We start from the raw sequence: 53,320 nt of genomic DNA, 5'->3' as shown, positions 1-53,320 counted from the left end.
GCAGCTCGGACTTGGCCCGCTCGGCCAGGTCGGCCATGGCGGGCACCCAGGGCAGCGCGGCCGGCTCGGTGACGACCTCACCCTCGTGCCACACCTCGAGGCCGTAGAGCCCGTAGAGGTCGACGCGCTCGAGCGAGGAGAAGCGCGAGCGCAGGAAGCTGACCGGACGGGCGGAGACGATGGCCACCCGCTGGACGACCCCGGCCAGGCGCTCGAGAACGCCGAGGACCGCGGGGGCCGGCTGCGAGGCGTCCGGGTCGTCGGTGACCGGCGACAGCACGCCGTCGAAGTCGAAGAAGAAGGTGGTCGACGAGGCTCTGGCGGCGGTGAACGCCCAGGCGTCGTCGATGCTCAGCGGATGGGTCGGACGCGGAGTCTGTGCCACGTCGTCAGATTACCCGCCCCACGTCGTGTTTCATGCCGGAGAAATTCACTGGGAGTTGAGCGTCACCCGTTTTTGCGTACTACCGCCTGGCGCAGTTGACCGCTAGCGTTTGGGTCATGGCACGGGGTCATCCCGAGCCAGCCGGCCGGCCCGGACCTGCGACAAGTGCGCCACGGGGCCCCGCAATCCGACCCCGTGCATGGAAACGGGCGCCGGAGGTGGCGGACCGCGGGCGTACCGGGTTGCACGCCCGCCGCTGGAGCAGGCCTGTGACATCTCGCCGTTCTGACGCCGACGTCTCTTCCCCCGACGCGGCCGTCGAAGTCTCCACGAGTCGGGCCCGATCGGGACGGCAGTCCCGGGACAGGCACACTGACGCAGAACCGGCCCGTGAGGGCCGTGTTTTCGTTCTGGACACTTCGGTCCTGCTGTCCGACCCGGCGGCTTTCCGCCGGTTCACCGACCATGAGGTGATTATTCCCCTGGTGGTCATCTCCGAGCTGGAGGGCAAGCGTCACCACCCCGAGCTGGGCTGGTTCGCGCGGCAGTCGCTGCGCTTCCTCGACGAGTTGCGAATCAAGTACGGCCGGCTCGATCAGCCGGTGCTCTGCAACGACGAGGGCGGCACGCTGAGGGTCGAGCTCAACCACGCCGATCAGAGCGTTCTGCCGCAGGGTTTCCGCAACGACTCGAACGACACCCGCATCCTGTCGGTGGCCCTCGGGCTCGCCGCCGAGGGGCGAGAGGTCACGCTGGTCAGCAAGGACATGCCGCTGCGGGTGAAGGCGGCGTCGGTGGGGCTGGCGGCCGACGAGTACCGGCACGGCCAGGCCAGCGATCCCACCTGGACCGGCATGGCCGACCTCAAGCTGGGGGAGGAAGACGTCAACGCCCTGTACGGGGGCGATGAACTGGAGCTTGAGGAGGTTGAGCACCTGCCGTGCCACACCGGGCTGGTGGTGCACTCGCCGCGCGGCTCGGCGCTGGCCCGGGTCACGCCGGACAAGTCCGTACGGCTGGTCCGCGGCGACCGTGAGGCGTTCGGTCTGCGCGGCCGCTCGGCCGAGCAGCGCGTCGCGCTGGACATCCTGCTGGACGAGTCGATCGGCATCGTGTCCCTGGGCGGCCGGGCCGGCACCGGCAAGTCGGCGCTCGCGCTGTGCGCCGGTCTCGAGGCCACCATGGAGCGCAACCGCCACAAGAAGGTCATCGTGTTCCGTCCGCTGTACGCGGTGGGCGGCCAGGAGCTCGGCTACCTGCCCGGCACCGAGAACGAGAAGATGTCGCCCTGGGCGCAGGCCGTCTTCGACACTCTGGGCGCGGTGGTGCACGCCAACGTGGTCGAGGAGGTCATGGCCCGCGGGATGCTCGAGGTGCTCCCGCTGACCCACATCCGCGGCCGCAGCCTGCACGACGCGTTCGTGATCGTCGACGAGGCCCAGTCGCTGGAACGCAACGTGCTGCTGACCGTGCTCTCCCGGATCGGCCAGGGTTCGCGGGTCGTGCTCACCCACGACGTGGCCCAGCGCGACAACCTGCGGGTGGGCCGGCACGACGGTGTCACGGCGGTGATCGAGGCGCTCAAGGGCCACCCGATCTTCGCGCACGTCACGCTGACCCGGTCCGAGCGGTCACCCATCGCTGAAGTGGTCACCGATCTGCTCGAAGAGATTCCACTCTGAGTGATGAGGGGAACCCGTGCTGTTAGCGCGGGTTCCCCGCCGGAGTGACCCGATTCCTGGGGTTTTTCACCCGGTTTAAGCGTGAAATTGTTGTGAGCAAGTTCACAACACAGCCTGGTCATTTCACATCCACTTCACCGTGGGCCATGGTGTCTGACGAGCGCCATGCGTGGTCACCGACGTCGGAGATCGACTTCGCCCACAGCCCGGCCCGGTTGGGTCGCGGTGCTCGCGGCATGCTTTCCGCCCTCCCCGGGGCGGTGGGCGAGCCGCGTCATTGCCCCCGACGAAGGGAAACTTCGTGAATCGGCTCTGGAGCCGGGTCGGAGTACGAGTCACCTCGGTCAGCCTGCTGGTAGTGGGCGCGGCCGGCGGTATCTACCTCGGACAGGACCAGGCAGTCCAGCAGCGGAGCGCCGAAGCGAGCGTCGTCGCGCAGGTCGCCGTCGACGACTCGCAGCTGCTGAAGCAACGTCAGGCCCAACATGCCGCCGCCCGTGCCTTCCAGCGCCAGGCCGAGGGCAACGCCGCCGAGAAGGCCGCGTCCGCCGCCAAGGCCGCCGCAGGCAAGGCGCACACGGCCGAGCGCAAGGTGATCGCCCAGAAGAAGGCGGCCGCCGAGGCCGCAGCGAAGAAGAAGGCCGAGGAAGAGAAGGCCGCGAAGGAGGAGTCGGACTCGGGTTCGGGCAGCACGCCGGAATTCGACGGCGACATCCCCGCCTCCTGCAACGAGTTCAGCGGCAACCGGGCGATCGGCTGCTCGCTGATGCTCGACGCCGGCTTCAAGATCTCCCAGTTCTCGTGCCTCGAGAAGCTGTGGAAGAAGGAAAGTGGCTGGAACCACAAGGCCACCAACAAGAGCTCGGGCGCGTACGGGATTCCGCAGGCCCTGCCGGGCAGCAAGATGAAGTCGGCCGGCAGCGACTGGAAGACCAACCCGGCGACCCAGATCGAGTGGGGCCTCGGCTACATCGAGGGCCGGTACGACACCCCCTGTGGTGCGTGGGGCCACTCGCAGGACGTGGGCTGGTACTAAGTAGACAGGCATCGTGAACGGGCCGCGCGGCTAACCGCGCGGTCCGTTTCGCTGTGATCAAATGTCTTTATGGTCCGAAATGTCGTTTCGCTGGTTCTGGCCGGGGTAATGACGGTCGTGCTGACGGCGGCTGTCCGGCCCGCGCAAGCCGGCGTGGACGCACGACCGGCCGGACCGGTGGTCGGCGGTCTGGTGGCGCCGCAGGGCAAGTTCCCGTGGGCGGTGCGGCTGTCGATGGGCTGCGGTGGCGCGCTGACCGAGCCGCGGGTGGTGCTCACGGCCGGGCACTGCGTCGACGGCACCGGCAAGAACGACAGCATCCAGGTCACGGCCGGAGTGGCCGACCTGACCTCCCAAAGCGCGCAGACCGCCCGGTCCGAGCGGGTGATCCGGGCCGAGGGCTTCGTCGACGAGGTGCACGGGGATGACTGGGCGGTCATCCGGCTCGACCGGCCGCTTCGCCTGCCGACCCTGCCGCTGGCCGAGGACCCGATCGGGGTCGGGCGCTACATCGTGATGGGCTGGGGCCAGACCCGCGAGGACTCCATCCAGCAGGAGCAGCGACTGCACTACGCCGCCGTGCCCACCGTGCCGGACGAGAAGTGTGAGGCGGCGTACCGGAAAGCGGGTGTGAAGCTCGTGCGCGACGAGCAGCTGTGCGCCGGGTCGACCGCGGCGGACACCTGTCAGGGGGACAGCGGCGGACCGATGATCGGACGCGGCCGGCACGGCGAGTGGGTGCAGGTGGGCATCGTCAGCTGGGGCCTGGGGTGCGCGCGTGACGGATACCCGGGCGTCTACACCCAGCTGTCCACGTTTCGGCCGGCGATCAAGGACGCCGTACGGAAGCTGCGTTAGAAGTTGAGTGTCGTGTCGAGCTTGGCCGGCCGCACGCGCTTGCGGCGGAACAGGATCGCGGCGATCACCCCGCCGAGCAGGCCCAGCAGGTGGCCCTGCCACGACACCGGCTGATCGGTCGGCAGGATGTTGTAGAGCTGATACCAATACAGCAGGCCGATGAACGCGGCCACCGCGAAGTTCCACCACGAGCGCTCGACCAGGCCGCGCATGACCAGCAGGCCCAAGTAGCCGAAGATCACGCCGCTGGCCCCGACGACCACGCTGTTGGGGTCGCCGACGAACCAGACGCCCAGGCCGCTGACCAGCATGATCACGAAGGTCGACCAGATGAACCGCTTGGTCCCGCCGGCCAGCGCGAACGTGCCGACCAGGATGAGCGGGACGGCGTTGCCGTAAAGGTGATCCCATCCGGCGTGCAGGAACGGGCTGAACAGCACGCCGTCGAGCCCGTCGACGCGGTGCGGGATGATGCCGCCGGCCACGTCGAGCTGGCCCGCCCCGACGCCGACGTCGATCGCCTCGATCAGAAAGAGCACCGGGATCACGGCGCACATCGTCACGAAGGCGCGGCCCAGTGACGCGTAGAAAGCGTCGGTGCCGAACTTGGCCTCTGCCTCTGCGCGCGCCTCGGATGCCCCGTAGCTCATCATTCGATAGTTCCAGGCGACAGCTAGGCCCGCCAAACGCGCGGGCCTAGCTCAGGGATTTCTCAGGGATGGTCAGATCGCCGGCTCGGAGTCACCCAGAGTCACGGTCGGCAGGTGACCGTCGAAGTCGACCGCCGAATAGAGCGCGAGCTTCTCGAGCCGGTGGTACGAGTCGATGACCCGGATCGTGCCGCTCTTGGACCGCATGACGATCGACTGGGTGTGCGCCCCGCCCGACCGGTAGCGCACGCCCTTGAGCAGGTCGCCCGAGGTCACGCCGGTGGCCACGAAGAAGCAGTTGTCCCCGGTGACCAGGTCGTCGGTGGTGAGCACGCGGTCCAGGTCGTGCCCCGCGGCCAGCGCCTTCTCGCGCTCGGCGTCGTCGCGCGGCCACAACTTGGCCTGGATCATGCCGCCCAGGCACTTGAGCGCGCAGGCCGCGGTGATGCCCTCGGGCGTGCCGCCGATGCCCATCAGCACGTCCACGTCGGATTCGAGACGGGCCGCGGAGATGGCGCCCGCGATGTCGCCGTCCGAGATGAACTTGATGTTCGCCCCGGCCCGGCGCACCTCCTCGACGAGGGTCGCGTGCCGCGGGCGGTCGAGGATGCAGACGGTCACGTCGGAGATGCTGGACCGCTTGGCCTGGGCGATCCGCTTGAGGTTCTCGGTCGTGCCGGCGTTGATGTCGATGACGTCGGCGCAGTCCGGCCCGACGGCGATCTTTTCCATGTAGAAGACGGCGCTCGGATCGAACATGGCGCCCCGCTCGGCCACGGCCAGCACGGCCACCGCGCCGGGCATGCCCTTGCTCATCAGCGTCGTGCCGTCGATCGGGTCCACCGCCACGTCGACCTCGGGACCGGTGCCGTCGCCCACCTGCTCCCCGTTGAAGAGCATGGGCGCCTCGTCCTTCTCGCCCTCGCCGATCACCACCACCCCGCGCATCTGGATCGAATTGATCAGCTTGCGCATGGCATCGACGGCCGCGCCGTCACCACCGTTCTTGTCGCCTCGCCCGACCCAGCGGCCCGCCGCCATCGCGGCGGCCTCGGTGACACGAACCAGGTCGAGGGCGATGTTGCGGTCGAGATCCTGTGGAAACCGTGCGGGCATGGGCGCCTCCTCGCGACGATGCGGGGTCGGTTGACGCACCGATCCTCACATGCTCCGATGCGCAAAGTCCCGCGTCAGCGACATGGTTAACAATGGGTGCGTGGAACCCGCCTCGCCTGCCGCACCCGCCCCGGCCGATCCGCCCGTACGCCTCGCGCGCGGTTCGGAGCGCTCGCCCAAGGACATGGCGATGTCGCTGGCCGTCCTGCTGATCCCGATCGCCCTGCTGCTGACCTTCTATCGGCTGGTGCTCGACGGCGACAAGCCGATCTCGGTCGACGCCGCGCCGACGATCCAGGAGGCGCAGCAGGCCGGCCTGTTCACCGTGCTGGTCCCCCAGGGCCTGGGCGACGACTGGCACACCTCGACGGCCACGTTCCGCCGGGCCGAGAACGGCGCGACGCTGCGAATCGGCTATGTCGACCCCGACAAGGACCCGATCCAGATGGTGCAGAGCAACGTGCCCTCCGCGACCCTGCTGCCGATCGAGCTGTCCAAGGAGGCCAAGCCGATCGGTCAGTTCCGGGCCGAGTCGGGGGTGTGGCGGCTCTACGACGCCCGGCCGGGGGAGAAGGCGCTCGTGCTGGCCGACCAGACCCGTACGGTCGTGCTCGTCGGCAAGACCGACGCCGACAACCTGGAGACGCTGGCCGGCGCGCTGCGCTAATCGTCGCCGCGGGCGGCCCGGGCTGCCTCGATCCGCTCGCGGGCACCGTCCAGCCAGCCCTGGCAGACGTCGGCCAGCTTCTCGCCGCGCTCCCACAGGGCCAGCGACTCCTCCAGCGAGCTGCCGCCCTGTTCCAGCCGTTCGACCACGGTGGCCAGCTCGGTGCGGGCCTGCTCGTAGCTCAGCTTCTCGTCAGTCACTCGTTCTCCCGTACGGCTGCTCGCAGCTCACCCTTGGCGAGCCGCACCCTGATCACATCGTCGACCTTGACCTCATCGGCCGCGCGTACCACGTGCCCGTCCGCGCGCTGCACGATCGCGTAACCCCGCTGCAGCGTCGCCGCCGGGGACAGCGCACGCAGCCGGGCGACCGTGTGCCGCAGGTCGTCGTCGGCCCGGCGCAGGCGATGCTCCAGGCTGCGCACGGCCCGGTCGCGCAGCGCCGTCACGTCGGCGGCCCGCTGGTCGATCAGCAGCTCGGGGCGGGCCAGCGAGGGCCGCGAGCGCCACGACTCGATGCGGTGGGTCTCGCGGTCGATCAGCGTGCCGACGGCCCGGTCGAGCCGGCGCCGGGCGTGCTGGATGAGCTGCGTTTCCTCACCGAGGTCGGGCACGATGCGCTTGGCCGCGTCGGTCGGGGTGGAGGCGCGCAGGTCGGCCACGTAATCGAGCAGCGGCGCGTCGGTCTCGTGACCGATCGCGCTGACCACCGGGGTGCGGGCGCCGAAGACCGCCCGGCACAGCGCCTCGTCGCTGAACGGCAGCAGATCTTCGACGCTGCCGCCGCCGCGGGCGATCACGATGACGTCGATGGTGTCGTCGTTGTCGAGCACCTTGAGCGCGTCGATGATCTGGGGCACCGCGGTCGGGCCCTGGACCGGCACATTGACCACCCGGAAGTCGACCGACGGCCAGCGGCGGCGGGTGTTCATCAGCACGTCGCGCTCGGCGGCGCTGGCCCGGCCGGTGATCAGGCCGATGCGCTGCGGCAGGAACGGCAGCCGGCGCTTGCGCTCGCGGGCGAACAGGCCCTCGGCGGCCAGATGCTTTTTCAGCCTTTCGAGGCGCGCCAGCAGCTCGCCCAGCCCGACCTGACGGATCTCGTCGGCGCGCAGGCTGAGGGTGCCGCGGGCCGGATAGAACTCGGGCTTGGCGTGCAGGGTGACCCGGGCGCCCTCGGAGAGCTCGGGAGCGCCGGAGTCGAGCACGTCGCGGTGGGCGGTGACGGTCAGGCTGAGGTCGGCCGAGGGGTCGCGCAGGGTCAGGAAGACCACGGTGGAGCCGGGACGGCGGCTGATCTGGGCGACCTGCCCGTCGACCCACACCCAGCCCAGCTTGGCGATCCAGGAGCTGATCTTCTGGCTGACCACCCGCACCGGCCACGGTTCGTCGGCCGAGCTTTTCGGTGGCGAACCCGAAGGCGCCGAGCCGGAAGGCGCCGAGCCCGGAGATGGCGCGCTCGGTGAGGCTGTGCTCCGCGGCGTCGCGGTCGGCTCGGGGTCACTCACCCGGCCAGACTACGGAAGCCCTCCGACATTCTCGTCGTCCGCCGTCCGGGGCCGATCGTCCCGGGCGTGCCGGCCGGTGCTGCGCGGCTCGGCGTGGCCGGCGCTCCCCGGTGGCTCGGCATGGCCGGCGCTCCCCGGTGGCTCGGCTGCGGCCGATGGCGATTCGGCCCCGCGTGATCGGGACGGCCGTCTCGAGGCGGGCAGCACCTGGGCGACCACCAGCGAGACGATCAGCCCGGCGCAGAGCCAGAAGATCAGATCGGCCACCATACGGCCGGTGTCGAACCGCCACCCGCCGGGATCGCGGGCCAGCATCGTGAACGGGAAGCCGTGCCGCACCGCATATCCGCCGGAGCAGCACTCCACCGCGAGCGTGGGGACAGCGGTCCCGACCAGGCCGAACAGGGCGACCGCCCCGCCCACCAGCCCGGCCACGCCCGACGGCGGCCGCCCGGTCCGGCCCGAGGCGAGCAGCACGAGCCCGGTGACCAGCACCACCACGTGGAACGTCACGTAGGCGGCCGAGACGAGGCCCATGGCCAGGTTGAGCAGGCCGAGCGCGACGCCGGCCCACCCGACGATCAGGCGGAGCGTCGCCATCGTCGAGGCGAGGGAGCCGGGTTCGTCCTCGGCGACCTGAGGCATGGGTCCGAGTATCTCGGCTGAACCCGCCCATCACCGGCGATTCGCCCTACTTCCCCTCAGGGGGTGCGGCGCGCCCGGCGGATCAGGACGCCGAGCACCACCACGATCAGCCCCGCGTACGACCAGATCAGCAGGTCGGTGCTCAGCGTGAGCAGGTCGGCGGTCCAGGAGGTCGAGCGGGCCACCCGGTACGCCGTCCCGGCGTCGTCGGCCACGGCGCCCCGCTGCGCCCAGTGGTAAGGCCAGCCGCGGTCCTCGATGTAGGCGTACGAGCAGCACGTCCGCGCCTGGAGGGCGAGCAACCCGGCCGCCGTGCCGATCAGGGCGAAACCCGCCATCACGGCCGTCGTCGTCCGGCGCGGCAGCCGGATGCGGTGCGGCATGAGCAGCACGAGCCCGCCGGCGGCCAGCACCATGCCCACCGCGACGTCGAGCGCGGCACTGCTCGCGTGCAGGTTGAGCAGGATCCAGGTCAGACCCCCGACCAGCGACAACGCCCCCAGAAGGAACCGCAGGGCCCGGCCCGCGACCACCCACCACGGTGCCGTTCCGACCGTTTCGTTGCGTCGATCCTCGTCAAGCACCCGACGAGTATCCCGGTGAACCCGGCCCGGGTCGACCCTCGCTGTGGTGCTGATCGCAGCCGGGCGCCGGTTTCCCGGATCCACGTACCATGGCCGGGTGAGCGAACCTCGGAAGCGTGTGTTGCTGGCCAAGCCGCGCGGATACTGCGCGGGTGTCGACCGTGCGGTGCAGACCGTGGAGGAGGCGCTGAAGCTCTACGGCGCCCCGGTCTACGTGCGCAAACAGATCGTGCACAACAAGCACGTGGTCAGCACGCTCGAGGCCGCCGGCGCGATCTTCGTGGAGGAGAACGAGGAGGTGCCCGAGGGCTCGACCGTGGTGTTCTCGGCCCACGGCGTCGCCCCCGAGGTGCACGAGCAGGCCAAGGCCCGCAACCTCAAGGCCATCGACGCGACCTGCCCGCTGGTCACCAAGGTGCACCACGAGGCGAAGCGGTTCGCCCAGGACGACTACGACATCCTGCTCATCGGTCACGAGGGCCACGAAGAGGTCATCGGCACGTCCGGCGAGGCCCCCGAGCACATCCAGCTCGTCGACGGCCCCGACTCGGTCGACCAGGTCGTCGTGCGCGACCCGTCCAAGGTCGTGTGGCTGTCGCAGACCACGCTGTCGGTCGACGAGACGATGGAGACCGTGGCCCGGCTCAAGACCCGTCTGCCGCTGCTGCAGTCGCCGCCCAGCGACGACATCTGCTACGCCACGCAGAACCGCCAGCACGTGGTCAAGGAGATCGCGCCCGAGTGCGACGTGGTGATCGTCGTGGGCTCCACCAATTCCTCCAATTCCGTACGCCTCGTCGAGGTCGCCGTCGACGCCGGTGCTCGCGCCGGTCACCTGGTCGACTACGCCTCCGAGATCCGCGACGAGTGGCTCGAGGGCGCCACCACGGTCGGCGTCTCCTCCGGCGCCAGCGTGCCGGAGGACCTGGTCATGGAGGTGCTGGTCCACCTGGCCGAGCGCGGCTTCGGCGAGGTCACCGAGTTCACCACGGCCGAGGAGCGCCTCACCTTCTCCCTGCCCCAGGAACTGCGCCGAGACATGAAGAAAGCGAGAGCCGCTAGCTGAGTTCGGGGGCCTGGGGCTGCCTCGGGGCGACCTCGAGCTGGACCGGTGTGGGGATCTCGTCGTCGGAGACGCCCATCTCGGCCAGCTTGCGCGCGCTGACCAGCACCCGGGATTCCAGCGAGCCGACCGCCCGGTTGTACGCGGTGACGGCCCCGCCCAGCGACGCGCCCAGCTTGCCCACGTGGTCGCCCAGCGTGGCCAGCCGCGCGTACAGCTCGCGGGCCAGGCTGTGCACCTCGACCGCGTTGCGGGCCAGCTCCTCCTGCCGCCACGAGAACGCCACCGTGCGCAGCATCGCGATCAGCGTGGCCGGCGTGGCCAGCACCACGTTGCGCCGGAACGCGTGCTCCATCACCGACGGGTCGTGGCGCAGGGCGGCGTCGAGGAACGGGTCGGCCGGCATGAACAGCACCACGAAGTCGGGCGCCGACTCGAACGCCGTCCAGTACTCCTTGGCCGCCAGCGCGTCGACGTGCAGGCGCAGGTGCCGGGCGTGCTGGTCGAGGAAGCCGTCCCGGGAGCGCTCGTCGCGGGCCTCCAGCGCCGACAGGTACGCCTCCAGGGGCGCCTTCGCGTCGACCACCACGGTCCGGCCGCCGTGCAGCGTGACGACCAGATCGGGGCGTACGCCGGAGTTGTCCGTTGCCGCCGTGACCTGCTCAGCGAAGTCACAGTGTTCCAGCAGGCCGGCCGCCTCGACGATCCGGCGCAGCTGGTGCTCGCCCCACCGGCCGCGCACCTGGGGCGTACGCAAGGCGCCGACCAGCTGTTTGGTCTCGGCGCGCAGCTCGCCCGAGACCGTGCTCATCGCGCGCACCTGCTCGCGCAGCTCGGCGTACGCGTCCACACGGTCCCGCTCCAGCTCAGTGACCCTTTCCTCGTAGCGGCGCAGGGTCTCGTGCAGCGGCGCGACGGCCCGCGCGACGGCCTCCTGGGACTGGGCCGTGGCCTCGTACGACAGGGAGCGCAGGGACTGCTCGAGCCGTTCCTCGCCGTCGGCGCGGACCTGGACCGTGGCCTCGAGCCGCGCTATGTCGGCCGCCGCCCGCAGCCGCGCGGCCAGCCACCCGAGGGCTCCGCCGGTGGCGAGGCAGACAAGCACTACGACGAGCGTCGAAACAGTCACATACCGGAGCCTGCCAGACCATGGCCACGAGAAAGGCGCGGGTACCGTGGAAACATGAGCGTGTTGCTGATTCTCGGCATCGTCATCGTCGTCCTCCTCGTGATCCTTCTGGCCCGGCGCAGCGGCGCGGCCTCGCAACAGACCCGGCTGGACGATGCGCGCGCCGAGGCCCAGCGGTGGTACGAGCGACTCGGCGGCCAGCTGATGAACCTGCACGGTGACGACGCGGCGGCCCGCCAGGCGCTGTCCGACGCCGGCGAGCGTTACAACGCCGCCGGTGGCCAGTTGCAGCAGGCCAACACCGTCCGGCAGTACGAGCTGGCGCGCGAGTCGGCTCTGGAGGGCCTGCAGTACGTGCGGGCGGCCCGCCTGGCCATGGGCATCGACCCCGGGCCCGAGCTGCCGCCGCTGGCCGCCGCCCAGGGCGCCGGTCAGCTGACCAAGGAGCGCGAGGTCAACGTGCAGGGCCACGCCTACAAGGCGGGTCCGCAGCCGGGCGCCGACACGCCCTACTACTACCCCGGCGGCCGGGTGCAGGGCCGCCCGGTGCCCGCGGGGTGGTATTCGACTCCGGTCTGGAAGACGGCGCTCGGCGCGGGCGCGGGTGTGCTCGGCGGCATGCTGATCTTCGACGCGCTGCTGTCGCCCGGCTTCGGTGACATGGGTTACGGCGACGGTTTCTCCGACGGCTACTCCGAGGGCGCGCAGGACTTCGGCGGCGACGACCCGGGCGGCGACACCAGTGCCGCCGGAGATTTCGGCGGCGGAGATTTCGGCGGCGGCGACTTCGGTGGCGGCGATTTCGGCGGCGACTTCTAAGCCGGGTCGGCCGGCAGATATCGGGCCAGCTCGCGGCGCAGCCGTCGCGGGCTCGGCCAGACCTCGCTGAGATCGGCGGTGAACGACTGCCCGTCCGGCGTCTCGGCCAGCGCGGGCGGCCCGGCCTCCTCGCCCTGCACCGGGTGCACCCGGTCCATGTCGATCGGGGTCACCTCCAGCAGGTTCTTGAGGCCTTCCCGGCGTACGGTCACGTGTTTGATGTCGGCCCAGTCCAGCAGGATGGGGTCGCTGTCCTGGGCGGCCAGTTCGAGCCCGCCCGACGAGACCCGCACCCAGGTCTTGAGGGAGCCCCGGGTCGAATAGGCGTAGGCCCCGGCCGCGAGCCCGGCGACCACGGCGGCCTGCAACGCGGTCTGCCACCACCTCTTGCCGGCCCCGCCGTCGCCCAGCGCGGCGACGATCGGCGACACCAGCGCGAACGACAGCATCAGCAACATGAAGAGCGCGACGAACGTCCGCACCGGCGACGACCTGAACAGCACAGCGTCGCGGGCGGGCGCCTCGACCTGCTCGGGCGCGATCGACATGCCTTCCATGCTGCCCTGCCGGAGGCCCCGGTTCCGGCGGTTTGGCCAGAGCCGGGGCCGTTGATCACAGCGGGGTCAGAACGCGCTGGCGATGACCAGCTCGGACGTCCGGCCGGGCAGCATGTCGAGCTTGGCTATCCGCCCGGCCGCCTTGAGGTCGCGCTCGACCAGCGCCAGCCGGTCGAGCAATTCGGCCGGGCCCAGCGCCTCGGCCAGCGGCACCTCGGCCTTCATCGAGAGCTTGCGGTCCGACTTGGCCCGGCGGACCTGACGCAGCGCCTCCCCGGCCAGGTCGAGCAGGCCGGCGTCACCCTCACCGGCGACCCGGGTCAGCTCGTACGGCGTCGGCCAGGTCGACTGGTGAACCGAGCCGTACCGCCACCACGACCAGACTTCCTCGGCCACGTACGGCAGGAAGGGCGCGAACAACCGCAGCAGCACCGACAGCCCGGCCGCCAGCGCCGCACGAGCCGACTCGGCCGCCGGCCCGTCGGCGTACGCCCGTTCCTTGACCAGCTCGATGTAGTCGTCGCAGAACGTCCAGAAGAACCCCTCGGTCGCCTGCAGCGCGTCGGTGTGGTCGTACCGGTCGAAGGCCTCGGTCGCCGCGGTGACCACCGTGGCCAGCCGGGCCAGCATCGCCCGGTCGAGCGGCTCGGTGACCGGCTGCCGCAGCGACTCGGCCGCGCCCAGCCCGAGCGCGAACTTGGACGCGTTGAGCAGCTTGGTCGCCAGCCGCCGCCCGACCTTGATCTGGGCCGGGTCGAAGGCCAGGTCGGCGCCGGGCCGCCCGTTGGCTGCCCAGTAGCGGACAGCATCCGAGCCGTTCTGCTCGAGCAGGCCCATCGGCGTGACGACGTTGCCCTTGGACTTCGCCATCTTCTTGCGGTCGGGGTCGAGGATCCAGCCCGAGAGCACCGCGTTGCGCCACGGCAGGACATCGCTTTCCAGGTCGGCGCGCAGGATGGTGGAGAACAACCAGGTGCGGATGATCTCGTGGGCCTGCGGCCGGTGGTCCATCGGGAAGACCCGGCGGAACAGGTCCTCGTCGTCGTGCCAGCCACCCACGATCTGCGGCGTCAGCGATGACGTGGCCCAGGTGTCCATGACGTCGGGGTCGGCCGTGAAACCGCCGGGGACGTCACGCTGGGACTCGTCGTAGCCCGGCGGACACTCCGAGGACGGGTCGACCGGCAGAGACGATTCATCCGGTATGAGAAACTTGTCGTAATCCGGTTCGCCAGCGTTGTCGAGCCGGTACCAGATCGGGATCGGCACGCCGAAGAACCGCTGGCGGCTGACCAGCCAGTCACCGGTCAGGCCGTTGACCCAGTGCTCGTAGCGGTGCCGCATGTGCTCGGGGAACCAGCGCAGTTCCCGCCCGCGGCCGATCATCTTTTCCCGGATTTGGGGATCGCGGCCGCCGTTGCGGAAGAACCACTGCCGGCTGGTGACGATCTCGAGCGGCGAGTCGCCCTTCTCGTAGAACTTGACCGGATGCGTGATCGGTTTCGGCTCGCCCAGCAGGTCGCCGGTCTCGGTGAGGATCCGGACGATCTCGCGCCGGGCCGCGTTGACGGTCAGACCGGCGAAGTCGCGGTAGGCCGCCTCGGAGACCCCGGCCGGGCGGTCGGGCAGGAACCGGCCGTCGCGCCCGAGCACGACCCGCGTCTCCAGTTGCAGATCGCGCCACCACGTGACGTCGGTGATGTCGCCGAACGTGCAGACCATCGCGATGCCGGTGCCCTTGTCCTTCGCGGCCATCGGATGGGCCAGGACGGGGACCTCGACATCGAAATAGGGCGTGCGGACCGTGGTCAACCCCTCGTAGCGCTCGTCACCGGGATGGTGGACGAGCGCGACGCAGGCCGGCAGCAGCTCGGGCCGGGTCGTGTCGACCTCGACCGGGCCGTCGGGGGAGTGGAAGCGCAGCCGGTGATAGGCGCCGGGACGCTCCCGATCCTCCAGCTCGGCCTGCGCGACCGCGGTGCGGAACCCGACGTCCCACAAGGTCGGGGCCTCGGCCGTGTACGCCTCGCCGCGCGCCAGGTTGGCCAGGAAGGCACGCTGCGAGACGGCCTGCGACCGGGGCCCGATCGTCGTGTAGGTCAGGCCCCAGTCGACGGACAGCCCGAGCCGCCGCCACAGCGCCTCGAACGCCTTCTCGTCCTCCGCAGTCAGCCGCCCGCACAGCTCGACGAAGTTGCGCCGGGAGATGGCGATCGCCTGCTTGGGCGGGGTGGCCGGCGGTTCCCAGGCCGGGTCGTAGGGCAGCGCCGGATCGCAGCGGACGCCGTACACGTTCTGCACCCGCCGCTCGGTCGGCAGGCCGTTGTCGTCCCAGCCCATCGGATAAAAGACAGCCTTGCCGCGCATGCGCTGGAACCGGGCGACCGTGTCGGTGTGCGTATAGGAGAAGACGTGCCCCATGTGCAGCTCGCCCGATACGGTCGGCGGAGGTGTGTCGATCGCGTATACGTCCGCCCGCTCCTTCGAGCGGTCGAACGCGTACGTGCCCTCCTCCTGCCAGGTGCGCGCCCACTTGTCCTCGAGGCCGTCGAGCGACGGCCGCTCGGGCAGACCGGCGCGCCCGGTCGTTCCCGTATCAGTCATGGCTGAATGCTAAGGCCGTCCGCCCCGTTCGACCTGTCATTAACCCGCCTGCTCGAAGTCGAGCAGGAAACGCTTGACCGGCAGGCCCCAGCGATAGCCGCCGAGCGACCCGTCGGTGCGCAGCACCCGGTGGCACGGCGTGAACAGCGCGACCGGGTTGCGCGCGCAGGCCGCGGCCGCGGCCCGGACCGCCGCCGGACGGCCGCTGAGCCGGGCGAACTCCGAATAGGTGACCGGGGTGCCGGGCTTGATCTCGCGCATGACCAGCCACGCGTGGCGCATGAACTCGCCCGCGCTGTGCTGCTCGACGACGACCGCGTCGAGCGCCGTCCGGTCACCGTCGAAATAGGACCGGACATGGCCGGCCACCGGTCCCACGTCGTCCGCCGGTTCGGCGAGGTCGCGCAGGCTCGGATGGATGAGGGTGACGAGCTCGCTCGCTTCGTCGGTGAAGCCGGCCGCTCGCACGCCACCGGTGTGGCCGACGACGACGGTGAGCGGGCCGGCGGGGGTCTCGAGAGTGCGGTACTTCAACATGCTGTCCTCCAAGGGTTGCGGCACAGTCTGGCTCGTTGGCCACCGCGGAAAAGGGCCTGTGGATAACTTCAGGACGCCCTCCACAGGCGGACGAGCGCGTAGGACCGCCACGGGCGCCATCTCTCGGCGTACGCGGAAAGGGTTTTGGGCTGGTCAGGCAGGCCGAGGGCCCGGGCGCCGCGGCGAACCGCCAGGTCGGTGGGGAGGAAGACGTCCGGGTCGCCGATCGCCCGCATCGCCACGTAACCCGCGGTCCACGCGCCGATGCCGGGCAGCTCCGTCAGGCGCGCGACCGTCTCGTGCCGGTCCGAGCCCGGATCGAGATCGATCTTGCCGTCGGCGACCGCCTGGGCCAGGGCCCGGATCGTCTCGCGGCGGGCCACCGGCATCCCGAACGCGCTGTCCGGCAGGGCCGCGATCTCGGCCGCGCCGGGGAAGCCGACCAACGTGTCCGGCCGCTTGAACGAGCGGATCATGCGGCCCAGCGTCGTGCGCGCGCCGGACACGCTGACCTGCTGCCCGACGATCGCGCGGACCGCCATCTCGAAGCCGTCCACCGAGCGCGGCACGCGTACGCCGGGCTCGGTCCGCACCATCTCGGCGAAGGCGGGGTCGGCGCCCAGGGTCGCGTCGACGGCCTCGGGATCGGCGTCCAGATCGAAGAGCCGGCGGCAGCGGGCCACGGCCGGGGCGAGATCACGCACATCGCTCAGGCGCAATGTCGCCGAGACCCAGCGGTCGGCCGGGGTGAGCGTGACGGTCGCGCTTCCGTGCGGCAAGGACAGACCCCGCCCGTACGAGTTCCCGCTGCGCTCTTCCACACCGGGAAGTGCCCGCGTCCCGAGGAAGTCGAGCAGTGACGGGATGTGCAGGGGCGAACGGTACGCCAGTCGCAGATTGATCGTTCCCGCCTCGGCCCGCGCGACCGGACGCGCCTCGCGCAGCTTGCCCGGCGCCTGCGCGTACACCTCGAGGATCGTGTCGTTGAACTGCCGTACGCTGCCGAAACCGGCCGCGAAGGCGATCTCGGCCAGACCCAGGTCGGTCGTCTCGATGAGGATCCGGGCTGTCTGCGCGCGCTGGGCCCGGGCCAGCGCCAGCGGACCGGCGCCCAGCTCGGTGGTGAGCATGCGGTTGAGGTGCCGCTCGGTGTAGCCCAGGCGGCTCGCGAGCCCGGGCACGCCCTCGCGGTCGACCACGCCGTCGCCGATCAGCCGCATCGCCCGCCCGACCAGGTCGGCCCGCACGTCCCACTCGGGCGAGCCGGGCGCGGCGTCGGGCCGGCAGCGCTTGCACGCGCGGAAACCGGCGCGCTGGGCGGCGGCCGCGCTCGGATAGAAGCGGACGTTCGCCCGCTTCGGGGTCATCGCCGGGCAGGACGACCGGCAGTAGATGCCGGTGCTGGTCACCGCGGTGCAGAACCAGCCGTCGAAGCGCTGGTCCCGGCTGTCCACAGCGCGATAGCACCGCTCGAAGTCCAGTTCCATGCCCTCGAGTCTGCGCGTGCGCGGAGCCGCCCGTCTGGCGGGATTCGGACATGAGCGTCCGGCGTCAACTTTGGTTGACGCCGACCCTTGTGTCAACTACGGTTGACGCATGATGACTTCGACCCGGCCGGACATCCGGTATCGCACCTTCGGCGGCGGTGGCCCCAAGGTGGTGTTGCTGCACGGCGGCATGCAGACGTCGGCCAACCTGACCCGGCTCGCGGCCGCGCTGGCCGGCACGTTCCAGGTCTATGTGCCCGACCGGCGGCGGGAGGGGCTGCGAGCCGAGCTCGACGACCTGGGCGCCCTGCTCGCCGAGACCGGCGCCGGCAACCTGTTCGGGCTCAGCTCGGGCGCGGTCGTCGCGCTGCACGGCGCTCTCGAACTGGCCGGCGTCGAGCGGCTCGCGCTCTACGAACCGCCCCTGCGCTACGGCGACTTCGATCCGGTGGCCTGGCTGCCGCGCTACGAGAAGGAACTGGCCGCCGGCCGGACGGCGTCGGCGCTGATCACCGCGTCCAAGGGCACAGGCGATTTCCCGTACGTGCCCAGGGCCGCGCTCCACCCGCTGTTGCGGCTGTGGATGCGGTCCGACCCCCAGGTGCGCGAGCTGGTGCCGACCATGCGCGGGGACGCGGCGGTCGTCGAGCAGGCCGGCGGGCCGCTCGACCGGTATTCGGCCGTCACCGCCGAGACGCTCCTGCTCGGCGGCGAGCGCTCCCCGGCGTACCTGAAAAGGGTCTTGACCGGTCTGGAACCCGTGCTGCCCCGGGTGCGGCGGGTCACGCTGAGCGGTGTGGGCCATGTCGCGGCCGACAATCACGGCAAGCCGGATCTGGTCGCGGCGGAACTGCGGAACTTCTTCCGATAGCCGAGAAGTAGACTGACGTTCCGTGAGCCTCACCATCGGGATCGTCGGCCTGCCCAACGTCGGCAAGAGCACCCTCTTCAACGCCCTGACCAAGAACGACGTGCTCGCCGCGAACTACCCGTTCGCGACGATCGAGCCCAACGTCGGCGTGGTCGGGTTGCCCGACGAGAGGCTGGGCAAGCTCGCTGAGCTCTTCAGCAGCGAAAAGATCATCCCGGCCCCGGTGAGCTTCGTCGACATCGCCGGCCTGGTCCGCGGCGCGTCCAAGGGGCAGGGCCGGGGCAACGCGTTCCTGGCCAACATCCGCGACGCGACGGCGATCTGCCAGGTCGTGCGCGCGTTCTCCGACCCCAACGTGCTGCACGTCGACGGCAAGATCTCCCCGGCCGACGACATCGAGACGATCAACACCGAGCTGATCCTGGCCGACCTGCAGACGGTCGAGAAGGCGCTGCCCCGCCTGCAGAAGGAAGCGAAGCTCAAGAAGGACCGGGCCCCCGTCGTGGCCGCCGCCGAGGGCGCGTTCAAGGTCCTCAACGACGGCGTCACCCTGCACAAGGGCGCGGCCGCGGCCGACGTCGACGTGTCGCTGCTGAGCGAGCTGCACCTGCTGACCACCAAGCCGTTCATCTACGTCTTCAACGTCGACGAGGACGAGCTCAACAACAGCGCGTTCCTCGACGAGATGCGCGCCCTGGTCGCCCCGGCCGAGGCCGTCTTCATGGACGCGAAGATCGAGTCCGAGCTGATCGACCTGCCCGCCGACGAGGCACAGGAACTGCTCGAGTCGACCGGCCAGACCGAGCCCGGCCTCAACCAGCTGATCCGCGTCGGCTTCGACACGCTGGGCCTGCAGACCTACCTGACCGCGGGCCCGAAGGAAGCGCGAGCCTGGGTCATCCCGGTCGGCGCGACCGCCCCCGAGGCCGCGGGCGTCATCCACAGCGACTTCCAGCGCGGCTTCATCAAGGCCGAGATCGTCTCCTTCGACGACCTGATGACGGCCGGCTCCATGTCCGCCGCCAAGGCGGCCGGCAAGGTCCGCATGGAGGGCAAGGACTACATCATGAAGGACGGCGACGTGGTCGAGTTCAGATTCAATGTCTGATTTGACGCCCAGACTTCGCCTGAGAGCGTCCGGTGCGGTAGCAGCAGACGCTAGCGGGTTTCCTACTCGTTTGACACACTAGGGTCATGGTTGAAAAGGCCTACAGCATCGGGGAAGGCCCGGCGACGCGGGTCAGCCTGTCGCTGCCGGAGGGGACCGCGGAGGCAATCCGCGCACGTGTAGGCAAGCGGGAGTTTTCCGCGTTCATTGCCGAGGCGGTCGAGCGAGAGCTGCGTGGCCAGGTACTCGACGAGTACCTGGCCGACTATGAGAGCCGCAAGGGTCCGATCTCCGAGCAGGCTCGTCACCGGGCGCGGCAGGTCTTCGACGAGGTGTTCGCCGAAGAGGACCAATGGCCCGCCGCAAGCTGATCCACGAAGGCACGCTGGTTCTCGACAGCGAAGGGCTCTCCAAGCTACTTGCCGACGACGAGCAGGTGGTGGCCATGACGGCCGAGGCGCGCTCGCGTGGCATGGAGGCCGTGATCAGCGCTCTCACGATCATCGAGGCTGTCCACACTCGTACCAACAAGGCTCGCCTGAACTGGGTGCTCTCGGGGTTGCGCGTGGTCCCGGTGGGCGAGGAGGAGGCCAGGGCGGCGTCAAAGCTGCTGATGGAGGCCGGCTTGCATGGGCACAAATACGCGATCGATGCGGCGGTTGCCGAGGCTGCGTTGCGTCAGCATCGTCCCGTGGTCATCTTGACCTCCGACGTCGACGACATGGTCAAGCTCTGTGGCGACCGTGTCCGGCTTGTAGCGGTGTGAGTCTTTGCTCCCGCGTCGCCGGCCGAGCGCTGCGCGATGTCCGATCTGGACGATTGTCGTATGTCAGCCCAACCGCTGCGCGTTGTCGGTGCTGCGGAGGTGGTCCAGCTCGGCCAGGTACATCGCCTGCATGCGTTCGAAGTGGTGGACGAGCAGCATGACGTCTTCGACTCGGTAGCCCTCGATCAGGCGTTCCGCCCGCTCGGCGAAGCGCTCGTACGGTCGCTCCAGCTCGGCGGCCCGCTCCGGCCGCAGGGTGACGATCACCCGCCGCCGGTCGGCCGGGTCGCGCTCGGCCGTCACGTAGCCCGCCTGCTGGAGCCGGCGGAGCATGCTGGTCACCGCCCCGGTGGTGAGGTTGGTCCGCTCGGCGACCTGGCCCGCGGTGGCCGAGCCGACGTCGGCCAGGTAGTCCAGGCACTCCAGGTCGCTCACGGTGAGACCCAGCTGATCCGCGATGGCGTACCGGAACACCATGGACAGCCGCGAAGTCTCCCGGCCGGCGCGCATGAGTTCGGCGATCGCGGACGCACGGGCCGGCTCGTGGGGCATGCCCGCAATCATGCCTCCGGCACGGTGACCCGGTGCAGCCGAGGTAACAAGCGGGTCAGCACCCAGTGCGGCGCGGCCGCACCCCCGGTGAGGCGGCGCATCAGTCCGGCCGCGGTGTCGACGGCGCGGAAGGCGTAGGGCACCATCTCGTCCTGGTAGCCGGCGATCGCCTCCTCCACCGGTGTGCCGTTCGCCCTGGCCTCGACCAGCTTGTGGCCCAGCAGGGCGGCGTCGCGGAGCGCGGTGTTGCCGCCGTGCGCGCCGAACGGCGGCATGGTGTGCACGGCGTCGCCCATCATCGTCGCCCGGGGCACGGTCCACCGTTGTGGGCGGCGGCCGACGGCGAAGAGGTTGAGCACCGTGGCGTCCAGCTCGGCCGTATCGACCAGCCGCCGGACGAGCGGGTGGAACTCCGAGCTCATCCGGGCGGCCAGTTTCCGCAGCGCCAGCAGGTCGCCGCGGGCGACGATGGGCACCTCCTCCTGGCGGAGCAGCAGCCCCCACATGACGTAGTCGTCGCCGGTGGGCGCATAGCTGCCGGGGGCCAGACGCGCGAACGCCTCCTGCGGCCGCTCGCCGAACCGCATCGGGGTGAAGAAGAAGGCGCGGTCCGGCCGGTCGGCGATGGCCAGGACCCCGCTGGTGCGCAGCGCCTCCGGGATGACACTCTCGCCGTTCTGCCACAGGGGCGAGCGGCCGTAGATGCCGGCCATCGGGGTGTTGGCCGGCTCCGCGTCCGGCATGAGCTGTGCCCGCAGCGCCGAGCCGATGCCGTCCGCACCGACCACGACGGTGGCCGTGGTCGCCCCGCCGTCGGAGAACCGCAGCCGCAGCTCGGCCGGGCCGCCGCTGTCCACCGCGACGGCGGTCTTGCCGTAGTGGATGCGTCCGTCCAGCCCGGACTGCAGGATCGACCGCAGGGTCAGCCGGTCGACCTGGCGGGTCGCGTTCGGCTCCTCCTTGAAGTTGATGGTGAACGCGTCCCGCAGCCGGCTGTCGGTGAAGCGCAGATGGCCGCCGGGCTCGTCGCCGGTGGTCAGGGCCAGCCGGAACAGCGGACGGGGGAGGCTCTCGCGCAGCGCCTCCAGCCCGTGCCGGTCGAGGATGATCCGGTAGCCCTGGCGGCGTACGAAGGCGCCCGGATCCCGCTCGTAGACGTGCACGTCGATGCCGGCGCGCATCAGGTATTGGGCGAGGCAGAGGCCGGAGAGGCCGGCGCCGGCGATGGCCACCGAGAAGTCGGTCGATATGCCCATGCGATTATCTTAATGACTAAGATGATTGGGACAAGGCCGCCGACGTGCCACGATCAGCCCTTGACCGCGCCCGCGGTGAGCCCCTCGGTCAGGAAGCGCTGCCCGAAGCCGTACATGACCACCACGGGAATGCTGACGAGCAGTGACGCGGCGGCGAGCTGCCCCTGCGGCACGACGTCTCCGGCGATCATCGACTGCATCCCTACGGGCAGCGTCTTGTACTCGTCCTTGGTGATGAACACGAAGGCGAAGAGGAACTCGTTCCAGGCGTTGGTCAGCGTGAACAGCGCCACCGCCAGCAGTCCCGGCTTGGCCAGGGGCAGCACCACCCGGCGGAACGCCTGCACGCGGGTGGAGCCGTCGACCAGCGCCGCCTCCTCCAGGTCGACCGGGATCGACGCGAAATACCCGGTCAGCAGCCAGGTGGCGAACGGAATCGTGAACGTCGGGTACGTCAGCACCAGCGACCACAACGAGTCGGTGAGCCGCACCCCGATGAGCAGCTGGTAGAGCGGGATGAACAGCAGCGCTCCCGGCATCACGTAGGTGAGCAGCACCGTGACGGTGAAGCCCTGCGCCCCGCGGAACCTCAGCCGGGCCAGCGCGTAGCCGGCCAGGGCGGCGCAGACCAGGGCCACCACGGTGGACGCCGCGGACACCAGCAGGGTGTTGAGATACCAGCGCCCGAACGGCTGGTTGCTGAACAGGCCGGTGAACTGCTCCAACGTCCACGGCGTCGGCCACAGGTCGTTGGTCCGCATGACGACCTGACCCTCGGACTTGAACGCCGTGACGGCGATCCAGTACAGCGGGGCCAGCACGAAGAACAGCAACCCGGCCAGCGCCACACCGGACCCCAGACCCGACACCACGGACGACGCCCGGCGACCTCCCCGATCCTGCAGGGTCGAGATCACCCGGCCGACCGCCGCCGCGATCAGCAGGATCACCGCCAGGACCACTGCCGCCTTCCAGAAGATCTCGGGCGAGGCCCAGGCCAGCAGGCCGGTGACCACCGCGGCGACGACCCAGGGAAGCCACTTCCGCGTCGGCCCGGCCCACCGAGCCGCCCGGACCCGCCGGGGTATGTCCGGCCGTAGCAACCGGACCAGGACGAACACCAGCGCCCCGATCACCGGCAGCATGACCAGCGTGACCGCCGCCCCCGCGCCGTACTGCAATTGCAGGATCGCCTTCGAATACGCGACGAGCACGTACGGCGCGGTCACGTCGCCCGGGCCGCCCTGCGTCAGCAACCAGATGAGGTCGAAGTTGTTGAAGGTCCAGATCGACGACAGGGTCACGGTCACGGTGATCACGTGGCGCAGTCCGGGCAGCGTCACGTGGACGAACCGGCGCCACGAGGAGGCGCCGTCGATGGCCGCCGCCTCGTACTGCTCCGCCGGGATGGCCTTCAGCCCGGCCAGGAAACAGACGGCGAAGAACGGCACGCCCTTCCACACGTTGACCAGGATCACCGACGGCATGGCCAGCGACGGGTCGGACAGCCAGCCCGCGGGCCAGCTGTCGACCAGATGCAGATCGGCCAGCAACGGCCCGATCCCCGAGGTGGTGAGCAGGCTGTTGACGCTGCCGAAGATCGGGTCGAGCAGGGCACGCCAGCTGAACGCCGTCACCACCGTCGGGACCACCCACGGCACCAGGAGAAGCCCGGTCAGCAGGGCCCGCCCACGACGCTGACGGTGCAGCAGCAGGGCCGCGGCCAGACCCAGCACCACTTTGAAGATTTCCGCGTACGCCGTGAAGACGAACGAATTCACCACGCCGGTGTGGAACTGCTGGTCGCCGACGAGGGCGAGGTAGTTGTCCAGGCCGACGAACACGCTGTCCTGGCCGTGCCGCTCGGTGGTGCTGGTGATGACCGACCGGGCGATCGGCACCAGCACCAGCGCGCTGACCAGCACGGCGGTCGGCGCCAGAAACAGTGCGGCCAGCCGCCAGTCCCGGCCCAGCCGTCGCTGGGCCGGGGTGAGCGAGCCGGGCCCCGGCGGCGGGGAGGCCGCCGTCACCGGGGCCGGCGCGGGACGGACCGACGTCACTGCGGCTGCCCCTGCTGGGCGAAGATCTGCACCATCTTCGCGTGCGCAGCCGTCACGGCCTGAGCCGGCGACGTTCCCTGGACGACCTGCTGCATCATGTCGGTGAGGACGTAGGCGGCGTTGACGGCCTGCTGGCCGGCGCTGGCCTTCTGCGGGAAGTCCAGACCGTTCTTCGTGGACAGCGGCAGCTTCTGCTGGGTGATCTTGCGCAGCATGGGGAACGCCGGGTCCCCGCTGGTGAAGAACGGGTCCGCGTCCCAGACCTTCTCCCAGGCGGGCATGACCAGGCCGGGCGCCTCCTTGGCGACCCCCAGCAGCGCCGGCGCGCTGACCAGATACTGCGCCAGCAGCTTGGCCAGCGCGGGGTTCTTGGCGCCCTTGAAAACGACGAAACCCTGCGACTGGCCGAGCAGCAGAGACTTGTCGGTCGCCGGCCCGATGCAGTCCGGGAAGACGTACGTGTTCTCGTGGACCGGGTTCTTCTTGGTCCGGGAGTCCGCGTAGACGCTGAACTGGTTCCGGGTGTAACCGATTACACCGGCGAGCCAGTTCTCGTTGTTGCCGGTGTCGGTCCAGCTGGCGACGCCGGGCGGCAGCATCGGCTTGTACTTGGGATTGGTGTAGATGTCGCCCAGGAAGGTCACCGCCTGCACCGTCTCGGGCGAGTCGAAGGTGACCTTCGCGCCGTCGTTGGAGGCGATCGACCCGCCGTACGAGTTGATCAGGGCCTCGATCATGCCGTTGCCGTCACCGGACCGGTTCACGGTCATGCCCCAGCCGAACCGGCGCTTGCCCGGATCGGAGATCGTCAGGCACAGATCTCGCAGCTCCTCCCAGGAGTAGACCTCCTTGGGGGTGATGCCCTTGTCCTGCATCCAGTCCTTGCGCAGGAACGACCCGATCCCGATGAAGTGGTACGGGATCGCGTACCACTTGCCGTCGAAGACGCAGAAGTTCTTGGCCTCCGCGGTGGGCTCGCCGTACCGGGCCTTCAACACGTTGACGACGTCGGTCACGTCCTCCAGGTCGCCCAGCGCCTGGAACTGCGCGACGAACCGGGAGTCGGTCATGAACGCCAGGTCGCGCGCGACACCGCCCTTGACCTCGGCGTCGATCTTGGCCACCACGTCACCGGCGTCGGCCTGGACCAGACTGTTCTCGATCTTCGTTCCGGTGGCGTCGGCGAACTTCTTGATCGAGCGGTCGAGCGCGTCGTTCGCCGCTGTCGAATAGAGCTTCTGCGACAGCAGTCCCATCGACGAGCCCTTCATCGACGCCGCCTGGTCGATCAGCTCCTTGGGCACCTCCGGCTGCACGCCGCCGGGAGATTCGGTGTCACCGCCGCACGCGGCCAGACCGGCCGCGCCGAGCACCCCCACCCCCATTCCCAGAAAGCCGCGCCGGGTCCACTGCGGACGGTTGTGCATGGACACTCGCCTCCCCGATCTCGCCTCGCCGCCGGCTTACCTCCGCGAACACCGCGGTCCCGGGCTCGGCTGCGTTCTGATGCGGGCGGCCGCAGGCGCGTCGCCCCCGTTTGATGCGGGCGGCCGCGGACGCGTCGCCCCCGTTGATCAGCGCGTCCGCGTAGCCGTCGGCGCACTCGGGAAGCGCGACGCGCGGGACGCCGGCGTGAACCGGGCCGGAGGAGCGACGTTGCCGCTCCAGTTCGATAGGCTCACGGACCACCGCCGTTCGAAATTTCGAACTAAGTTCGATATACCGTACCGAGTGGACGCGACGTTAGAGCACCGCCTTGAGAGGTGTCAATGTTTCGATGCAGTTTCCGGCCCGGTCGGGCGGACCGGCTATCGAGGCTGAGCCCGGTATCCCATGCGGGTGGAGAGCGTGGCCGCGCCCTCGCGAATCAGCCCGGTCCACTCGACCTGCGCCTGCGGGGTCCAGCGGATGATCGGCGCGGAAACGCTCATCGCGGCGACGGCGGCGCCGGAATGGTCCCGGACCGCCGCGGCGACGCAACGCATGGCGCTGTCCGACTCGCCGTTGTCGACCGCGACGCTCTCGGCCCGGACGCGCTCGAGGTGTGCCCGCAGGCGATCCGGGTCGGTGATGCTTTCCGGCGTCATGCCCGGCAGGGCGCCCTTGGCGAGGACGGCGTCCAGCTCCGGCTGATCGAGGTCGGACAGCAGCATCTTGCCGACCGCCGTGCAATGGGCCGGCAGCCGCCGCCCGACCGCGGAGACCATCCGGACGGGGTGCGTGCTGTCGACCTTGACGAGGTAGATGACATCGGCGCCGTCGAGCACGGCCACGTGGACCGCCTCGTCGCACGCGGCGGCCACGTCCCGCGCGACGCCTTGCGCCTCGCGGACCAGGTCGAGCCGGCCGGCGAACGCCGCACCCAGCTGGAACAGCGGCATGCCGAGCCGATACTGCACCGGCTGGCCGGGTACAGAGATCAGGTACGAGCGGGCCTCGAGCGTGACGAGCAGTTCGTGGACGGTGGTGCGGGGCAGATCGAGCCGCTCCATCACCTCGCGGGCCGACAGCTCAGGGCGGTCCAGAAACAGTTCCAGGACGTCGAGCGCTCGGATGACCGCCGGTACCACACGGGGCATGTCGCCAATCCCTTCCCGATGCCGAACTCGTGTCAGCGATCTCCACGCGGATCGGCACCCGAAAAGGGTAACTGCGTTGGTGCCGGCATCAGATGCCGGACTCACCGCCGACAGAACGGTCGTATCCCTGCATTTCCCCACACATAGGATGGGCCCATGCCGATCTCCCTTCACCATCTGCGCGCCGGCGCCGCCTCACGCTGGGCGGTGTGCCGGGCCGGCGAATGGGGCGAACTCGACGGCACTCTCGCCGACCTGCTCGCCCTGCCGCTCGATCAGGCGCGGGCGGTGGTCGAGGACGCCGCCCGCGGAGCCCGCGGCGACATGCCCGGCGACCAAGCGCTGCCACCCGTCGACCGGCAGGAGGTGTGGGCGGCCGGGGTGACGTATCTGCGCAGCCGGGACGGGCGGAAGGAGGAGTCCGGGCACGGTTCGCTCTACGACGACGTCTACGACAGCGACCGTCCCGAACTCTTCTTCAAAGCCAGTCCGTGGCGTGTCGTCGGCGACCGCGAGGCCGTCGGGATCCGGGCCGACTCCGGCTGGGACGTCCCCGAGGCCGAGCTCGGCCTGGTGCTCAACGCGGCCGGGGAGGTGTTCGGCTACACCCTGGGCAACGACATGAGCAGCCGATCGATCGAGGGGGCCAACCCGCTCTATCTGCCGCAGGCGAAGATCTACGACCGGTCCTGTGCGCTGGGCCCGGCGATCGTGCCGAGCTGGGCGATCGAGCCGGGTCCGTTTCCGATCGGGTTGCGGGTGCTGCGGGACGGCCGCGAGGCCTACGCCGGAACGACCTCGACGTCGGCGATGGCCCGCGGCTTCGAGGACCTGGCCGGTTGGTTGTTCCGGGCGCTGAGTTTTCCGGCCGGGGTCGTGCTGATGACCGGCACCGGCGTCGTACCGGAAGCCGGTTTCACCGTACGGCCCGGCGACACGATCGAGATAGCGTCCGAGGCACTCGGCACGCTGACCAACCCCGTGGTTTCGGTCGGCGATGCTGCCAATGGGAAGGGACGACCATGACAACGATCGAGAGCCGCTCCCCGCAAGCGCCGTCCGACCTCGTGGCGCGGGTTCCCGACACGGCTCCGGAGGAGGTCGCGGCCGCGGCCGGCGTTGCCCGGGCCGCGGCCGGCGGTTGGGCGCGTGAGCCGGCGCACGCTCGGGCCGCCGCCCTGCAGGCCTGCGCCGAGGCTCTTACGGCCGCGACCGAGGAAATGACCGGCCTGATGGTCCGTGAGGTGGGCAAACCGCTCGGCGAGGCGCGCGCCGAGGTCGGCCGGGGCGTGGCGATCCTCCGCTACTTCGCGCAGCAGGCCCTGCAGGCCGAGGGCGAGGTGTACCCGTCGGCGGACGGCGTGTCGCTGCTGCACACCCGGCGCCGTCCGCACGGCGTCGTCGGGCTGATCACCCCGTGGAACTTCCCGGTGGCGATCCCGCTCTGGAAGGCCGCGCCGGCCCTCGCCTTCGGTAACGCCGTGCTCCTCAAGCCCGCACCGCAGTCGTCCGCCGTGGCGCTGCGGCTGGCCGAGCTGTTCGCCGGAGCGCTTCCGGAGGGCGTGCTGACCGTGCTGACCGGCCTTGCCGGAACCGGCGAAGCGACCGTCGATGCGGCCGATGCCGTCTCGTTCACGGGCTCGGTGGCCGGCGGCCAGGCGGTGGCCCGGCGGGCGGTCACGCGCGGCATCCCGGTGCAGTGCGAGATGGGCGGCCAGAACGCCGCCATCGTGCTGCCGGACGCCGACCAGGACGCGGCCGCCACCGCGATCGCCGCGGCGGCGATGGGCTACGCCGGCCAGAAGTGCACCGCCACCAGCCGGGTGATCGTGGTCGGCGATCCGGCGCCGTTCGCCGAGCGGCTCGCGGCGGCCATCGATGCGTTGCCGGTGGGCGATCCGGCCGATCCGTCCACGGTGGTCGGTCCGCTGATCGAGCCGCGGCCGCGCGATGCCATCCGGGAGGCGGTGCGGCGCGCCGGTGCGAGCGGCGCCCGTCTGCTGACCGGGGCCCGGCAGCCCGACGGCGATGGGTGGTTCCAGGCGCCGACGTTGCTGACCGACGTGCCGCCCGGTGACGACCTGCTGAGCGAGGAGTATTTCGGGCCGGTGTGTGTGGTGCTGTCCGCGGAGTCGGCCGACGCCGCGGCGCGGGCGGCCAACGACGTCCGGCACGGGCTGGTGGCCGCCGTGTACACGCAGAATCTCGGGGCGGCGCTGACGCTGACCAACCAGCTGGACGTGGGAATGGTGAAAGTCAACGCCCCGACCACCGGCGTGGACTTCCATGCCCCGTTCGGCGGCGAGAAGGAGTCGAGCTACGGCCCGCGCGAGCAGGGAACCGCGGCCCGCGAGTTCTACACGCGAACCGTCACGGTCACGCTGGCGCCGTAGCGGCGACAACTACGGCCACGGCTGCACCACACGAAGGTGCAGCCGTGGCCGAGCTGTACGTCACCCGGGCGTCAGAGCGTGACCAGCGAGCGGGCGCCCTCTCCGCGGGACATCCGGTCGAAGGCCTCCGGCACGTCGGCCAGCGTGATGCGGTCGGTGATCAGATGGTCCAGCGAGAGGCGGCCCGACAGCACGTCGTCGGCCAGCCGGGGGATCTCGATGTCGGGGTCGGCCGAGCCGTAGACCGAGGAGCGCAGCGTGCGCGCCGACGAGAAGATGTCGAGGGCGGACAGCGAGACCAGGTCGTCGTTGGAGCCCATGCCCACGATGGTCACCTTGCCGCCGCGCCGGGTGGCCCGCCAGGCGGCCCGGATCGTGGCGGCCCGGCCCACGCACTCGAAAGCGTGGTCGGCGCCGCGGCCCGACGTGCGGCCGCGGATCTCCTTGGAGAGCGCGTCGGAGGAGACCACGAAGTCGGTGGCGCCGGCCGACTCGGCCAGGCCCTTCTTGGCTTCGGTGACGTCGACCGCGATCACCTGGGAGGCTCCGGCGGCCCGGGCCGCGGCCACCACCGAGAGGCCCACGCCGCCCAGGCCGATCACCACGACCGATTCGCCCGACCCGACCTGGGCGGTGTTGCGCACCGCGCCCGCTCCGGTCAGCACGCCGCAGCTCAGCAGGGCGGCCAGGTCGAGCGAGAGGGCCGAGGGGACCCGGATCACCGCGTTTTCCGGGGCGACCACCTGCTCGGCGAACGCGCCCAGGCCGAGCGCCACGTGCACCGGCGCGCCGGCCAGGGTGACGCCGTTCTCCAGTGACGCCACGCCCGACGAGGTCGAGCACAGCCACGGCTCGCCCTGCTCGCAGAACCAGCACGTGCGGCAGGCCGGCTGCCAGTTGAGCACCACGTGATCGCCGACGGCGGCGCGCGTGACGTTCGCGCCGACCTCGACCACCTCGCCCGCCGCCTCGTGACCCAGCACCAGCGGATAGGACGGGCGGATGGTTCCGTTCACCATGGACAGATCGGAGTGGCAGACCCCGGCCGCCCGGACACGGACGCGAACCTGACCGGGCCCGACCTCGGGCAGGCGCAGCTCCGTCACCGCGGGCCGGGCCGCGGCCGATTCGAGCACCAGCCCGTTGAAGTACGCCGTCATCGCTGGATCGCCTTTACCTGCTGGAACTCGGCGAGACCGTGCTCGCCCAGCTCGCGCCCGACACCCGACTGCTTGTATCCGCCGAACGGCGCCCGCGGGTTGAACGCGCCGCCGTTGATGTCGACCTGGCCCGTACGCATCCGGCGGGCCACCGCCAGCGCCCGCTCGTCGGAACCCCAGACCCCGCCGGCCAGGCCGTACTTCGAGTTGTTGGCGATCGTCACGGCCTCGTCGTCGGACGAGAACGGGATGATCGACAGCACCGGGCCGAAGATCTCTTCCTGGGCGAGCTCGCTGTCCGGATCGACATCGGCGAAGACCGTCGGCGCGACGAAGTGCCCCTTCGGCGGAACGGGCGCGTCGAGGCCACCGGCGACCAGCCGGGCTGAGGCCCGCTCGATGAACCCCCGGACGCGTGTGCGCTGAGCCGCCGAGACGAGCGGGCCGAGCCGCGTGGACTCGTCGAAGGGGTCGCCGACGGTGTAGCCGCCGGCGGTCTTGGCGGCCAGCGAGACAGCCTCGTCGTAGTGGCTCTCGTGCACCAGCATCCGGGTCCACGCCGTGCAGGTCTGACCGGAGTTGAGGTACGCGTTGCCCACGCCCACCTTCACGGCCCGTACGAGATCGGCGTCCTCGAGGATGATGTTGGCCGACTTGCCCCCGAGCTCGAGCGCGACCTTGGCGATCCGGTCGGCCGCGGCGTGCGTGATCGCGCGCCCGGTGGCCGTCGAGCCGGTGAACGACACCATGTCGACGTCGGGGTGCCCGGCGATGGCGGCGCCGACGACCGGACCCGTGCCGGTCACCACGTTGAGCACGCCGGCCGGGACGCGCGCCTCGTCGGCCGCGTCGACCAGCAGGAACGCGACGAGGGGGGTGAGCTCGCTGGGCTTGAGCACGACCGTGCACCCGGCGGCCAGGGCCGCGGCGACCTTGGCCACGACCTGGTGCAGCGGATAGTTCCACGGGGTGATCGCGCCGACCACACCGATCGGCTCGCGCTCGATCAGCGAGTTGCCGACCTCCTCGGGCCCTTGAAGGGCCAGGTCGGCGTACGAGCGGAGGACCGTGAGCGGAAGCCCGGCCTGGACCGCCTTGGCGATCTTGAGGGGCGTGCCCAGCTCGAGCCCGACCACACGCGCGATGTCGGCCGCGCGCGCGGCCAGCGCCGTGTGCAGCCGATCGAGCACCTCGGCCCGATCGGTGGCCACGGACCAGCTGCCGAAGGCCGCCCGGGCCGCGGCGACGGCTCGGTCGACATCGGCCGCCGTGCCCGCGGGCACGTGCGCCAGCACCTCCTCGGTGGCCGGATTTTCCACCGGGATCGTCTCGGCGGAGGCGGGCGGAACCCACTCCCCGCCGATGTAGAGGTGCGGGCGGTCGAGCGATGTCATCAGCGGGTCCCCATCTCGTATCGGGCCGTGAGGCCGGTGATCAGCAGATCCAGTCCGAGTTCGAAAGCGCCCTCGTCCACGGCTTCATGATGCTCCGCCAGGCGGGGCGCGTGGCCGAGGTGTGGATAACGTTCGTAGAGCTGTGGATCGGCCTCGAAGCCGAGGGCGAACGAGCCCAGCGCCGAGCCGGTGACCAGGTATCGCATGAGCGCGCCGATGTGGGTGGCCCGCGCGTACGACCAGCCGGCGTCGACGAGGGCGCCGTACACCGCCTCGGCCATGGCCAGACCGCCCGGCCGGCGTCCGGGGCCCTGGGCCAGCACCGGCACGACGTTCGGGTGGGCGACGAGGACCGCGTGGTACGACCGGGCCCAGCGCCGCAGGGCCTCGTCCCAGGCGAACTGGCCGAACGCCGAGACGTCGACCTGGCCGATCACGGCGTCGGCCACCGCGTCGACGATGTCGGCCTTCGTGGCGAAGTGGTTGTAGAGCGAGGGGCCCTGCACGCCGAGTTCGGTGGCGAGCCGCCGGGTGGAGAGCGCGTCCAGGCCTTCCGCGTCGACCAGAGCCGAGGCCGCTTCGATGATCCGCGAACGGGTCAGCAGCGTCTGCCGGGGCCGGGCCATGCACACCTCCCGCAAAAAGAAGCACTGGACGTGTAAAAACTTACACCGCTAGTTTAACGGCATGGACTTCTCGCTCACCGACGAGGAACGCGCGATTCGCGATACCGCCCGCCAGTTCATCACCCGCGAGGTCATGCCGCTGGAGCAGGAGGCGCTGCTCCGCGAGCGCCGCCACGAGCCCGGCCTCGACCGCAGCGAACTGCGCGAGCTTCAGCTCAAGGCCAAGAAGTTCGGCTTCTGGGGCCTGTCCACACCGGAGGAGTACGGCGGGATGGAGCTGCCCGCCCTCCTGCAGTCGCTGATCTGGACCGAGGTGGGCCGCACCTTCGTCCAGTTCAAGTTCGGCGGCGAGGCCGACAACATCCTCTATTACGCCAACGACCAGCAGAAACAGGAGTTCTTGATCCCGACGATCGAGGGCGAGCGGATCTCCTGTTTTGCGATTACCGAGCCCGGCGCCGGCTCCGACGCCGCGAACATCAAGCTGACCGCCCGCCAGGACGGCGACGACTGGGTGCTCAACGGCGAGAAGACCTTCATCACCAACGGCAACGACGCCGACTTCGTCATCGTGGTCGCGGTGACCGACCGGGAGAAGGGCGTCCGCGGCGGCGGCACCACGGCGTTCCTGGTCGACCGCGACATGGGCTGGCGTTCCGAGTTCATCCAGACCATGGGCGAGGGCGGCCCGGCGTCGCTGATCTTCGAGGACGTACGCGTCCCCGCGCGCAACATCCTGGGCGAGATCGGTCAGGGCTTCGAGCTGGGCATGAAGTGGATCGGCAAGGGCCGCTACCTGATCCCGTCCAACGCCCTGGGCATCGCCGAGCGGGCCCTGGGCATGGCGATCGAGTACGCCAACACGCGCGAGACCTTCGGCCGCAAGATCGGCGAGAACCAGGCGATCCAGTGGATGCTGGCCGACTCCGAGGTCGAGCTGGAGGCGGCCCGCTGGCTCATCCTGCGCGCCGCGTGGACCGTTGACCAGGGCTGGGACCCGCGGCACTCGTCGTCGATGGCCAAGCTCTACGGCGCCAAGATGGTCAACGACGTGGTCGACCGGGTCATGCAGATCCACGGCGGGATGGGATACACCCGCGAGCTTCCGATCGAACGGTGGTACCGCCAGGTGCGACTCATGCGTATCTATGAAGGTACCGACGAGATGCAGCGCCTGATCATCTCGCGCGACCTGCTCCGCGGGTACACCAAGATCGGAGGTCATCTGGCATGACTGCCGCCGGAGGCCTCAGCGTGACCGATTGCACCGGAGGCCCAGCATGACCCAACTGTCGCTCGCCACCGTCCTGGCCGAGTCGGCCCGCAAGTACCCCGACAAGATCGCCGTGATCGACAGCTTGACGACCGAGCGGATCACCTATCGCGATCTCTGGCAGCAGACCCTGGCGTACGCGGGCGGGTTGAAAGGTCTGGGAATCGGCCCGGGGGACGTGGTCGCCGTCCAGATCCCCAACCTGGCCGACTTCCCCCGCGTCTACTACGCGGTGCTGGCGGCCGGGGCCACGATCGTCCCGATGCACCTGCTGCTGACCGCCGAGGAGAACGCGTACGTCCTGCGTGACAGCGGGGCGAAGCTGTTGGTCGCGCACTCCAGCCAGCTCGAGAACGCGGCCGCCGCGGCCAAGCTGGCCGGCATCCCGGTCGTCTCGGTCGGCCCGGTCGTGCCCGGCATCGACCGGCTGGAAGAGGCCGAGGGCACACCCCTGCGCACGTACGAGAGTCGCGAGGCCGAAGACGTCGCGGTGGTCTTCTATACGAGCGGCACCACCGGCAAGCCCAAGGGCGCCCTGCTCACCCACCTCAACCTCGTGATGAACACGATGGTCAACGTCTTCGACATCCACGACCTGAACGCCGACGACATCGTCATGGGCTGCCTGCCGCTGTTCCACACCTTCGGCCAGACCGTGGGCATGAACGGCACGTTCCGGCTGGGCGGCACGATCGTGCTGATGGCCCGGTTCACCGGTGAGGCCGCGATTCAGCTGATGGTCCGCGAGAACGTGACGATCTTCCACGGCGTGCCGACCATGTACATCGGCCTGCTCGAGGCGGCGGCCAAGGCCGACAGCCTGCCCAGCCTGCGGCTCTGCGTCTCGGGTGGCGCGTCGCTGCCGGTGGCCGTGCTGGAGAAGTTCGCCGAGACCTTCCACGCGACGATCTACGAGGGTTACGGCCTCTCGGAGACCTCGCCGACGGCGACCACCAATCAGCCGGCGTTCGGCGTGAAGCCCGGCACCATCGGGCACCCGATCTGGGGTGTCGAGGTGGAGATCGCCCGGGCCGAGATCGACGAGCGGATCGAGCTGGTCGAGGACGGCGAGCTGGGCGAGATCGTGATCCGGGGACACAACGTGTTCGCGGGCTACCTCAACAACCCGGGGGCCACGGCCGAGGCGGTCGTCGACGGCTGGTTCCGTACGGGAGACCTGGGTGTCAAGGACGCGGACGGCTTCATCTCGATCGTCGACCGTAAGAAGGACCTGGTGATCCGGGGCGGCTTCAACGTCTATCCGCGCGAGGTCGAGGAGGCGCTGGCCCGGCACCCGGCCGTGCAGCAGGTGGCGGTGATCGGCGTGCCCGACCCGGTGCACGGTGAGGAGATCTGCGCGGTCGTCGTGCCCGATCCGGGTGGCGTCACGGCCGAGGAACTGATCGAGTGGTCGCGCGAGAAGCTCGGCAAGCACAAATATCCGCGTCAGATCCGGTTCGCCGAGTCGCTTCCGCTCGGGCCGAGCTTCAAGGTGCTCAAGCGTGAGCTGCGCCGGACGTACGGCTCAGACGTTTCCGAGGGCCAGCAGGGCGGGTAGCTCGGCGACGATCGGCTTGTCCGCGGGCAGCCAGTGCACGCTGTCCAGCTCGTCCTCGGCGAGCCAGCGCATGGACGTGTGCTCCAGCGCCCGCGGCACGTCGCCCTCGAGCAGGCGTACGGCGAAGACGCGCAGAACGGCCCGGCCGTGCGCGAGCGGGACGTCGGGACCGACCCGGTCACCGACCTCGACCCGTACGCCCAGCTCCTCGGCGCATTCGCGGCCCAGCGCCTGCTGATCGGTCTCGCCCGGTTCGACCTTGCCGCCAGGAAACTCCCACCGGCCGGCCACCTCGGGCGGCGCCGAGCGTTCACAGGCCAGAACCCGACCATCGGTGATGATCACAGCGGCCACGATTACCTTGCGTGACGTCTGTGCCCTGACGTGCTGTTTCGGCGGCATGAGATCAAAGCTTCCCACAAAAGTTTACCGTTCAGGGTGCCCGAGGCGTCCCGAACGTCACGCAAACACGTATATGTGGGCGTGGACATGATTGCCGTGGAAGGCAAGACTATGGGCACCGACCATGACGACACGGCGACAGTTTGGCCACAAGCCGGCAACGACGCCTAGGGGGGTGCGGCGATGCGGGCCAGAAGACAGCGGGTGAAGAGCTCCGACTACCTCAGCGACGCGCTGACGCTGCTCAGCGGCTGGGAACGCGACGGTGTCCAGCTCAAGCGGGAACTCGCGTGCGACGACAGTCAGCATGCCGCATTGACGGAACGGATCAAGGTGGCGGCGGACACACTTCGCATACGCCCGTCCATCCGGCGAACCGACGGTCACACTCAGATCTGTCTGGGTGACCGCGACGGCGACGCGCTCACGGACGGTGAGGTCACTCTCGCGGCCCGGATCGAGGACTTCTATCGGACGGTCACGGCTCCGCAGAGCACCTGACGGTTGGCTCCAGATCGCTACCCTCGGGGCCATGAGCGAAGTGATTTACGACAGCAAGGGCCAGCTCCAGCAGATCGAGAGCGGCCTGCTGGACGGGGAGCAGATCATCGCGGTCTACGACGCGGTCGGGGCCGGCACCGGCTTCATCGGGCTGACCAACCGGCGCGTGATCATCCAGGACAAGTCCTTCGTCGGTAAGCGCGTCGCGATCACGAGCATCCCGTACTCCAAGGTGAGCAGCGTCAGCGTGGTCAGCAACAAGAGCTGGGCCGGTCAGTTCTTCTCCACCGGCATCATCGCGATCACGGTCGGCACGCACACCTACGAGGTCGAGTTCCGCGGCTCGGAAAAGACCCACCACGTGCACAACGTGATCCTGCACTACACCTCATAGCAGGCGAGCGGGCAGCGGAGTCTCGATCACCGAGCCGTCGCCGGACCGCCTCAGCTCGTAGCCCCGCGGGCCGGGCCGGTCGGCCACCACTTCGGCCAGCGTGGTGCCGCGATAGACCAGTCCGGCGCCGTCGTCGGTGGCGTACCCGTCGCCGAGCGTGCCGTCGGCGATCAGCTCGTGCATCTTGGGCCGCCGCTGCTCCTCGGCGTCGTAGTGCACGCCGTTGGAATAGGGCAGCCAGCCCAGGCCGTCGGTGAAGCCGCGCAGATCCGGTCCGAAGCTGTCCGTGCTGCCGCCCTGATGCCAGCAGATCGAGCCGGCCGACACCCCCGCCAGCACCACGCCCGCCTGCCACGCCTCGTGCAGGATCCGGTCGACCCCGTGCACCCGCCAGAGCGCGCACAGGTTGGCCACGCTGCCGCCGTGCACCCAGATGATGTCCTGCTCCAGCAGGTGCGCGCGCATGTCGGCGACGTTCGGCATCGGGAACAGCTGCAGGTGCGAGGCGATGAACTCGCTGCCGGCGAACGCCCGGTAGTGCGCGCCGATGACCTCCTGGGGATCGCCGGTGGCCTGGGTCAGCACGCAGATGCGGGGCCGGGCGGGCGCGCCGGCCAGCTCGGCCGCGAACCGATGGATCTTGCCGGGGCGCCAGTCGCCGGGGCCGTACGGGCCGACCTCGAAGAACGCGCTGGTGGCCAGGATCGTGGGCTGATCGGCAGTCATCCGACCATCATCATCATGCAGGCGTCGGCCGTGTCCAGCACGAGGTCGGCCGCGATGTCGACGGCCAGGCGCAACTTGAGCGGATCGCCCTCGAGCGCCGCGAAGGCCTGATCGACCCGCTCGTCGAAACGCCGGGGCGCGCCGGGCAGCTTGGCGGTGGCGGCCACGGCGCCCTTCTCGTTGATCAGCCAGTGGCCGGCCGCGCCGTGCAGGGCGTGCGCGCACACGCCGACCATCCGGAACAGGCAGCCGGCGACGAAGGCGGTGTCGGAGCGCGAGATGCCCTTGCGCGCGAGCGTGACCAGGAAGTCGGCCTCCCACAGCCCGGCCACCAGGGCCTGCGACAGGGCCGGGGGATAGCTCCGCAGATCGTCGCGCAGCCGGGTCAGCTCGCCCGCCGGGTCGCTCAGGATCTTTCCGAGCGCCAGTTCCCCCGCGTACGCGTGATCGGCGAACCCGAGCGGGTGGCCGGCCTGCTGGTGGAAGGCGTAGCGGCCCTGCTCGATGTCGGCCACCACGCCGCGTACTCGGTCGAGGTCGCGGTAGATGAAGTCGAGCGCGCTCCCGTCGACCTCGAGCCACCCGCCGCCGTCGACCCACGGCCCCCACCCGCCCGGCGCGGTGACCTGCGCCGACTCCCCGGCCAAAGCTCGGGCGATCCGGCCCAGAGCGTCGATGTCGAGCGGCCGGCGATAGTAGATGCCCAGGTCGGTGTCGGACTCGGGGGTGTGCGTGCCGCGGGCCCGGCTGCCGCCCAGCACCACGCCGACGACTCCGGGGACGCCCGCCACCTCGGCCGCGATCCCGTCCAGGCGCGCGTCGTCCAGGCTCATCGGCGGGCTTCGATCAGGACGCGGGTGGCGTGCGAGACGAACATGCCCTTCACGGTGATCTCCTCGTGCACGGCCCGCAACCGATCCCGGTATTTCGCGATCGTGAAACCGGGCACTGTCCACACCACCTTGCGCAGGAAGTGGGCCACCGCGGCGATGTCGTAGAACTCGAGGCTCAGCCGTTCCGCCTCGAGCCGCGTGATCCGGAATCCTGCTGCCTCGGCGGCCGCGCGCAGCTGCTCGGGGTGCTGCCGCTCGGGCGGCGGCAGTGGGCCCATCATCGCCTCGGACAGCTCCCGGTTGCTGCCGGCGCCGATCTGCTGGGTCAGAAAGAGCCCGTTCTCCCGTACGATCCGAGCCGTCCCGGCCCAGTCGGTGTTCACCGGATGCCGGCTCACCACTAGATCGAACGCGCCGTCGCGGAAGGGCAACCCGTCGGTCGCGACCACGTGCGGCACCCTTTGCCGGGCCACCCGCGGCATCCAGGCTTCGGTGGCGACCATTGTCCCCGCCGCCCGGGCCTTGTTCATCGCGTACGCGAACACCTCGCCCCCGCCGGTCTGCACGTCGAGAGCCCGGGCCGCGCCGGTCAGCCGCTCGGCCACCAGGTCGGCGTAGCCCCAGGACGGCCGCTGCTCGGTCGCCCGGCCCGCGAACCACGAGAAGTCCCAGCCGTCGAGCGGGACGGCCGCGGCCTCGTCGAGCAGCGTGTCGAAGTCGTTCACCCGCGTGAGTCTGCGGGGGCCTCCGGTCGCGCGCAATTCATTTGCGGCAGCTCCGGCTGGGCCTGTCCGCCGAGCAGCTGAAGGTCCTGGTCGAGCACGGCGACCGAGCCGTCGAGAGCGATCGTGCTCTCCTCCGGGCAGGGCGCCTTGCGGCCGAACGGCACGCACAGGCTGAGGCGCTTCTCGTCGCAGTAGCCGCCGCGCGGATGGCCGAACCGGCGACCGGAGCCGAACGCGATCAGGCGGTCCTGCGGCTCGCGGGTGACGGTGACGTCGAGGAGCTTGCGGTCGGACTCGCGGCCGTCGATCAGGGTCACCAGGTAGCGCAGGGTCTCTTCGCCGGGCACGCCCGCGGCCTGCACCTTGCGGGCGCCCCGCGGGAGCATCGGGTCGCGGACGAACCGGGTCTGGAACGGGACCTCGCGCTTGTCGACGTCCGTGCGCGTCGTCACCCTCGGCTGCGAAGGAGCGGCGGCCGAGCCCGAGTTCGTCGCGGCAGTGGCGGGCCGACCGGCGGCGGGGGGCACGGCCGGCCGGGCCGGGGTGCCGGCCTTCGACGGGCCCGCGGGTGGACGCGGCGCGCGCGTGCCGGTGCGATCGGCCTTGTCGGAGAGGCGCGGGACGGTGGCCGCGCGCCCGGCGACCGCCGGCGGGGCGGCGATTCCGGCCGGGGGCGGGGCATTGACTCCGGCCGCGGGCGGGGCCTCGAACCCGGCCGCGGGCGGCGGCGGTGTGACGGTTCCGGGTTCGACCGTGGTCGCGGCCGGGCCGGTCGCGGGCTCGCCTCCGGTTGCGGGGTCCCCGCCTCCGGTGCCCGACTTGGCCGCGTCGCCGACGGCGGTCACGATCCGCGGCGCGTCCGGCCCGCCCCCGGTCAGAGCGGCGATTCCGGCCACGCCGGCGCCGACCACGATGAGCAGCGCACTCGTGCCGGCTGTCATCCGTACGCCGAACGGCAGCCGCGCCCACCAAGACTTTCGTGGCATTTCGAGCAAATGCTGCAGAGAGTCACTAGTTGTCTGGTTTTGCACCCAAGCATTGTGCGCCGCGGCCCCCGGGATGCAAGCATCTCCGAGGGCCGTTTGTGCTTTAAGCCCTTTTCGGGCGGTCTTGCGTTACCTTTGGCGATCCGCCTCAGGCAGCCTTGCGTACGGTCTCGAGCGCCTTGCTCCACGACACCGTCTGGTCGAGAACCAGGGTCAGGGCCTGCTCCTGGCGCTCGCTCGGCAGGAAGGTGCTGTAGTTCTCGAAGTCGGTCGCGAGCGACAGCAGGACCTGGGCGCGCACGTCCGCGAGCATGAGCTCACCGGCGATCAGGCGCAGGTGCTCGACGGCGCGGGCGCCACCGACCGAGCCGTAACCGACGAAGCCGGCGGCCTTGTTGTTCCACTCCTTGAACAGGAAGTCGATGGCGTTCTTGAGAGCGCCCGAGGTGGAGTGGTTGTACTCCGGGGTGACGAAGATGAAGCCGTCGAACGAGTCGATCTTCTTGGCCCACTCGATGGTGTGCGGCTTGGTGTACTGGCCCATCGACGGCGGGATCGCCTCGTCGAGGTGCGGCAGGTTGTAGTCGAGGAGGTCGACCAGCTCGAACTCGGCGTCGGTGCGCTTGGCCGCGACGTCGTAGACCCACTTGGCCACGGCCTCGCCGTTGCGGCCCGGACGGGTGCTGCCGAGGATGATTCCGATCTTGGTCATGATCTTCTTCCTTGCCTGGGGATGCGGCGCTGGTGTGTCTTCGCGCTCTAACTTGCTACGTCAAGCAACTATTCCTGCTGCCGCGGCTTACGATCAACCTCATGTCCGCTACATCACCCGATCCGGCCCTCCCGCCGGGTCTCGCCGCGCTCTCTTCCAGTGAAGAGGCGGTCATGCGGGCGTTCGGCCGGATCCTGCTCGTGCTCCCTCGCGCGATGAACGCCGACCTGGAAACCGAGCAGCGCATGTCGCTCAGCGAATACAGCGTGCTGCGGCACCTGTCGGAGTCACCGCACCGCCGCATGCGGATGAGCGAACTGGCGCAGGCCTGCGACATGTCGCTGAGCGGCATGACCCGGCTCGCGGCGAAGCTGGAGACGCTCGGTTTCGTCCGGCGCGTCAAATGCGACGAGGACGCCCGCGGCTGGAACGCCGTGCTGACCGACGAGGGCCTGGCCCGCCTGCGCGAGGCGTGGCCCGCCCACCTGGCCAGCGTGCGCCGGCACATCTTCGACCACCTGGGCGATCTAGACCTCGACGCCCTGGCCCGCACCTTGAACAGCATCGCCGGAGACGCCTAGTCCGTACGCCTCCAGGGCGGTGTCGAGCATGCGTAACTGATCCCCGGCCGAATAGCTGACCGGGTCGGCGGCGGCGAACGCGGCCGCACCCTCGGCCATCGCGATCAGCCCCAGTGCGACCGGCCGCACCTGCTCGCCCGTCCAGTCCGGGGCGGCCGCCGCGACCAGGCGCTCGACCCGTTCCCGCCACGATCGGTTGTTGCGGCGGTGCATGGCGATGAGCTCGTCGTCGGACACCGCGGCGGCCAGGAAACCCATCCAGACCAGGCTCTCGGTGACGGTTCCGGGGTCGGTCGCGAGCCCCTGACGCAGCACGGCCCGCAGCGCCTCCCGAGGTGTCGCCGTCTCGGCCTCGAGTGCCTCGACGCGCAGCCGGGTCTTCTCGTGCAGCAGTTCGCGGGCGTGCAGCAGAAGCGCGCGCCGGTTCGGGAAGCGATGCATGACCAGCCCCGTCGTGCATCCCGCGGCCGCGGCCACCGCCCGTACGGTCAACTTTTCCAGGCCTTGCTGAGCGAGCACGTCCCAGACCGCGCGCGACAGCGCTTCCCCCTGGGCCGGCCGATCCGCCGTCCGTGACATGCCACGCACCCACTTCCCGCTCGCGTAACGGATGTTACCGTAACGCTTGTTACGCCGTTCTCTTCCCGGGAGAATCATGACGACCATCGAGGAACGCCCGTGGGACGACCCCGCCGGTTCCGAACTGCGCCGGGCCCAGGAGGCCGAACTGGACCTCCGCTACGGCCCCGGCGACCACGAGCCCGGCCCGCACCCCTCCGCCGCCGACATCGACCTGTTCCTGGTGGCAGTCTCCACCACCGGCGAGGCGATCGGCTGCGGCGCGCTGCGCCGTCTCACCCCCACAAGTGCCGAGATCAAGCGCATGTACGTACGGCCGGAAGCCCGCGGCACGGGAACGGCCACCGCCATCCTGCGAGCGTTGGAGGCGGGCGCACTGGCCCGGGGCTGGACGACGATGCGCCTGGAAACCGGCCCCGGCCAGCCCGACGCGATCCGCTTCTATGAGCGCGAGGGCTACAAGCAGATTCCCCTCTACGGCCCGTACGAGGGTTCCACCATCTCGGTCTGCTACGAGCGCGCGCTCTGAGGTTCGCCCTCCAGCACCCCGAGCACCATGTCGACCAGCTCGGTGGCGAGACTGGTCGCCCCCTGCGCGCCGCGCGCGAATGCCTCCCGCCGCTGCTCCGGAGTGGCCGTCCCCGCATAGATGAAGAACGGCGTCGACACATCACGCTGCCGCATCGCCTCCAGCAGCCGGTAACCCTCCCGGGGCCCTTCCGGCCGGCCCATGTCGGAGATGACCGCGGCGAACCGGCGCCCGCCCAGGATGTCCAGCGCCTCGGCGGTCGACTCGGCCAGCGTGAACTCGACACCGAACGACTCCAGCGCCTTCCGCTCCCGGCCGTTGTTGGAGGGCCGATCGTCGACCCAGAGGATCTCGCGCCGCCACCGGCCGTCGTCGGCCAGCTGCCGGGTGGCCTCGACGCCGCGAACCACCCGGCCCGCCGCCACGGTCGCGGCCGCCGCGAAGTCGGCCTGTGGAGAACCGGCCTTGTCGCTGTCCGCGATCTGCGCCTCGGCCAGCGAGAGAACGCCGCGAACCAGCTTCTCCAACTGCTCCACCGTCAGCGTCGCCACGCTGGCCGTCGGGGCGGGCGACACGGCCCCGTCCTGTGTGGCCTGATCGTTCAGCTCCCGGGCCCTCGCCACCACGACCGACAGCCGTCGCTCCCAGACATCACCCCGGACGATCGGCGGCAACACGTCCTCCGGCAGGGACTCCTCGGCCAGATAGACCACGATCGGCACCTGCGCACCCCAGAACGCGCCCAGCTCGGCCCCGCACCAACTCGACGCCACCGACCGGTGGGTCGCGACGAACACGCAGACCGAACAGGACTTCACCGCGGCCCGCAGCTGCTCGCGCAACGATTCGCCGGCCTTGATGTCGCTCGGCTTCCAATAGGGCACGTGGTCCCGCTCGAGCCAGTCGACGACATTCTGGAACTCGGGCTTGTTCTGGAACGAGTGACTGATGAAGACCGTCATCGCGATCACCTCCGGGCGGCGTTCGGACCATACCGGCCACCGAGCCGGACCGGCATCGACCGACAGTGATCGACATCGCCCGATCGGCCGACACCTGCGATGGGGTGACCCGGACCGGGTGTGCGACAGCGGCGCCGCCCCGCGGATCGACGATGTGAGCAACTCTCCGGGGAGGCCGACGTGGTCGGGTGGTTGCTGGTCGCGGGCGTGATCGCCGTGGCCACGGTCTTCTTCTGGGTGGGCGAGCGCCTGATCGGCCCGGACGGCCGCGAGGACATCGAGCAGATGTAGGGCGCCGCCGTGCCGATGCGGTAGGAACTAGGGATGCGTCCTGGGGCCGGGGAAGTTCTGCATTTCAGCGAGGATCCGACCATCACCCGGTTCGTGCCGCATGTGGCGGCGACATCGGTCGAGGCGGAGGCGTACGTCTGGGCCGTGGGTCATGACCGGGCGCCGGACTACTGGTTCCCGCGGCAATGCCCGCGGGTGATGGCCTGGGTTGTCGACGGCACGTCCGAAGTGGACCGCGAGCGCATCGTCGGGGCCGGCTGCGGTGTGCGGGTGCATGCGATCGAGTACGGCTGGCTCGAGGCCCTGCGTACGGTGAAGCTCTTCGCCTATCGGTTGCCGGAGGCGAGGTTCCGGCCGATCGCCTCGCCGGGGGAGGAACCGCACGCGATGGTCGCCACCGAGGCGGTCGAGCCGCTGGGCCCGCCCGACCCGGTGGGTGACCTGTTCGCCGCGCACGCGGAAGCCGGCATTCAGCTGCGCGTGCTCGACCGCCTGTGGCCGTTCTGGGACGAGGTGGTGGGGAGCACGCTCGGCTTCAGCGGGATCCGGCTTCGGAACGCCCGGCCCCGTCCAGCAGCGACGTGATCGTGCGGGACAGCGCGGCCCGCGCGGCCGGGACGGGCAGGCCCATCGTCTCGCGCCACGTCGACCACGTCGGCCACATGCTGACGGCGGTGAGCGCGTCGAGCAGTTCGTCGTTGTCGCGCACCCGGTCGGCGAAGAGCTCGGCCAGTTCGTCGCGGACGCGTTTGACGTGCATGCGGCGATAGCGGCGCAGCGTCTCGGAGAACGGTTCCTTGATCGCCGCCGCCTTGGCCGTAGGCCCTATCTGTTCCAGCAGGCGGGCCCGCTGACGGCAGTAGGCGTCGATGCGTTCGGCCAGCGGCAGTTCGGGGGCGATCGGGCGGTAGGCGGCGTCGCGCACCTCGAGCACCCGCTTGCCGCTCGCGGTGAACAACGCCTCCATGTCGGCGAAGTGGCTCCACAGCGCCCGCAGCGAGACGCCGGCCGTCTTGGCGATGCGGTCGGCGGTCGGGCGCAGATCACCCTCGCCGATCAGCTGCAGGTGCGCGTCGACGATGGCGTTCCGGGTGCGTTCGGACCGGGCCGTACGACCGTCGACGCGCGGCTGTCCGGTCACGATGAGGCGGTCCGGTAGCGGTTCAGCTCCCGCCGGGCCAGCGAGCGCTTGTGCACCTCGTCCGGGCCGTCGGCCAGCCGGAGCGTACGGGCGCCCGCCCACAACGACGCGAGCGGTGTGTCCTGACCGACCCCGGCCGCGCCGTGTGTCTGGATCGCCTTGTCGACGATCCACTCCACGGTCTGCGGCACGATGATCTTGATGGCCTGGATCTCGGTGTGCGCGCCCTTGTTGCCGACCGTGTCCATCAGCCAGGCCGCCTTGAGCACCAGCAGCCGGGCCTGTTCGATGCGCACCCGCGACTCGGCTATCCAGTCCTGCACCACGCCCTGCTCGGCCAGCGGCTTGCCGAACGGGGTGCGCGCGAGGGCTCGTGTGCACATGAGCTCGAGCGCGCGTTCGGCCATACCGATCAGGCGCATGCAGTGGTGGATGCGGCCCGGGCCCAGCCTCGCCTGCGAGATGGCGAACCCACCGCCCACCTCACCGATCAAGTTCGACCGCGGCACCCGTACGCCCTCGAAAAGCACCTCGGCGTGCCCGCCGTGATCGCCGTCCGTGTAGCCGAACACCGTCATGCCCCGCTTCACCGTCACCCCGGGAGTGTCGCGGGGGACGAGAACCATGCTCTGCTGCACGTGTCGGGCAGCGTCCGGGTCGGTCTTGCCCATCACGATGAAGATCTTGCAGTTCGGGTTCATGGCGCCGGTGATGTAGAACTTGCGCCCGGTGATGACGTACTCGTCGCCGTCGCGCTCGATCCGGGTGCCGATGTTGGTGGCGTCCGACGACGCGACCTGCGGCTCGGTCATCGCGAAGGCCGAGCGGATCGTGCCGTCGAGCAGCGGTCGCAACCATTGCTGTTTCTGCTCGTCGCTGCCGAACTCGGCCAGCACCTCCATGTTGCCGGTGTCGGGCGCGGCACAGTTCAGCGCGGCCGGCGCGATGGCCGGGCTGCGTCCGGTGATCTCGGCCAGCGGCGCGTACTGGAGGTTGGTCAGACCGGCGCCGTGTTCGCCGGGCAGGAAGAGGTTCCACAGACCGGCGCTCTTGGCCGCCGCCTTGAGCTCCTCCAGGATCGGAGGCGGCGACCAGGCGTCGGCCGGGGAGCTGTGGAACGAAGCCTCGGCCGGATAGATGTGCTCGTCCATGAAGGCGAGCAGCCGCTTGCGGTAGTCCTCGGTCGTGGGGTCGAAGCCGAAGTCCATCAGTGTCCCTCCAGCGCCTCGTGGCCGCGCATGACCAGCGGGCCGACCATGTTGCCGATCGTCTCGAAACCCTCGCCCACGGTCTGGCCCTGAACGTATCGGTAGTGCACGCCCTCGAGAATCACCGCGAGCTTGAATGCGGCGAATCCCACGTACCAGTGCAGATCGCTCACGTCGCGCCGGCTGCGCTCGGCGTAGCGCGCGCCCAGCTCGGCCAGGCTCGGGTGGCCGGGCACGCGCAGCGGCGCGGCCGGCACGCCGTCGGTGGCCACGTTGAGCGGCAGGTCGGCGTAGACGAGCATGAGCGCGACGTCGCTCAGCGGGTCGCCCAGCGTCGACATCTCCCAGTCGAGCACGGCGTTGACCTGCAGCTCGTCGCCGATCAGGACGTTGTCGAGGCGGAAGTCGCCGTGCACCACCGTGCCCGGGCCACCGGCCGGGATGTCGACGGCGAGCCGGGCGTGCAGCTCGTCGATGCCGGGCACGTCGCGGCTGCGGGACGCGTCGAGCTGCTTCTTCCACCGGCTGACCTGCCGCTGGTTGAAGCCCTCGGGCCGCCCGAAGTCGGCCAGGCCGATCGCCGCCGGGTCGAGCGCGTGCAGGTCGGCCAGCGTGTCGACGAGCGACAGGGTCAACGTGCGCATCGCGTCGGGGCCGAGCGCCTGCAGGTCAGCGACGTCGCGGTAGATCTTCCCGTCGACGTGCTCCATCAGATAGAACGGGGCGCCGATCACGTCGGTGTCGGTGCACAGCAGGACCGGGCGCGGCGCCGGGAACCCGGCCTTCGACAGGGCCTCCAGCACCTTGTGCTCGCGGGTCATGTCGTGCGCGGTGGGCAGCACGTGGCCCAGCGGCGGACGGCGGAGCACCCAGCGCTGCTCGCCGTCGGACACCGCGTACGTCAAATTGGATCGTCCGCCCGCGAACATGCGGCCGGTCAGCTCGCGGGTGCTGCCCAGGTAGTCCCGCAGTCGTTCGAGGTCGAGTCCCTTCACCGGCTGCCGCCCTCGAACGCGCGCTGCATCTTGTTCATGCCGCCGAGCCAGCGGTCGGTGTCGGCGGCGCGCAGCCGATAGAACTCGGCCACCTCGGGATGCGGGAGGATCAGGAAGCTGTCGCCCTCGAGCGCCTCGCCGACCTTGGCCGCGACCTCGTCGGGCTCCAGCGCGCTCTCGGCCAGCAGGGCCGCGCTCGCGCTGCCCCGGGCGCTGCCGCGGGTCAGCATGTCGGTGCGGACGCCCTGCGGGCAGAGGGCCTGCACGGTGATGCCGCGGTGGTGATAGCTGGCCCGCAGCCATTCCGCGTAGGCCAGGGCGGCGTGCTTGGTGACTGCGTAGGGCGCGCTGCCGAGCAGGGTGAGCAGGCCGGCCGCGCTGACGGTCATGACCAGGCGCTTGGGCTCGGTGCTGTCCAGCCACCGGGGGAACAGGGCCCGGGTGACGTAGACGTGCGACATCACGTTGACGTTCCAGTCGCGGGACCACACGTCGTCGGGGGTGCTCTCGTCGCCGGCGGTGAGGGTGCCTGCGTTCGCGCAGAACAGGTCGATGCCGCCCAGCTCGTCCCAGGCCGTGTCGATCAGGCGGCGGGTGTCGTCCTCGTTCGCCGCGTCGCCCGCCACCGGCAGGCCGCCGATCTCGCTGGCCACCGCCTCGGCCGCGTCCGCGTCGAGGTCGTTGACGATGACCTCGGCCCCCTCGGCGGCGAACCGGCGGGCCAGAGCCGCACCGATCCCGCCTCCGGCGCCGGTGACCACGACCCGCTTCACTGCATCTTCCCAGTCAGCGTGACGCCACCGTCGAGGACGATGGTCTGCCCGGTGATCCAGGCGGCGTCGGCCGAGCTGAGGAACGCCACCGCGCCCGCGACATCCTCCGGTACGCCCAGGCGGGCCAGCGGATAGCCGGCCGACACCTCCTGCTCGCGGCCCTCGAACAGGGCGGACGCGAACTTGGTCTTGACGACGGCCGGGGCGACCGCGTTGACCCGCACCTTGGGGGCCAGCTCGACGGCCAGTTCCTCGGTCAGGTGGATCAGCGCGGCCTTGGTCACCCCGTAGAAACCGATGCCGGGTGCGGGGCGTACGCCCGAGACCGACGAGATGTTGACGATCGAACCGCCGTCGGCCAGCCCGCCGCGCAGCGCCTCCTGCACCCAGCCGAGCGTGCCGACGACGTTCACCTCGAAGATCTTGCGGGCCGCGCCCAGGTCGATCGAGGCCAGCGGCCCGTACACCGGGTTGATGCCGATGTTGTTGACCAGCGTGGTGACCGGGCCGAACTGGCCGAGCACGGTGTCGACCACCGCGGCCCGGTGATCGGGATCGTCGCCCTTGCCGGCCACGCCGATCGCGACCTCGGCGCCGCCCAGGTCCTTCGCGGCGGAGTCGAGAGCCGCCGCGTCCCGGCCGGTGATGCACACCTTGTATCCGTCGGCCACGAAACGTTGCGCGATGGCGAACCCGATTCCCCTGCTGGCCCCGGTCACGATCGCCACTTGGTCCGCCATCGCCGCTCCCTTGCTCGTTATTGATCAGTTGGTCCCGCAGCCCACCTTAGGCAGCCGGGATGCCGTTCGCTGGCGGGGCCACCGGGGCCGCCTCGTAGACCTCGACCGCGCCGTCGCCGTCATCGGTGCGGTACGGCTTCCCGAGGAACTCGGCCACGCCGCCCTTGATGGTGGTCAGCTGCTCGCCGCCGTACCCGGAATGGTCGTCGGCCGAGTAGCGCACCGGCACCAGACCGGGCCCGGTGAAGCCGCCCTTCTCGACCGCGGCGATGATGCCGTCGCGGGTGAGATCCTTGCCGGCCGACTGCAGAGACTGGACGAACAGGTACGCGACGGACATGCCGTACACGACGTTGTTGTCCATCTCGGCGCCGCTGTTGAACTCCTTGTTGACCTTCGTGTAGAGCTGGATCCACGGGTTCGCGGTGTCGTTGACCAGCGGCAGATAGTTCGCCGCGACAACGCCCTCGAGCAGCGGCGCGGCGGCCCCGAGGGTCTTGGCCAGCGTGGTCGGGTCGGAGCCGACGTTGCTCACCACGAACTGCGGCTTGAACCCGATCTTGGCGGCGGTGCCGATCGACAGCGCGGTGAAGCCGGGCACGGTGGCCAGCATCACGACCTGGCAACCGGCCGCCTTGAGCGCGCCGATTTGCGGCCCGACGTTCGGGTTGCTGGTCACGTACGACTGCTTGGCCGCGACCGGGCCCAGCACCTTCTCGATGCCGGCCAGGCTGTCCCGTCCGAAGTCGTCGTCCTGACCCAGGAAGCAGACCTTCTTGCCGGCGTGCTTCTCCTTGACGTGGGTCGCCAGGATCTTGCCCTCGACGGTGTAGTCCGGGTTGAAGCCGAACGTGCCCGGATATTTGTCGGCCTGGTTCCAGCTGCGGCTGCCGCTCGCGACGAACAGATCCGGCACCCGGTTGGTCTTGAGGAAGTCGAGCACGCCGCTGTGGGTCGGGGTGCCGAGCCCGTTGAGGATCGCGAACACCTTGTCCTGCAGCACCAGCTGACGCACGACCTGCTGCGTGTTGGCCGGGTTGTAGCCGTCATCCATGATCTTGTAGGTGATCTTGCGGCCGTGTACGCCGCCGTTCGCGTTCACGTAGTCGAAGTAGGCCTTGGTCGCCGGGGCGATCTTGGAATAGCCGGCGGCCGCGGGACCGGTCAGCGGCATGTGCGTGCCGACGACGATCTCGGTGTCGGTCACCCCGGGGGTGTCGGCACTACTGCCTCCACCGCCGTTGTCGGAGTTGCTGCAGGCGGCGGCGGCCAGCAGCACGGCGGCGAGGACGGTCGCGGTGCGTTTCATCGGTGGCCTTTCTTTTTGAAGGGAAAGCGCGGCTTGCCGGTGTCGCCCGGGCCCGCCCCGCTTCTCTTGCCGGGCAGGCGTAGCGAGGCCAGACCGCCGGGTGCGGCGAGCATGACGACGACCAGAACGACGCCGAAGAACGTGAGCGCGAGGTTGCCCTCCAGCCGCTGCGAGCCGGCCGCCTCGCCGATCTCGTGCGCGACCGCGGGCAACGCCACCAGCAGCACCGCGCCGATCAGCGCGCCGGTCAATCGGCCCAGGCCGCCGATGACGATCGCCATCAGCAGGAAGAGGGACAGGGTGAGCGGGAAAGCACCGGGGGAGACGCTCTGCGCGATGACGGCGAACAGGGCGCCGGCCAGACCGGCGCACGCGGCCGAGACGACAAAGGCCGAGACCTGCGTACGGGCGACGCTGACGCCGGCCAGGCGGGCCGCGGTCTCGTCATCGCGTACGGCCCGCATGTCGCGCCCGAAGCGCCCGCGCGTCAGCAAAGCCAGCGCGAGGACCGTGATCAGCGCGCCACCCCAGCACACCCAGGCCTGCCACTGCTCGTTCGTCATCGACTCGGGCGGCGGGTTGAGCATCACCGACAGGCCCTGATCGCTGTTGAACGTCTCGTCGAACGTGCTGGTGATGCTGGGGACGACGACCGCCACGGCCAGCGTCAGGCCGGCCAGATAGGGCCCGCGAAGACGCGCGGCGGCCAGGCCGATCACCGCCCCGACCGCGGTGGTCACCAGGATCGCGACCACGATGCCCACGACGAGCAGGTTGAACTTGTTCTGCCAGAGCGCGAGCGTGTACGCGCCGGTCGCCATCAAGGCGCCGTGACCGAGGGAGAGCTGGCCGTTGAGTCCGGTCAGGACGGTGAGCCCGGCCGTGACGCAGAGGTACGCCCCTACGGTCGCGAGCTGATAGGTGCGGAACGGCGGGAGCGTGTAGGTCAGGACGACCACGATGATGGCGCCGGCCACGACGACGATCAGCGGATGCAGGCGCCTGGGACGGGACCGGACGGTGGTTTGTGTTCCGGCCCGAGCTTGGACGGCGGTCATGAGAGGCCTCCTGGCGCTTTTCCGGCGCGGTCGCTCGTGCGGTCCTTGCTGCTCGTACGGTCCTTGCTCGCGCGGTGCTCGCTCATGCGGTTCTCGCTCATGCGGCTCTCGCTTTCGAGCGGGCGAACAAGCCGTCCGGCCGGCTGAGCAGGACGATCACGAGCAGGGCGAGGACGGCCATGGGGGCGACCGTGGCGCCGAGATAGCCGCTGATGTAGGAGAGCAGCAGACCGACGAGCAGGCCGCCCAGCACCGAGCCGATCGGGCTGTCGAGGCCGCCCAGCACGGCCGCGGTGAACGCCGAGATGAAGACGATGTCCATCGCGGTCGGGTGCAGGCCCAGCTCGGTCGGGAGCACGAGCATCCCGGCCAGCGAGCCGACCGCCGCGGCCAGTGCCCAGCCCAGCGTCAGCATGCCGCCGACGGAGACGCCGAGCAGCCGGGAGACGTCGGGCGCGAACGCGGCCGCCCGCATGCGCAGCCCGGTCGGCGTACGGGTGAAAAGGAGCGTGAGAACGACGACCACCGCGCCCACCGCGCCGAACACGAACAGGTCGTAGCGGGACAGCAGCGCGACCCCGCCGATCTCGAACGCGTCCCGGCTGAACGGGGCCTGGGCGGGCCGGAACTCGTTGCCGTAGATCATCCCGAGAACGCCCTGGATGATCAGCACGAGCCCGAGCGCGACCACCACGCCGTTGAGCGGCGACGAATGGTCGACGAAGCGCATCACGACCCGCTCGACCGCGGCCCCCAGCACCAGCCCGGCGACGATCGCGACGACGAACCCCAGCCAGTACGACCCGGTCGCGTCGGCCACCGAATAGCCCACGTACGCCGTCGCGACCGCCATGGCGCCCTGCGCGAAGTTGACTATCCGGGCCGCCCGCCAGATCAGCACCAGGGCCAGCGCGAAGGCGGCGTAGACGGCGCCCCGGCTGAGCCCGTCGAAGGTCAGGAACAGGAAACGGTCCATGTCAGAACCCCAGGTAGGCGTGCCGGAGCTCGTCGTTGTCGACGAGCGTCGCGGCGTCGTGGCGGGTGACGATGCGGCCCAGCGAGAGCACGATCCCCTGGTCGGCGATGGACAGCGCGCTGCGCACGTTCTGCTCGACCAGCAGCACGGCCAGGCCGGTGCGATCGCGCAGATCGCGCAGCAGCCCCATGATCTGGGCGGTGACCTTGGGCGCGAGGCCCAGCGAGGGCTCGTCGAGCAGCAGCAACCTCGGCTCGGCGACCAGCGCGCGGCCGATCGCCAGCATCTGACGTTCGCCGCCGGAGAGCTGATGGCCCTCGTTCCGGCGGCGCTCGGCCAGGCGCGGGAACAACTCGTAGATCGGATCCAGCGACGGCTGCGGCTTGCGCCAGAGACCACCGAGACGCAGATTTTCCTCGACGGTCAGCTCGGTGACGACGCCACGCCCCTCGGGGACGTGCGCGATGCCGAGACGCACCATCCGCTCGACCTTCTGCCGGCGCAGGTCGGTGCCGTCGAAGCGGATGCTGCCCTTCTCCACCGGGATCATCGCGGAAAGCGCCCGCAGCAGCGTCGACTTGCCCGCGCCGTTCGCGCCCAGCACGGCGACGATCTGGCCCGGCTCGACCGTGAGGCTGACGTCGTGCAGCACGGGCGCGGCGCCGTACCCGGCGGTCAGGCCCTCGACCTCGAGCAGCGGCCCGGTCATGCGGCGGCCCCCAGATAGGCCTCGGCGACCTTGTCGTTGGCGCGGATCTCGGCCGGGGTGCCCAGCGCAATCGGCTTGCCGAAGTCGAGCACCAGAATCTCGTCGCACACCGACATGACCAGCTCCATGTGATGCTCGACCAGCAGGACGGTGCAGTCGGCCTCCCTGATCAGATCGGCCAGCCACCGGATCTCGTCGGTGTCGAGCCCGCCGGCCGGCTCGTCGAGCATCAGGATGCGCGGCTTGGCGGCGAGAGCGCGGGCCAGTTCGACTCGCTTGCGTTTCGCGTACGGGAGCGCCTTGGGAAAACTGCGCGCATGCTCGGCCACGCCACACCGCTCGAGAGCGTCCCAGGCATCCGACTCGCTGCGCGGGCCGACCTGCACGTTGTCGAGGACCGTCATGCCGTCGAACTGCCCGACGCCCTGCAGCGTGCGCGCAATGCCGTGCCCGGCCAGCTGATGGGGCCGGGCCCGGAACGGCTTGTCGTCGAGCGTCATGCTGCCCGACTGCGGCGCGACAAACCCGCTGATGACATTGAAAAGAGTCGTCTTGCCGGCGCCGTTGGGCCCGATGATCCCGACCACACGCCCCGGCGGGACACGCAACGAGACGTCATCGAGAGCAAGCAGGCCACCGAAACGAACGGTGATGTGGTGAAGGGCTAACCCTTGCGCGGCGGAATCCGTTGACATGGTCACCTCGGCTCGGGGGCGGCGGAGTGGCCTAACGAACGGACGCGCCGACTTCGGGCACAGCCGTCCTCAGTGGAGCGTGAAGGTCAACTATTTACACTGGCAGTGTAACTTTCTCCCCGCGCACGTCAACCGCCTGTTTCCAAGTTGTTTCCATGCACGTTCGGCGGCCGCGCGGCCGGTCCGAACTTTCCTGAGAGCGCGCCGCCCGGGATGCCTTCGCCGAACAGGTCGACAGCTGACTCGCCGCTGTCCGCACATGACGAACACTCCCGGCGACTGGCCTTAGGCCGGACGGGCGAGCAAGTACGCGGGCGGGATGCCGGAACCGGTGGTGGACGGGCTGATCTGCCGGGACCGGACTGCCTCCTACGAGAAAGGCAGCCCGGACCCCGGTGCAGGCGGCCCACTTCTGGCAGAACGTCGCCCGGTGCAGGAACGCCGGGCCGGCTTCAATTTATGGGGCAGACCCGCTCGTTATGCGGCAGACCCGCTCGGCCGGCGAATTGGCCGGACGGTCGAACTCAGTCCTGCGCGAACAGGCAAAAGGGGTGACCCGCGGGATCCAGCATG

At 70.2% G+C, this 53,320-nt stretch carries 58 protein-coding genes (2 of these 58 running past the window's edge); 19 read left to right on the top strand and 39 right to left on the bottom strand.

Features of this window, described 5'->3' with window-relative positions; translation table 11 throughout:
• Positions 1-385, bottom strand: the start of a protein-coding gene (gene otsB / locus ACZ3I4_RS15590) for a trehalose-phosphatase (RefSeq protein WP_465382601.1). Its footprint begins 422 nt before the window's first position; the window shows 385 of its 807 coding nt (coding positions 1-385); its start codon is at positions 383-385; its stop codon lies off the left edge, out of view.
• A 269-nt stretch (positions 386-654) separates the two neighbouring features.
• Here otsB and ACZ3I4_RS15585 point away from each other — a divergent pair, with 269 nt between their 5' ends.
• The 3 genes from ACZ3I4_RS15585 to ACZ3I4_RS15575 all read left to right on the top strand — a co-directional run bounded on the left by ACZ3I4_RS15585 (position 655) and on the right by ACZ3I4_RS15575 (position 3,961).
• Positions 655-2,067 carry a PhoH family protein gene (locus tag ACZ3I4_RS15585; protein ID WP_465382600.1) on the top strand — a complete coding sequence of 471 codons (1,413 nt, stop codon included), beginning with the start codon at positions 655-657 and terminating at the stop codon, positions 2,065-2,067.
• Between the two features lie 301 nt (positions 2,068-2,368).
• On the top strand, positions 2,369-3,103 hold the full coding sequence (locus ACZ3I4_RS15580; protein ID WP_465382599.1) for an aggregation-promoting factor C-terminal-like domain-containing protein: 735 nt from the start codon (positions 2,369-2,371) through the stop codon (positions 3,101-3,103).
• A gap of 69 nt (positions 3,104-3,172) precedes the next feature.
• Positions 3,173-3,961, top strand: coding sequence for a S1 family peptidase (locus ACZ3I4_RS15575; protein WP_465382598.1), 789 nt, complete (start codon positions 3,173-3,175; stop codon positions 3,959-3,961).
• Here the strand turns inward: ACZ3I4_RS15575 and ACZ3I4_RS15570 are convergent.
• Positions 3,958-4,611, bottom strand: a complete 654-nt coding sequence (locus ACZ3I4_RS15570; RefSeq protein ID WP_465382597.1) for a rhomboid family intramembrane serine protease — start codon at positions 4,609-4,611, stop codon at positions 3,958-3,960. The genes ACZ3I4_RS15575 and ACZ3I4_RS15570 overlap by 4 nt on opposite strands.
• A 72-nt stretch (positions 4,612-4,683) precedes the next feature.
• Positions 4,684-5,727 carry a class II fructose-bisphosphatase gene (gene glpX / locus ACZ3I4_RS15565; protein WP_465382596.1) on the bottom strand — a complete coding sequence of 348 codons (1,044 nt, stop codon included), beginning with the start codon at positions 5,725-5,727 and terminating at the stop codon, positions 4,684-4,686.
• Positions 5,728-5,827: 100 nt separating this feature from the next.
• On the opposite strand from glpX, the gene ACZ3I4_RS15560 reads away from it, so the two are divergent.
• Complete coding sequence (locus tag ACZ3I4_RS15560; protein ID WP_465382595.1) at positions 5,828-6,394, top strand: DUF4245 domain-containing protein; 567 nt, start codon at positions 5,828-5,830, stop codon at positions 6,392-6,394.
• Here the strand turns inward: ACZ3I4_RS15560 and ACZ3I4_RS15555 are convergent.
• The 4 genes from ACZ3I4_RS15555 to ACZ3I4_RS15540 form a co-directional block, all read right to left on the bottom strand.
• Positions 6,391-6,594 (bottom strand): exodeoxyribonuclease VII small subunit, encoded by a 204-nt coding sequence (locus ACZ3I4_RS15555; protein ID WP_465382594.1) that lies wholly within the window; start codon positions 6,592-6,594, stop codon positions 6,391-6,393. The two genes, ACZ3I4_RS15560 and ACZ3I4_RS15555, sit on opposite strands and share 4 nt — an antisense overlap.
• Positions 6,591-7,769, bottom strand: coding sequence for an exodeoxyribonuclease VII large subunit (xseA, locus tag ACZ3I4_RS15550; protein ID WP_465382593.1), 1,179 nt, complete (start codon positions 7,767-7,769; stop codon positions 6,591-6,593). The genes ACZ3I4_RS15555 and xseA overlap by 4 nt, the downstream gene beginning before the upstream one ends.
• 141 nt (positions 7,770-7,910) lie before the next feature.
• Positions 7,911-8,546 (bottom strand): hypothetical protein, encoded by a 636-nt coding sequence (locus tag ACZ3I4_RS15545; RefSeq protein WP_465382592.1) that lies wholly within the window; start codon positions 8,544-8,546, stop codon positions 7,911-7,913.
• 56 nt (positions 8,547-8,602) lie between these two features.
• Positions 8,603-9,130, bottom strand: a complete 528-nt coding sequence (locus ACZ3I4_RS15540; protein WP_465382591.1) for a hypothetical protein — start codon at positions 9,128-9,130, stop codon at positions 8,603-8,605.
• A 97-nt stretch (positions 9,131-9,227) separates the two neighbouring features.
• Here ACZ3I4_RS15540 and ACZ3I4_RS15535 point away from each other — a divergent pair, with 97 nt between their 5' ends.
• The gene (locus ACZ3I4_RS15535) at positions 9,228-10,196 is read left to right on the top strand and encodes a 4-hydroxy-3-methylbut-2-enyl diphosphate reductase (protein ID WP_465382590.1); all 969 of its coding nucleotides are present in this window, start codon (positions 9,228-9,230) and stop codon (positions 10,194-10,196) included.
• Here ACZ3I4_RS15535 and ACZ3I4_RS15530 read toward each other — a convergent pair.
• Positions 10,189-11,322, bottom strand: a complete 1,134-nt coding sequence (locus tag ACZ3I4_RS15530) for a DNA recombination protein RmuC (RefSeq protein ID WP_465382589.1) — start codon at positions 11,320-11,322, stop codon at positions 10,189-10,191. The genes ACZ3I4_RS15535 and ACZ3I4_RS15530 overlap by 8 nt on opposite strands.
• Before the next feature lie 54 nt (positions 11,323-11,376).
• Here ACZ3I4_RS15530 and ACZ3I4_RS15525 point away from each other — a divergent pair, with 54 nt between their 5' ends.
• Entirely contained in the window at positions 11,377-12,141 is a 765-nt protein-coding gene (locus tag ACZ3I4_RS15525; protein WP_465382588.1) for a hypothetical protein, read from the top strand.
• Here ACZ3I4_RS15525 and ACZ3I4_RS15520 read toward each other — a convergent pair.
• The 4 genes from ACZ3I4_RS15520 to ACZ3I4_RS15505 form a co-directional block, all read right to left on the bottom strand.
• On the bottom strand, positions 12,138-12,689 hold the full coding sequence (locus ACZ3I4_RS15520; RefSeq protein WP_465382587.1) for a hypothetical protein: 552 nt from the start codon (positions 12,687-12,689) through the stop codon (positions 12,138-12,140). The genes ACZ3I4_RS15525 and ACZ3I4_RS15520 overlap by 4 nt on opposite strands.
• Before the next feature lie 75 nt (positions 12,690-12,764).
• Positions 12,765-15,302, bottom strand: coding sequence for a valine--tRNA ligase (gene valS, locus ACZ3I4_RS15515; protein ID WP_465382586.1), 2,538 nt, complete (start codon positions 15,300-15,302; stop codon positions 12,765-12,767).
• A gap of 39 nt (positions 15,303-15,341) precedes the next feature.
• Positions 15,342-15,839: a methylated-DNA--[protein]-cysteine S-methyltransferase gene (locus ACZ3I4_RS15510; RefSeq protein ID WP_465382585.1), complete on the bottom strand. Its 498-nt coding sequence runs from the start codon at positions 15,837-15,839 to the stop codon at positions 15,342-15,344.
• A 68-nt stretch (positions 15,840-15,907) separates the two neighbouring features.
• On the bottom strand, positions 15,908-17,326 hold the full coding sequence (locus ACZ3I4_RS15505; RefSeq protein ID WP_465382584.1) for a DNA-3-methyladenine glycosylase 2 family protein: 1,419 nt from the start codon (positions 17,324-17,326) through the stop codon (positions 15,908-15,910).
• Positions 17,327-17,435: 109 nt separating this feature from the next.
• Between ACZ3I4_RS15505 and ACZ3I4_RS15500 the strand changes: the two genes are divergently transcribed.
• The 4 genes from ACZ3I4_RS15500 (at position 17,436) to ACZ3I4_RS15485 (ending at position 20,071) form a co-directional block, all read left to right on the top strand.
• Positions 17,436-18,197, top strand: coding sequence for an alpha/beta fold hydrolase (locus tag ACZ3I4_RS15500; protein WP_465382583.1), 762 nt, complete (start codon positions 17,436-17,438; stop codon positions 18,195-18,197).
• A gap of 22 nt (positions 18,198-18,219) precedes the next feature.
• A complete protein-coding gene (gene ychF / locus ACZ3I4_RS15495) occupies positions 18,220-19,305 on the top strand; it encodes a redox-regulated ATPase YchF (RefSeq protein WP_465382582.1) in 1,086 nt (361 codons plus the stop codon).
• Positions 19,306-19,391: 86 nt separating this feature from the next.
• Positions 19,392-19,676: a hypothetical protein gene (locus ACZ3I4_RS15490; RefSeq protein ID WP_465382581.1), complete on the top strand. Its 285-nt coding sequence runs from the start codon at positions 19,392-19,394 to the stop codon at positions 19,674-19,676.
• Positions 19,658-20,071, top strand: a complete 414-nt coding sequence (locus ACZ3I4_RS15485; RefSeq protein WP_465382580.1) for a hypothetical protein — start codon at positions 19,658-19,660, stop codon at positions 20,069-20,071. Before ACZ3I4_RS15490 ends, ACZ3I4_RS15485 begins: the two co-directional genes overlap by 19 nt.
• Before the next feature lie 63 nt (positions 20,072-20,134).
• Here the strand turns inward: ACZ3I4_RS15485 and ACZ3I4_RS15480 are convergent, their stop codons facing one another.
• The 5 genes from ACZ3I4_RS15480 to ACZ3I4_RS15460 all read right to left on the bottom strand — a co-directional run bounded on the left by ACZ3I4_RS15480 (position 20,135) and on the right by ACZ3I4_RS15460 (position 26,518).
• Positions 20,135-20,623 carry a MarR family winged helix-turn-helix transcriptional regulator gene (locus ACZ3I4_RS15480; RefSeq protein WP_465382579.1) on the bottom strand — a complete coding sequence of 163 codons (489 nt, stop codon included), beginning with the start codon at positions 20,621-20,623 and terminating at the stop codon, positions 20,135-20,137.
• An 8-nt stretch (positions 20,624-20,631) separates the two neighbouring features.
• Entirely contained in the window at positions 20,632-21,879 is a 1,248-nt protein-coding gene (locus ACZ3I4_RS15475) for an FAD-dependent oxidoreductase (RefSeq protein ID WP_465382578.1), read from the bottom strand.
• A gap of 53 nt (positions 21,880-21,932) precedes the next feature.
• Positions 21,933-23,939 carry an ABC transporter permease gene (locus ACZ3I4_RS15470; protein WP_465382577.1) on the bottom strand — a complete coding sequence of 669 codons (2,007 nt, stop codon included), beginning with the start codon at positions 23,937-23,939 and terminating at the stop codon, positions 21,933-21,935.
• On the bottom strand, positions 23,936-25,366 hold the full coding sequence (locus ACZ3I4_RS15465; RefSeq protein ID WP_465382576.1) for an extracellular solute-binding protein: 1,431 nt from the start codon (positions 25,364-25,366) through the stop codon (positions 23,936-23,938). The genes ACZ3I4_RS15470 and ACZ3I4_RS15465 overlap by 4 nt, the downstream gene beginning before the upstream one ends.
• A gap of 381 nt (positions 25,367-25,747) precedes the next feature.
• Positions 25,748-26,518, bottom strand: a complete 771-nt coding sequence (locus ACZ3I4_RS15460; RefSeq protein ID WP_465382575.1) for an IclR family transcriptional regulator — start codon at positions 26,516-26,518, stop codon at positions 25,748-25,750.
• A 156-nt stretch (positions 26,519-26,674) separates the two neighbouring features.
• Between ACZ3I4_RS15460 and ACZ3I4_RS15455 the strand changes: the two genes are divergently transcribed.
• Both ACZ3I4_RS15455 and ACZ3I4_RS15450 read left to right on the top strand, forming a co-directional pair.
• Positions 26,675-27,544 (top strand): fumarylacetoacetate hydrolase family protein, encoded by an 870-nt coding sequence (locus ACZ3I4_RS15455; protein ID WP_465382574.1) that lies wholly within the window; start codon positions 26,675-26,677, stop codon positions 27,542-27,544.
• The gene (locus tag ACZ3I4_RS15450; protein ID WP_465382573.1) at positions 27,541-28,911 is read left to right on the top strand and encodes an aldehyde dehydrogenase family protein; all 1,371 of its coding nucleotides are present in this window, start codon (positions 27,541-27,543) and stop codon (positions 28,909-28,911) included. The genes ACZ3I4_RS15455 and ACZ3I4_RS15450 overlap by 4 nt, the downstream gene beginning before the upstream one ends.
• A gap of 71 nt (positions 28,912-28,982) precedes the next feature.
• Here the strand turns inward: ACZ3I4_RS15450 and ACZ3I4_RS15445 are convergent, their stop codons facing one another.
• From ACZ3I4_RS15445 to ACZ3I4_RS15435, 3 genes are read right to left on the bottom strand one after another with little or no spacing between them, the layout of a single operon-like run.
• The gene (locus tag ACZ3I4_RS15445; protein ID WP_465382572.1) at positions 28,983-30,071 is read right to left on the bottom strand and encodes an alcohol dehydrogenase catalytic domain-containing protein; all 1,089 of its coding nucleotides are present in this window, start codon (positions 30,069-30,071) and stop codon (positions 28,983-28,985) included.
• Positions 30,068-31,465: an aldehyde dehydrogenase family protein gene (locus ACZ3I4_RS15440; protein ID WP_465382571.1), complete on the bottom strand. Its 1,398-nt coding sequence runs from the start codon at positions 31,463-31,465 to the stop codon at positions 30,068-30,070. The genes ACZ3I4_RS15445 and ACZ3I4_RS15440 overlap by 4 nt, the downstream gene beginning before the upstream one ends.
• Complete coding sequence (locus ACZ3I4_RS15435; protein ID WP_465382570.1) at positions 31,465-32,091, bottom strand: TetR/AcrR family transcriptional regulator C-terminal domain-containing protein; 627 nt, start codon at positions 32,089-32,091, stop codon at positions 31,465-31,467. Before ACZ3I4_RS15435 ends, ACZ3I4_RS15440 begins: the two co-directional genes overlap by 1 nt.
• A gap of 61 nt (positions 32,092-32,152) precedes the next feature.
• Between ACZ3I4_RS15435 and ACZ3I4_RS15430 the strand changes: the two genes are divergently transcribed.
• Both ACZ3I4_RS15430 and ACZ3I4_RS15425 read left to right on the top strand, forming a co-directional pair.
• Positions 32,153-33,325: an acyl-CoA dehydrogenase family protein gene (locus ACZ3I4_RS15430; RefSeq protein ID WP_465382569.1), complete on the top strand. Its 1,173-nt coding sequence runs from the start codon at positions 32,153-32,155 to the stop codon at positions 33,323-33,325.
• A gap of 46 nt (positions 33,326-33,371) precedes the next feature.
• Entirely contained in the window at positions 33,372-34,922 is a 1,551-nt protein-coding gene (locus tag ACZ3I4_RS15425) for a long-chain-fatty-acid--CoA ligase (protein WP_465382568.1), read from the top strand.
• Here ACZ3I4_RS15425 and ACZ3I4_RS15420 read toward each other — a convergent pair.
• Positions 34,890-35,324, bottom strand: a complete 435-nt coding sequence (locus ACZ3I4_RS15420) for a (deoxy)nucleoside triphosphate pyrophosphohydrolase (protein WP_465382567.1) — start codon at positions 35,322-35,324, stop codon at positions 34,890-34,892. The genes ACZ3I4_RS15425 and ACZ3I4_RS15420 overlap by 33 nt on opposite strands.
• A 183-nt stretch (positions 35,325-35,507) precedes the next feature.
• Between ACZ3I4_RS15420 and ACZ3I4_RS15415 the strand changes: the two genes are divergently transcribed.
• Together ACZ3I4_RS15415 and ACZ3I4_RS15410 are read left to right on the top strand one after the other, a co-directional pair.
• Positions 35,508-35,825 (top strand): 4a-hydroxytetrahydrobiopterin dehydratase, encoded by a 318-nt coding sequence (locus ACZ3I4_RS15415; RefSeq protein ID WP_465382566.1) that lies wholly within the window; start codon positions 35,508-35,510, stop codon positions 35,823-35,825.
• 31 nt (positions 35,826-35,856) lie between these two features.
• Positions 35,857-36,219, top strand: a complete 363-nt coding sequence (locus ACZ3I4_RS15410; protein WP_465382565.1) for a PH domain-containing protein — start codon at positions 35,857-35,859, stop codon at positions 36,217-36,219.
• Here ACZ3I4_RS15410 and ACZ3I4_RS15405 read toward each other — a convergent pair.
• The 5 genes from ACZ3I4_RS15405 to ACZ3I4_RS15385 all read right to left on the bottom strand — a co-directional run bounded on the left by ACZ3I4_RS15405 (position 36,214) and on the right by ACZ3I4_RS15385 (position 40,201).
• Positions 36,214-36,945, bottom strand: a complete 732-nt coding sequence (locus ACZ3I4_RS15405; RefSeq protein ID WP_465382564.1) for a Type 1 glutamine amidotransferase-like domain-containing protein — start codon at positions 36,943-36,945, stop codon at positions 36,214-36,216. The two genes, ACZ3I4_RS15410 and ACZ3I4_RS15405, sit on opposite strands and share 6 nt — an antisense overlap.
• Positions 36,942-37,778 carry a nucleotidyltransferase domain-containing protein gene (locus ACZ3I4_RS15400; protein WP_465382563.1) on the bottom strand — a complete coding sequence of 279 codons (837 nt, stop codon included), beginning with the start codon at positions 37,776-37,778 and terminating at the stop codon, positions 36,942-36,944. The genes ACZ3I4_RS15405 and ACZ3I4_RS15400 overlap by 4 nt, the downstream gene beginning before the upstream one ends.
• Positions 37,775-38,503 carry a class I SAM-dependent methyltransferase gene (locus ACZ3I4_RS15395; RefSeq protein ID WP_465382562.1) on the bottom strand — a complete coding sequence of 243 codons (729 nt, stop codon included), beginning with the start codon at positions 38,501-38,503 and terminating at the stop codon, positions 37,775-37,777. Before ACZ3I4_RS15395 ends, ACZ3I4_RS15400 begins: the two co-directional genes overlap by 4 nt.
• Entirely contained in the window at positions 38,500-39,489 is a 990-nt protein-coding gene (locus tag ACZ3I4_RS15390; protein ID WP_465382561.1) for a G5 domain-containing protein, read from the bottom strand. Before ACZ3I4_RS15390 ends, ACZ3I4_RS15395 begins: the two co-directional genes overlap by 4 nt.
• 148 nt (positions 39,490-39,637) lie before the next feature.
• Positions 39,638-40,201, bottom strand: coding sequence for an NADPH-dependent FMN reductase (locus ACZ3I4_RS15385; RefSeq protein WP_465382560.1), 564 nt, complete (start codon positions 40,199-40,201; stop codon positions 39,638-39,640).
• A gap of 101 nt (positions 40,202-40,302) precedes the next feature.
• On the opposite strand from ACZ3I4_RS15385, the gene ACZ3I4_RS15380 reads away from it, so the two are divergent.
• The gene (locus ACZ3I4_RS15380) at positions 40,303-40,782 is read left to right on the top strand and encodes a MarR family winged helix-turn-helix transcriptional regulator (protein ID WP_465382559.1); all 480 of its coding nucleotides are present in this window, start codon (positions 40,303-40,305) and stop codon (positions 40,780-40,782) included.
• Here the strand turns inward: ACZ3I4_RS15380 and ACZ3I4_RS15375 are convergent.
• Complete coding sequence (locus ACZ3I4_RS15375; RefSeq protein WP_465382558.1) at positions 40,729-41,361, bottom strand: TetR/AcrR family transcriptional regulator; 633 nt, start codon at positions 41,359-41,361, stop codon at positions 40,729-40,731. The two genes, ACZ3I4_RS15380 and ACZ3I4_RS15375, sit on opposite strands and share 54 nt — an antisense overlap.
• Positions 41,362-41,437: 76 nt before the next feature.
• Here ACZ3I4_RS15375 and ACZ3I4_RS15370 point away from each other — a divergent pair, with 76 nt between their 5' ends.
• On the top strand, positions 41,438-41,890 hold the full coding sequence (locus tag ACZ3I4_RS15370) for a GNAT family N-acetyltransferase (protein ID WP_465382557.1): 453 nt from the start codon (positions 41,438-41,440) through the stop codon (positions 41,888-41,890).
• On the opposite strand, the gene ACZ3I4_RS15365 is transcribed toward ACZ3I4_RS15370, so the two are convergent.
• Positions 41,872-42,852, bottom strand: a complete 981-nt coding sequence (locus ACZ3I4_RS15365; RefSeq protein ID WP_465382556.1) for a TIR domain-containing protein — start codon at positions 42,850-42,852, stop codon at positions 41,872-41,874. The two genes, ACZ3I4_RS15370 and ACZ3I4_RS15365, sit on opposite strands and share 19 nt — an antisense overlap.
• A gap of 324 nt (positions 42,853-43,176) precedes the next feature.
• Between ACZ3I4_RS15365 and ACZ3I4_RS15360 the strand changes: the two genes are divergently transcribed.
• Positions 43,177-43,728, top strand: a complete 552-nt coding sequence (locus tag ACZ3I4_RS15360) for a DUF6886 family protein (RefSeq protein ID WP_465382555.1) — start codon at positions 43,177-43,179, stop codon at positions 43,726-43,728.
• Here ACZ3I4_RS15360 and ACZ3I4_RS15355 read toward each other — a convergent pair.
• The 11 genes from ACZ3I4_RS15355 to ACZ3I4_RS15305 form a co-directional block, all read right to left on the bottom strand.
• Positions 43,679-44,284, bottom strand: coding sequence for a TetR/AcrR family transcriptional regulator (locus ACZ3I4_RS15355; protein ID WP_465382554.1), 606 nt, complete (start codon positions 44,282-44,284; stop codon positions 43,679-43,681). The two genes, ACZ3I4_RS15360 and ACZ3I4_RS15355, sit on opposite strands and share 50 nt — an antisense overlap.
• Positions 44,281-45,492 carry an acyl-CoA dehydrogenase family protein gene (locus ACZ3I4_RS15350; protein ID WP_465382553.1) on the bottom strand — a complete coding sequence of 404 codons (1,212 nt, stop codon included), beginning with the start codon at positions 45,490-45,492 and terminating at the stop codon, positions 44,281-44,283. Before ACZ3I4_RS15350 ends, ACZ3I4_RS15355 begins: the two co-directional genes overlap by 4 nt.
• The gene (locus ACZ3I4_RS15345) at positions 45,492-46,487 is read right to left on the bottom strand and encodes a phosphotransferase family protein (protein ID WP_465382552.1); all 996 of its coding nucleotides are present in this window, start codon (positions 46,485-46,487) and stop codon (positions 45,492-45,494) included. Before ACZ3I4_RS15345 ends, ACZ3I4_RS15350 begins: the two co-directional genes overlap by 1 nt.
• Positions 46,484-47,260, bottom strand: a complete 777-nt coding sequence (locus tag ACZ3I4_RS15340) for an SDR family oxidoreductase (protein WP_465382551.1) — start codon at positions 47,258-47,260, stop codon at positions 46,484-46,486. The genes ACZ3I4_RS15345 and ACZ3I4_RS15340 overlap by 4 nt, the downstream gene beginning before the upstream one ends.
• Complete coding sequence (locus ACZ3I4_RS15335) at positions 47,257-48,000, bottom strand: SDR family oxidoreductase (protein WP_465382550.1); 744 nt, start codon at positions 47,998-48,000, stop codon at positions 47,257-47,259. The genes ACZ3I4_RS15340 and ACZ3I4_RS15335 overlap by 4 nt, the downstream gene beginning before the upstream one ends.
• Before the next feature lie 46 nt (positions 48,001-48,046).
• Complete coding sequence (locus ACZ3I4_RS15330; RefSeq protein ID WP_465382549.1) at positions 48,047-49,309, bottom strand: ABC transporter substrate-binding protein; 1,263 nt, start codon at positions 49,307-49,309, stop codon at positions 48,047-48,049.
• Positions 49,306-50,367, bottom strand: a complete 1,062-nt coding sequence (locus ACZ3I4_RS15325) for a branched-chain amino acid ABC transporter permease (RefSeq protein ID WP_465382548.1) — start codon at positions 50,365-50,367, stop codon at positions 49,306-49,308. The genes ACZ3I4_RS15330 and ACZ3I4_RS15325 overlap by 4 nt, the downstream gene beginning before the upstream one ends.
• Before the next feature lie 97 nt (positions 50,368-50,464).
• A complete protein-coding gene (locus tag ACZ3I4_RS15320; RefSeq protein ID WP_465382547.1) occupies positions 50,465-51,343 on the bottom strand; it encodes a branched-chain amino acid ABC transporter permease in 879 nt (292 codons plus the stop codon).
• 1 nt (position 51,344) lies between these two features.
• Complete coding sequence (locus tag ACZ3I4_RS15315; protein ID WP_465382546.1) at positions 51,345-52,052, bottom strand: ABC transporter ATP-binding protein; 708 nt, start codon at positions 52,050-52,052, stop codon at positions 51,345-51,347.
• Positions 52,049-52,747 (bottom strand): ABC transporter ATP-binding protein, encoded by a 699-nt coding sequence (locus tag ACZ3I4_RS15310; RefSeq protein WP_465382545.1) that lies wholly within the window; start codon positions 52,745-52,747, stop codon positions 52,049-52,051. Before ACZ3I4_RS15310 ends, ACZ3I4_RS15315 begins: the two co-directional genes overlap by 4 nt.
• A 524-nt stretch (positions 52,748-53,271) precedes the next feature.
• A protein-coding gene (locus tag ACZ3I4_RS15305) for a VOC family protein (protein ID WP_465382544.1) crosses the window boundary here: on the bottom strand, positions 53,272-53,320 show its 3' end. Its footprint extends 332 nt past the window's final position; only the last 49 of its 381 coding nucleotides appear in the window; its start codon lies beyond the right edge, outside the window — the gene reads right to left on this strand; it ends in the stop codon at positions 53,272-53,274.

It is taken from the genome of Actinoplanes sp. NPDC021490 (genome assembly GCF_055562135.1).
The sequence above is the reverse complement of the archived record's forward strand: the minus strand, read 5'-3'. Positions and strand labels throughout refer to the sequence as shown.

Bases quoted from the DNA above. Each gene is read 5' to 3' on its own strand.
- ACZ3I4_RS15575 (WP_465382598.1), top strand. From the start codon at position 3,173: ATGGTCCGAAATGTCGTTTCGCTGGTTCTGGCCGGGGTAATGACGGTC.
- ACZ3I4_RS15570 (WP_465382597.1), bottom strand. From the start codon at position 4,611: ATGAGCTACGGGGCATCCGAGGCGCGCGCAGAGGCAGAGGCCAAGTTC.
- glpX (WP_465382596.1), bottom strand. From the start codon at position 5,727: ATGCCCGCACGGTTTCCACAGGATCTCGACCGCAACATCGCCCTCGAC.
- ACZ3I4_RS15545 (WP_465382592.1), bottom strand. From the start codon at position 8,546: ATGCCTCAGGTCGCCGAGGACGAACCCGGCTCCCTCGCCTCGACGATG.
- ACZ3I4_RS15525 (WP_465382588.1), top strand. From the start codon at position 11,377: ATGAGCGTGTTGCTGATTCTCGGCATCGTCATCGTCGTCCTCCTCGTG.
- ACZ3I4_RS15520 (WP_465382587.1), bottom strand. From the start codon at position 12,689: ATGTCGATCGCGCCCGAGCAGGTCGAGGCGCCCGCCCGCGACGCTGTG.
- valS (WP_465382586.1), bottom strand. From the start codon at position 15,302: ATGACTGATACGGGAACGACCGGGCGCGCCGGTCTGCCCGAGCGGCCG.
- ACZ3I4_RS15510 (WP_465382585.1), bottom strand. From the start codon at position 15,839: ATGTTGAAGTACCGCACTCTCGAGACCCCCGCCGGCCCGCTCACCGTC.
- ACZ3I4_RS15505 (WP_465382584.1), bottom strand. From the start codon at position 17,326: ATGGAACTGGACTTCGAGCGGTGCTATCGCGCTGTGGACAGCCGGGAC.
- ACZ3I4_RS15500 (WP_465382583.1), top strand. From the start codon at position 17,436: ATGATGACTTCGACCCGGCCGGACATCCGGTATCGCACCTTCGGCGGC.
- ACZ3I4_RS15490 (WP_465382581.1), top strand. From the start codon at position 19,392: ATGGTTGAAAAGGCCTACAGCATCGGGGAAGGCCCGGCGACGCGGGTC.
- ACZ3I4_RS15485 (WP_465382580.1), top strand. From the start codon at position 19,658: ATGGCCCGCCGCAAGCTGATCCACGAAGGCACGCTGGTTCTCGACAGC.
- ACZ3I4_RS15480 (WP_465382579.1), bottom strand. From the start codon at position 20,623: ATGCCCCACGAGCCGGCCCGTGCGTCCGCGATCGCCGAACTCATGCGC.
- ACZ3I4_RS15475 (WP_465382578.1), bottom strand. From the start codon at position 21,879: ATGGGCATATCGACCGACTTCTCGGTGGCCATCGCCGGCGCCGGCCTC.
- ACZ3I4_RS15465 (WP_465382576.1), bottom strand. From the start codon at position 25,366: ATGCACAACCGTCCGCAGTGGACCCGGCGCGGCTTTCTGGGAATGGGG.
- ACZ3I4_RS15460 (WP_465382575.1), bottom strand. From the start codon at position 26,518: ATGCCCCGTGTGGTACCGGCGGTCATCCGAGCGCTCGACGTCCTGGAA.
- ACZ3I4_RS15455 (WP_465382574.1), top strand. From the start codon at position 26,675: ATGCCGATCTCCCTTCACCATCTGCGCGCCGGCGCCGCCTCACGCTGG.
- ACZ3I4_RS15450 (WP_465382573.1), top strand. From the start codon at position 27,541: ATGACAACGATCGAGAGCCGCTCCCCGCAAGCGCCGTCCGACCTCGTG.
- ACZ3I4_RS15445 (WP_465382572.1), bottom strand. From the start codon at position 30,071: ATGACGGCGTACTTCAACGGGCTGGTGCTCGAATCGGCCGCGGCCCGG.
- ACZ3I4_RS15440 (WP_465382571.1), bottom strand. From the start codon at position 31,465: ATGACATCGCTCGACCGCCCGCACCTCTACATCGGCGGGGAGTGGGTT.
- ACZ3I4_RS15435 (WP_465382570.1), bottom strand. From the start codon at position 32,091: ATGGCCCGGCCCCGGCAGACGCTGCTGACCCGTTCGCGGATCATCGAA.
- ACZ3I4_RS15430 (WP_465382569.1), top strand. From the start codon at position 32,153: ATGGACTTCTCGCTCACCGACGAGGAACGCGCGATTCGCGATACCGCC.
- ACZ3I4_RS15425 (WP_465382568.1), top strand. From the start codon at position 33,372: ATGACCCAACTGTCGCTCGCCACCGTCCTGGCCGAGTCGGCCCGCAAG.
- ACZ3I4_RS15420 (WP_465382567.1), bottom strand. From the start codon at position 35,324: ATGCCGCCGAAACAGCACGTCAGGGCACAGACGTCACGCAAGGTAATC.
- ACZ3I4_RS15415 (WP_465382566.1), top strand. From the start codon at position 35,508: ATGCGGGCCAGAAGACAGCGGGTGAAGAGCTCCGACTACCTCAGCGAC.
- ACZ3I4_RS15410 (WP_465382565.1), top strand. From the start codon at position 35,857: ATGAGCGAAGTGATTTACGACAGCAAGGGCCAGCTCCAGCAGATCGAG.
- ACZ3I4_RS15405 (WP_465382564.1), bottom strand. From the start codon at position 36,945: ATGACTGCCGATCAGCCCACGATCCTGGCCACCAGCGCGTTCTTCGAG.
- ACZ3I4_RS15400 (WP_465382563.1), bottom strand. From the start codon at position 37,778: ATGAGCCTGGACGACGCGCGCCTGGACGGGATCGCGGCCGAGGTGGCG.
- ACZ3I4_RS15390 (WP_465382561.1), bottom strand. From the start codon at position 39,489: ATGCCACGAAAGTCTTGGTGGGCGCGGCTGCCGTTCGGCGTACGGATG.
- ACZ3I4_RS15385 (WP_465382560.1), bottom strand. From the start codon at position 40,201: ATGACCAAGATCGGAATCATCCTCGGCAGCACCCGTCCGGGCCGCAAC.
- ACZ3I4_RS15380 (WP_465382559.1), top strand. From the start codon at position 40,303: ATGTCCGCTACATCACCCGATCCGGCCCTCCCGCCGGGTCTCGCCGCG.
- ACZ3I4_RS15375 (WP_465382558.1), bottom strand. From the start codon at position 41,361: ATGTCACGGACGGCGGATCGGCCGGCCCAGGGGGAAGCGCTGTCGCGC.
- ACZ3I4_RS15370 (WP_465382557.1), top strand. From the start codon at position 41,438: ATGACGACCATCGAGGAACGCCCGTGGGACGACCCCGCCGGTTCCGAA.
- ACZ3I4_RS15365 (WP_465382556.1), bottom strand. From the start codon at position 42,852: ATGACGGTCTTCATCAGTCACTCGTTCCAGAACAAGCCCGAGTTCCAG.
- ACZ3I4_RS15360 (WP_465382555.1), top strand. From the start codon at position 43,177: ATGCGTCCTGGGGCCGGGGAAGTTCTGCATTTCAGCGAGGATCCGACC.
- ACZ3I4_RS15350 (WP_465382553.1), bottom strand. From the start codon at position 45,492: ATGGACTTCGGCTTCGACCCCACGACCGAGGACTACCGCAAGCGGCTG.
- ACZ3I4_RS15335 (WP_465382550.1), bottom strand. From the start codon at position 48,000: ATGGCGGACCAAGTGGCGATCGTGACCGGGGCCAGCAGGGGAATCGGG.
- ACZ3I4_RS15330 (WP_465382549.1), bottom strand. From the start codon at position 49,309: ATGAAACGCACCGCGACCGTCCTCGCCGCCGTGCTGCTGGCCGCCGCC.
- ACZ3I4_RS15325 (WP_465382548.1), bottom strand. From the start codon at position 50,367: ATGACCGCCGTCCAAGCTCGGGCCGGAACACAAACCACCGTCCGGTCC.
- ACZ3I4_RS15320 (WP_465382547.1), bottom strand. From the start codon at position 51,343: ATGGACCGTTTCCTGTTCCTGACCTTCGACGGGCTCAGCCGGGGCGCC.
- ACZ3I4_RS15315 (WP_465382546.1), bottom strand. From the start codon at position 52,052: ATGACCGGGCCGCTGCTCGAGGTCGAGGGCCTGACCGCCGGGTACGGC.
- ACZ3I4_RS15310 (WP_465382545.1), bottom strand. From the start codon at position 52,747: ATGTCAACGGATTCCGCCGCGCAAGGGTTAGCCCTTCACCACATCACC.